This is a genomic window from Azospirillum halopraeferens DSM 3675 (genome assembly GCF_000429625.1).
GTDB lineage: Bacteria > Pseudomonadota > Alphaproteobacteria > Azospirillales > Azospirillaceae > Azospirillum > Azospirillum halopraeferens.
The window spans coordinates 281,041-336,165 of sequence record NZ_AUCF01000005.1; the positions used below are offsets into that span (position 1 = coordinate 281,041).

Annotated in this window: 58 protein-coding genes (2 of these 58 cut by a window edge); 29 read left to right on the top strand and 29 right to left on the bottom strand. The window is 71.0% G+C overall.

Annotation, left to right across the window (positions count from 1 at the left end; all coding sequences use genetic code 11):
* From G472_RS36865 to G472_RS0107560, 6 genes are all read right to left on the bottom strand, one after another.
* On the bottom strand, positions 1-431 hold the 5' portion of the coding sequence (locus tag G472_RS36865) for a fused response regulator/phosphatase (RefSeq protein ID WP_051340545.1). 880 nt of this gene lie to the left of the window's left edge; only the first 431 of its 1,311 coding nucleotides appear in the window; the start codon lies at positions 429-431; the stop codon falls past the left edge of the window.
* The gene (locus tag G472_RS31855) at positions 428-2,395 is read right to left on the bottom strand and encodes a response regulator (protein WP_051340546.1); all 1,968 of its coding nucleotides are present in this window, start codon (positions 2,393-2,395) and stop codon (positions 428-430) included. The genes G472_RS36865 and G472_RS31855 overlap by 4 nt, the downstream gene beginning before the upstream one ends.
* A 21-nt stretch (positions 2,396-2,416) precedes the next feature.
* The gene (locus G472_RS0107545) at positions 2,417-2,875 is read right to left on the bottom strand and encodes a response regulator (protein ID WP_029007890.1); all 459 of its coding nucleotides are present in this window, start codon (positions 2,873-2,875) and stop codon (positions 2,417-2,419) included.
* A gap of 97 nt (positions 2,876-2,972) precedes the next feature.
* Positions 2,973-3,410 carry a group III truncated hemoglobin gene (locus G472_RS31860; RefSeq protein ID WP_035691468.1) on the bottom strand — a complete coding sequence of 146 codons (438 nt, stop codon included), beginning with the start codon at positions 3,408-3,410 and terminating at the stop codon, positions 2,973-2,975.
* Between the two features lie 211 nt (positions 3,411-3,621).
* A complete protein-coding gene (locus G472_RS31865; RefSeq protein ID WP_051340547.1) occupies positions 3,622-3,975 on the bottom strand; it encodes a c-type cytochrome in 354 nt (117 codons plus the stop codon).
* An 80-nt stretch (positions 3,976-4,055) separates the two neighbouring features.
* Positions 4,056-4,979, bottom strand: coding sequence for a LysR family transcriptional regulator (locus G472_RS0107560; RefSeq protein ID WP_029007891.1), 924 nt, complete (start codon positions 4,977-4,979; stop codon positions 4,056-4,058).
* 121 nt (positions 4,980-5,100) lie between these two features.
* Between G472_RS0107560 and G472_RS0107565 the strand changes: the two genes are divergently transcribed.
* The 4 genes from G472_RS0107565 to G472_RS0107580 all read left to right on the top strand — a co-directional run bounded on the left by G472_RS0107565 (position 5,101) and on the right by G472_RS0107580 (position 10,168).
* A complete protein-coding gene (locus G472_RS0107565) occupies positions 5,101-6,519 on the top strand; it encodes a form I ribulose bisphosphate carboxylase large subunit (protein WP_029007892.1) in 1,419 nt (472 codons plus the stop codon).
* Between the two features lie 43 nt (positions 6,520-6,562).
* The gene (locus tag G472_RS0107570) at positions 6,563-6,919 is read left to right on the top strand and encodes a ribulose bisphosphate carboxylase small subunit (RefSeq protein ID WP_029007893.1); all 357 of its coding nucleotides are present in this window, start codon (positions 6,563-6,565) and stop codon (positions 6,917-6,919) included.
* 80 nt (positions 6,920-6,999) lie between these two features.
* A complete protein-coding gene (locus tag G472_RS0107575) occupies positions 7,000-7,821 on the top strand; it encodes a CbbQ/NirQ/NorQ/GpvN family protein (RefSeq protein ID WP_035691588.1) in 822 nt (273 codons plus the stop codon).
* 25 nt (positions 7,822-7,846) lie between these two features.
* Positions 7,847-10,168 carry a nitric oxide reductase activation protein NorD gene (locus G472_RS0107580; protein ID WP_029007895.1) on the top strand — a complete coding sequence of 774 codons (2,322 nt, stop codon included), beginning with the start codon at positions 7,847-7,849 and terminating at the stop codon, positions 10,166-10,168.
* A gap of 15 nt (positions 10,169-10,183) precedes the next feature.
* Here the strand turns inward: G472_RS0107580 and cobT (G472_RS31870) are convergent, their stop codons facing one another.
* The 5 genes from cobT (G472_RS31870) to G472_RS0107605 all read right to left on the bottom strand — a co-directional run bounded on the left by cobT (G472_RS31870) (position 10,184) and on the right by G472_RS0107605 (position 14,416).
* Positions 10,184-12,070, bottom strand: coding sequence for a cobaltochelatase subunit CobT (gene cobT, locus G472_RS31870; RefSeq protein ID WP_051340548.1), 1,887 nt, complete (start codon positions 12,068-12,070; stop codon positions 10,184-10,186).
* Between the two features lie 10 nt (positions 12,071-12,080).
* Positions 12,081-12,479 carry a type II toxin-antitoxin system VapC family toxin gene (locus G472_RS0107590; RefSeq protein WP_029007896.1) on the bottom strand — a complete coding sequence of 133 codons (399 nt, stop codon included), beginning with the start codon at positions 12,477-12,479 and terminating at the stop codon, positions 12,081-12,083.
* Positions 12,476-12,727 (bottom strand): AbrB/MazE/SpoVT family DNA-binding domain-containing protein, encoded by a 252-nt coding sequence (locus G472_RS0107595; protein ID WP_029007897.1) that lies wholly within the window; start codon positions 12,725-12,727, stop codon positions 12,476-12,478. Before G472_RS0107595 ends, G472_RS0107590 begins: the two co-directional genes overlap by 4 nt.
* Positions 12,728-12,749: 22 nt before the next feature.
* On the bottom strand, positions 12,750-13,754 hold the full coding sequence (gene cobS, locus G472_RS0107600) for a cobaltochelatase subunit CobS (RefSeq protein WP_029007898.1): 1,005 nt from the start codon (positions 13,752-13,754) through the stop codon (positions 12,750-12,752).
* A 74-nt stretch (positions 13,755-13,828) separates the two neighbouring features.
* The gene (locus tag G472_RS0107605) at positions 13,829-14,416 is read right to left on the bottom strand and encodes a J domain-containing protein (protein ID WP_029007899.1); all 588 of its coding nucleotides are present in this window, start codon (positions 14,414-14,416) and stop codon (positions 13,829-13,831) included.
* A gap of 155 nt (positions 14,417-14,571) precedes the next feature.
* Between G472_RS0107605 and G472_RS0107610 the strand changes: the two genes are divergently transcribed.
* The gene (locus G472_RS0107610) at positions 14,572-14,844 is read left to right on the top strand and encodes a BolA family protein (RefSeq protein WP_029007900.1); all 273 of its coding nucleotides are present in this window, start codon (positions 14,572-14,574) and stop codon (positions 14,842-14,844) included.
* Positions 14,845-15,091: 247 nt separating this feature from the next.
* Positions 15,092-15,556 (top strand): ribbon-helix-helix domain-containing protein, encoded by a 465-nt coding sequence (locus G472_RS36870; protein WP_245593416.1) that lies wholly within the window; start codon positions 15,092-15,094, stop codon positions 15,554-15,556.
* A 326-nt stretch (positions 15,557-15,882) separates the two neighbouring features.
* Here G472_RS36870 and G472_RS0107620 read toward each other — a convergent pair whose 3' ends face one another.
* Positions 15,883-16,620 (bottom strand): SDR family oxidoreductase, encoded by a 738-nt coding sequence (locus G472_RS0107620; protein WP_029007901.1) that lies wholly within the window; start codon positions 16,618-16,620, stop codon positions 15,883-15,885.
* Between the two features lie 99 nt (positions 16,621-16,719).
* Here G472_RS0107620 and G472_RS0107625 point away from each other — a divergent pair, with 99 nt between their 5' ends.
* Positions 16,720-17,625, top strand: a complete 906-nt coding sequence (locus G472_RS0107625; RefSeq protein WP_029007902.1) for an AraC family transcriptional regulator — start codon at positions 16,720-16,722, stop codon at positions 17,623-17,625.
* A gap of 184 nt (positions 17,626-17,809) precedes the next feature.
* Here the strand turns inward: G472_RS0107625 and G472_RS0107630 are convergent, their stop codons facing one another.
* The 4 genes from G472_RS0107630 to G472_RS31880 form a co-directional block, all read right to left on the bottom strand.
* On the bottom strand, positions 17,810-18,418 hold the full coding sequence (locus G472_RS0107630; RefSeq protein WP_029007903.1) for a DUF2889 domain-containing protein: 609 nt from the start codon (positions 18,416-18,418) through the stop codon (positions 17,810-17,812).
* Between the two features lie 135 nt (positions 18,419-18,553).
* The gene (locus G472_RS0107635; protein WP_029007904.1) at positions 18,554-19,930 is read right to left on the bottom strand and encodes an HlyC/CorC family transporter; all 1,377 of its coding nucleotides are present in this window, start codon (positions 19,928-19,930) and stop codon (positions 18,554-18,556) included.
* An 18-nt stretch (positions 19,931-19,948) separates the two neighbouring features.
* Positions 19,949-21,061 carry a 3-dehydroquinate synthase gene (aroB, locus tag G472_RS0107640; RefSeq protein ID WP_029007905.1) on the bottom strand — a complete coding sequence of 371 codons (1,113 nt, stop codon included), beginning with the start codon at positions 21,059-21,061 and terminating at the stop codon, positions 19,949-19,951.
* Complete coding sequence (locus G472_RS31880) at positions 21,058-21,684, bottom strand: shikimate kinase (protein WP_051340550.1); 627 nt, start codon at positions 21,682-21,684, stop codon at positions 21,058-21,060. The genes aroB and G472_RS31880 overlap by 4 nt, the downstream gene beginning before the upstream one ends.
* A gap of 169 nt (positions 21,685-21,853) precedes the next feature.
* Between G472_RS31880 and G472_RS37980 the strand changes: the two genes are divergently transcribed.
* From G472_RS37980 to G472_RS0107660, 3 genes are all read left to right on the top strand, one after another.
* The gene (locus G472_RS37980) at positions 21,854-22,042 is read left to right on the top strand and encodes a hypothetical protein (RefSeq protein WP_211100159.1); all 189 of its coding nucleotides are present in this window, start codon (positions 21,854-21,856) and stop codon (positions 22,040-22,042) included.
* Between the two features lie 46 nt (positions 22,043-22,088).
* The gene (locus G472_RS31885; protein ID WP_084536511.1) at positions 22,089-23,078 is read left to right on the top strand and encodes a site-specific tyrosine recombinase XerD; all 990 of its coding nucleotides are present in this window, start codon (positions 22,089-22,091) and stop codon (positions 23,076-23,078) included.
* 122 nt (positions 23,079-23,200) lie between these two features.
* Positions 23,201-24,616, top strand: a complete 1,416-nt coding sequence (locus tag G472_RS0107660; protein WP_029007906.1) for a malate synthase — start codon at positions 23,201-23,203, stop codon at positions 24,614-24,616.
* 185 nt (positions 24,617-24,801) lie between these two features.
* Here G472_RS0107660 and G472_RS0107665 read toward each other — a convergent pair whose 3' ends face one another.
* The 3 genes from G472_RS0107665 to G472_RS0107675 all read right to left on the bottom strand — a co-directional run bounded on the left by G472_RS0107665 (position 24,802) and on the right by G472_RS0107675 (position 28,276).
* A complete protein-coding gene (locus tag G472_RS0107665; protein ID WP_029007907.1) occupies positions 24,802-25,428 on the bottom strand; it encodes a ParA family protein in 627 nt (208 codons plus the stop codon).
* 13 nt (positions 25,429-25,441) lie between these two features.
* Positions 25,442-27,052 (bottom strand): CYTH and CHAD domain-containing protein, encoded by a 1,611-nt coding sequence (locus G472_RS31890; protein ID WP_035691473.1) that lies wholly within the window; start codon positions 27,050-27,052, stop codon positions 25,442-25,444.
* A 189-nt stretch (positions 27,053-27,241) separates the two neighbouring features.
* Positions 27,242-28,276 carry a class I SAM-dependent methyltransferase gene (locus G472_RS0107675; RefSeq protein WP_245593417.1) on the bottom strand — a complete coding sequence of 345 codons (1,035 nt, stop codon included), beginning with the start codon at positions 28,274-28,276 and terminating at the stop codon, positions 27,242-27,244.
* Between the two features lie 228 nt (positions 28,277-28,504).
* On the opposite strand from G472_RS0107675, the gene G472_RS0107680 reads away from it, so the two are divergent.
* The 10 genes from G472_RS0107680 (at position 28,505) to G472_RS0107725 (ending at position 38,190) form a co-directional block, all read left to right on the top strand.
* Positions 28,505-29,701, top strand: a complete 1,197-nt coding sequence (locus G472_RS0107680; protein ID WP_029007909.1) for a phosphoglycerate kinase — start codon at positions 28,505-28,507, stop codon at positions 29,699-29,701.
* Positions 29,702-29,848: 147 nt separating this feature from the next.
* Positions 29,849-30,091 (top strand): hypothetical protein, encoded by a 243-nt coding sequence (locus G472_RS38745; protein ID WP_156927034.1) that lies wholly within the window; start codon positions 29,849-29,851, stop codon positions 30,089-30,091.
* 82 nt (positions 30,092-30,173) lie between these two features.
* The gene (gene pyrF, locus G472_RS0107690) at positions 30,174-30,890 is read left to right on the top strand and encodes an orotidine-5'-phosphate decarboxylase (RefSeq protein WP_029007910.1); all 717 of its coding nucleotides are present in this window, start codon (positions 30,174-30,176) and stop codon (positions 30,888-30,890) included.
* Positions 30,887-31,531, top strand: coding sequence for a phosphoribosylanthranilate isomerase (locus tag G472_RS0107695; protein WP_029007911.1), 645 nt, complete (start codon positions 30,887-30,889; stop codon positions 31,529-31,531). Before pyrF ends, G472_RS0107695 begins: the two co-directional genes overlap by 4 nt.
* Complete coding sequence (locus G472_RS0107700; protein WP_029007912.1) at positions 31,528-32,022, top strand: DUF2165 family protein; 495 nt, start codon at positions 31,528-31,530, stop codon at positions 32,020-32,022. The genes G472_RS0107695 and G472_RS0107700 overlap by 4 nt, the downstream gene beginning before the upstream one ends.
* 96 nt (positions 32,023-32,118) lie before the next feature.
* A complete protein-coding gene (locus G472_RS0107705) occupies positions 32,119-32,997 on the top strand; it encodes a diguanylate cyclase (protein WP_029007913.1) in 879 nt (292 codons plus the stop codon).
* A gap of 76 nt (positions 32,998-33,073) precedes the next feature.
* Positions 33,074-33,724 carry a uracil phosphoribosyltransferase gene (upp, locus tag G472_RS0107710; protein ID WP_029007914.1) on the top strand — a complete coding sequence of 217 codons (651 nt, stop codon included), beginning with the start codon at positions 33,074-33,076 and terminating at the stop codon, positions 33,722-33,724.
* 253 nt (positions 33,725-33,977) lie between these two features.
* A complete protein-coding gene (gene phhA / locus G472_RS0107715) occupies positions 33,978-34,835 on the top strand; it encodes a phenylalanine 4-monooxygenase (protein ID WP_029007915.1) in 858 nt (285 codons plus the stop codon).
* A gap of 188 nt (positions 34,836-35,023) precedes the next feature.
* The gene (locus tag G472_RS0107720) at positions 35,024-36,517 is read left to right on the top strand and encodes an ATPase domain-containing protein (RefSeq protein WP_029007916.1); all 1,494 of its coding nucleotides are present in this window, start codon (positions 35,024-35,026) and stop codon (positions 36,515-36,517) included.
* An 11-nt stretch (positions 36,518-36,528) separates the two neighbouring features.
* Complete coding sequence (locus tag G472_RS0107725; RefSeq protein WP_029007917.1) at positions 36,529-38,190, top strand: response regulator; 1,662 nt, start codon at positions 36,529-36,531, stop codon at positions 38,188-38,190.
* Between the two features lie 21 nt (positions 38,191-38,211).
* Here G472_RS0107725 and G472_RS0107730 read toward each other — a convergent pair whose 3' ends face one another.
* The 4 genes from G472_RS0107730 to G472_RS31895 all read right to left on the bottom strand — a co-directional run bounded on the left by G472_RS0107730 (position 38,212) and on the right by G472_RS31895 (position 42,726).
* Complete coding sequence (locus G472_RS0107730) at positions 38,212-38,922, bottom strand: hypothetical protein (protein ID WP_029007918.1); 711 nt, start codon at positions 38,920-38,922, stop codon at positions 38,212-38,214.
* A gap of 129 nt (positions 38,923-39,051) precedes the next feature.
* Entirely contained in the window at positions 39,052-39,702 is a 651-nt protein-coding gene (locus G472_RS0107735; protein ID WP_084536513.1) for a hypothetical protein, read from the bottom strand.
* A 22-nt stretch (positions 39,703-39,724) separates the two neighbouring features.
* Positions 39,725-41,032, bottom strand: coding sequence for a DUF2336 domain-containing protein (locus G472_RS0107740; RefSeq protein ID WP_029007920.1), 1,308 nt, complete (start codon positions 41,030-41,032; stop codon positions 39,725-39,727).
* Positions 41,029-42,726, bottom strand: coding sequence for a sensor domain-containing diguanylate cyclase (locus G472_RS31895; RefSeq protein WP_245593418.1), 1,698 nt, complete (start codon positions 42,724-42,726; stop codon positions 41,029-41,031). Before G472_RS31895 ends, G472_RS0107740 begins: the two co-directional genes overlap by 4 nt.
* Before the next feature lie 133 nt (positions 42,727-42,859).
* Here G472_RS31895 and G472_RS0107750 point away from each other — a divergent pair, with 133 nt between their 5' ends.
* The 5 genes from G472_RS0107750 (at position 42,860) to G472_RS0107770 (ending at position 46,964) form a co-directional block, all read left to right on the top strand.
* Positions 42,860-43,549 (top strand): pyrimidine 5'-nucleotidase, encoded by a 690-nt coding sequence (locus G472_RS0107750; RefSeq protein WP_035691477.1) that lies wholly within the window; start codon positions 42,860-42,862, stop codon positions 43,547-43,549.
* Between the two features lie 480 nt (positions 43,550-44,029).
* Positions 44,030-44,872, top strand: coding sequence for a 2,3,4,5-tetrahydropyridine-2,6-dicarboxylate N-succinyltransferase (gene dapD / locus G472_RS0107755; RefSeq protein WP_029007922.1), 843 nt, complete (start codon positions 44,030-44,032; stop codon positions 44,870-44,872).
* The gene (gene dapE, locus G472_RS0107760) at positions 44,872-46,056 is read left to right on the top strand and encodes a succinyl-diaminopimelate desuccinylase (protein WP_029007923.1); all 1,185 of its coding nucleotides are present in this window, start codon (positions 44,872-44,874) and stop codon (positions 46,054-46,056) included. The genes dapD and dapE overlap by 1 nt, the downstream gene beginning before the upstream one ends.
* Positions 46,057-46,066: 10 nt before the next feature.
* Complete coding sequence (locus G472_RS0107765; protein WP_029007924.1) at positions 46,067-46,639, top strand: hypothetical protein; 573 nt, start codon at positions 46,067-46,069, stop codon at positions 46,637-46,639.
* Positions 46,640-46,733: 94 nt separating this feature from the next.
* Entirely contained in the window at positions 46,734-46,964 is a 231-nt protein-coding gene (locus G472_RS0107770; RefSeq protein WP_029007925.1) for a hypothetical protein, read from the top strand.
* A 31-nt stretch (positions 46,965-46,995) separates the two neighbouring features.
* On the opposite strand, the gene G472_RS0107775 is transcribed toward G472_RS0107770, so the two are convergent.
* Both G472_RS0107775 and cobT (G472_RS0107780) read right to left on the bottom strand, forming a co-directional pair.
* Positions 46,996-47,295: a hypothetical protein gene (locus tag G472_RS0107775; protein ID WP_029007926.1), complete on the bottom strand. Its 300-nt coding sequence runs from the start codon at positions 47,293-47,295 to the stop codon at positions 46,996-46,998.
* 65 nt (positions 47,296-47,360) lie between these two features.
* Positions 47,361-48,392 (bottom strand): nicotinate-nucleotide--dimethylbenzimidazole phosphoribosyltransferase, encoded by a 1,032-nt coding sequence (gene cobT / locus G472_RS0107780; protein ID WP_029007927.1) that lies wholly within the window; start codon positions 48,390-48,392, stop codon positions 47,361-47,363.
* A 150-nt stretch (positions 48,393-48,542) separates the two neighbouring features.
* Here cobT (G472_RS0107780) and G472_RS0107785 point away from each other — a divergent pair, with 150 nt between their 5' ends.
* On the top strand, positions 48,543-48,833 hold the full coding sequence (locus G472_RS0107785; RefSeq protein WP_029007928.1) for an acylphosphatase: 291 nt from the start codon (positions 48,543-48,545) through the stop codon (positions 48,831-48,833).
* A gap of 68 nt (positions 48,834-48,901) precedes the next feature.
* Positions 48,902-49,402 (top strand): hypothetical protein, encoded by a 501-nt coding sequence (locus G472_RS31900; protein ID WP_051340552.1) that lies wholly within the window; start codon positions 48,902-48,904, stop codon positions 49,400-49,402.
* Between the two features lie 13 nt (positions 49,403-49,415).
* Here the strand turns inward: G472_RS31900 and G472_RS0107795 are convergent, their stop codons facing one another.
* From G472_RS0107795 to G472_RS0107810, 4 genes are read right to left on the bottom strand one after another with little or no spacing between them, the layout of a single operon-like run.
* A complete protein-coding gene (locus G472_RS0107795) occupies positions 49,416-50,078 on the bottom strand; it encodes a histidine phosphatase family protein (protein WP_029007929.1) in 663 nt (220 codons plus the stop codon).
* A 16-nt stretch (positions 50,079-50,094) separates the two neighbouring features.
* Entirely contained in the window at positions 50,095-50,877 is a 783-nt protein-coding gene (gene cobS / locus G472_RS0107800) for an adenosylcobinamide-GDP ribazoletransferase (protein WP_029007930.1), read from the bottom strand.
* A 41-nt stretch (positions 50,878-50,918) separates the two neighbouring features.
* The gene (locus G472_RS31905; RefSeq protein ID WP_035691479.1) at positions 50,919-51,158 is read right to left on the bottom strand and encodes a 2TM domain-containing protein; all 240 of its coding nucleotides are present in this window, start codon (positions 51,156-51,158) and stop codon (positions 50,919-50,921) included.
* A complete protein-coding gene (locus G472_RS0107810) occupies positions 51,139-52,845 on the bottom strand; it encodes a long-chain-fatty-acid--CoA ligase (RefSeq protein ID WP_029007931.1) in 1,707 nt (568 codons plus the stop codon). The genes G472_RS31905 and G472_RS0107810 overlap by 20 nt, the downstream gene beginning before the upstream one ends.
* 277 nt (positions 52,846-53,122) lie before the next feature.
* On the opposite strand from G472_RS0107810, the gene G472_RS40520 reads away from it, so the two are divergent.
* Both G472_RS40520 and ppdK read left to right on the top strand, forming a co-directional pair.
* Positions 53,123-53,647, top strand: coding sequence for a cold-shock protein (locus tag G472_RS40520; RefSeq protein WP_281173325.1), 525 nt, complete (start codon positions 53,123-53,125; stop codon positions 53,645-53,647).
* 189 nt (positions 53,648-53,836) lie between these two features.
* Positions 53,837-55,125, top strand: partial view of a pyruvate, phosphate dikinase gene (ppdK, locus tag G472_RS0107820; protein ID WP_029007932.1) — the 5' portion only. It continues 1,405 nt past the right edge of the window; only the first 1,289 of its 2,694 coding nucleotides appear in the window; it begins with the start codon at positions 53,837-53,839; its stop codon lies off the right edge, out of view.

A 55,125-nucleotide genomic window follows, 5' to 3' on the forward strand; every position in this document is an offset into this window, starting at 1 on the left:
CGGCGGTCCTCCCGCCCGGCCATGGCGGTCTGGACGATGACGGGCACGCGCGCAAAGCGGGGGTCGGCGCGCAGGCGGCGGCACACCTCGATCCCGTCCAGCCCCGGCATCATGACGTCCAGCAGCACGCAGGCCGGCGGCCGCTCCTCGATGAAGGCCAGCGCCACCCGGCCGTCGCCGACCGCCGCGACGTTGGTGAAGCCGCTGCGGCGCAGCAGCGCTTCGATGATGGTGCGGTTCAGAGGCTCGTCGTCGACGACCAGGATGAGGGCGTCCGCCATCGCCGCGGACAGGTCGGTGGTGACCGCGCCCTGCATCCCGGACCCGGGTGCATGGGGCATGCGGGCTGCACCCGCGTCGTTGATCGTGCGGGCAACGCCCGCCTCGTTGATCGTGCGGGCAGCGCCCGCTTCGTCGAACACCGGGGTCATGTGGACCACTCCCGCAGTGCCGCCAGCGTGGCCTCCAGATGCCGCTCCACCGCGTCCGCCATGTCGGGCACGGCTGCGGCCGGTGCCCGTTCCATCACGCAGGCGGCGTCGCCCATACGCCCGGCTCCCATGTTCCGGCACACCCCCTTGAGGGTGTGGGCGGCGGCGGCATGCCCGCCGCCGCCGGCAGCGCCGGCGCGGATCAGACCGAGCTGCTCACGCGCCGCGCGTCCGAACGCGTCGACGGTGGCCGGCCAGTCCGGCCCGAACACCTCCGCCACCGCCGCGACCTGGTCGGCATCCAGCAGATCCCCCTCTGCCGGAGCAGGACCGCAAACGGGGGCCGGGGTCGGCGGTGGCGGATCGCCGCACGGGGCAAGCACCCGCGCCATCTCGGCCAGCAGCACGCCATGCCGCACCGGTTTGGTCACGAACCCGTCCAGCCCGGCCGCCCGGCAGTCGGGCCGGGCGTTGGGCGAGGCGTGGGCGGTCAGCGCGATCACCGGCACGCGACCCCGTCCGCCCGGCAGGGCGCGGATCAGCCGCGTGGCGGTCAGACCGTCCATTTCCGGCATCTGGAGGTCCATCAGCACCAGATCCACGTCCACCGCGCCGGCCATCCGGACCGCCTCGTCGCCGTCCGCCGCGGTGAGGACGGTGTGGCCGTCGCGCTCCAGCAGGCGGCGAATGATGTCGCGGTTGATCGCGTTGTCGTCGACCGCCAGAACGCACAGCGGCGGCAAATGCGGCGAGGCGCCGTCGGTGATGCCGTCCGCGGCGTCGGCGGCCGCCGCATCGGCCGGGGTGCAGACGATGTGAAAGCGGAACCGGCTGCCGCGGCCGGGCGTGCTGTCGACCGTTATGGCACCCCCCAGCATCTCGCAGAGCTGCTTGCAGATGGCCAACCCCAGGCCGGTCCCGCCGTAGCGGCGGGTGATGGACCCGTCCGCCTGGGTGAAGCGCTCGAACAGGGTGGGGAGCGCCGCGGCGGGAATGCCGATGCCGGTGTCCTCCACCTCGAACTCCAGCCGCATCCGGCCGTCCGGCAGCGGCGGACCGGAGCGTGCCCGCACCGTCACACCGCCGGCGGCGGTGAACTTGACGGCGTTCCCCACCAGGTTGAACAGGATCTGACGCAGCCGGGACGGGTCGGTGACGACCGCCCGCGGCACCGTCGGGTCGGTGTCGAGCGTGAGGGCCAGCCCCTTGTCGCCGGCGTGCGGGGCCAGCGCCCGGACCACCGAAGCGGCAATCGCGCAGGGGTCGCAGACGATCGCCTCCACGCTCAGCTTGCCCGCCTCCATGCGCGAGAAGTCCAGGATGTCGTCGAGCAGCCGCAGCAGCCCTTCCGCCGACTGACGGGCGATCCCGGCAAGCTCGCGCTGGCCGGGATCGAGCAGGCCGTCCGAAAGCAGTTCCAGCGTGCCCAGCACGCCATTCATGGGGGTGCGGATCTCGTGGCTGATGGTCGCCAGGAAGTCCGACTTGGCGCGGCTGGCCGCCTCGGCGGTGCTCTTGGCCGCGCGCAGGTCGTCCTCCAGCCGCTGGCGGGATATGGCGTAACGGATCGCCCGCTGCATCAGCGGGCCGTCCGCCTGGCCCTTGACCAGGAAATCCTGTGCCCCCGCCTCCACGGCGGCGACGGCGACATCGGTGTCGTCCAGCCCGGTCAGCACGATGACGGGCAGCGACGGGAAAGCCGCCTTCATCCGCTTGACGGTGGCCACGCCGTGGCTGTCGGGCAGCGACAGGTCCAGCAGCACCACGTCGGCACGCTCCATGGACAGGTGCGCGATCGCGGCGCCGAGGTGGTCGGTGTGCTCCACCAAGAAGGCGCCCGAACGCGCCTGGCGCAGCACGTACTCCACGAGCCGGGCGTCACCCGGTTCGTCCTCCACCAGCATCACCCGGATGGCGGCGGCACCCTCGCGCGCGGGCACGGTGCCCTTCCCTTCGTCCGCCATGGGCCATCTCCCCCGCACCGCTCACCCGGGCAGCCGGACGGTGCCGAACCAGTAGCGTTCGAGCGTGTGAAGCAGCGCCGCGTACGCCTCCGGGTCCGCCGGCTTGGTGACGAAGCTGTTGGCACCCTGCCGGTAGCAGCCCTCCACGTCCCGCGCCGCATCCGGGACGGTGAGGACGACCACCGGGATGCTCCGCAGGTCCGGATCCTCCTTCAGCGCGCCCAGCAGGGCGCTGCCGTCCATCCCCGGCGCGTCGAGGTCGAGCAGCACCAGGTCGGGCCGGGTGCCGTCGCCCACCCTCCGGCGCGTCGGCGCGTCCGGGCCGCGCAGGACGTCCAGCGCCGCGGCACCGTCGCGCACCGTGCGCACATCGCAGGGGACGGGTCCCCGCGCCAGCGCGCGCTCCGCCAGGACGGCGTCGGCCGGATCATCCTCCACCAGGAGGACGGAGAACCGCCGTTCGGTTCCGAATGACGTCATGCCCCGTTCGCTCCCGGCAGCCCGGCCCCCGGGCGATTGCACACTCAGCAAAAGGTATGGTGCGCAGGACGGTTCGTCTTCATCCCAAAATGTCGCATCATCGCGCCGGGCCGGCGCCGCCACCCTTCATGAACTCGACCCCCATCAGCAGGCTGCGGGCGATGGTGCGGGCCCGATCGTTGAAGAACGCGGCGGCGGCCGGGGGGCAGACCTCCGCCGTGGTCGCGGCGAACAGGGCCAGCCAGCGCTCGAAATGCTCCGGCCCGATGGGCAGGCGCACATGCGCGGGCATGGGACGGCCGTCGTAACGCTCGGTGTACAGGGCGACCGACGACCAGAAATCCATCATCTTGCGCAGATGCGGCTCCCAATCGGCGATGGCCGCGCCGAACACCGGCCCCAGGAGGGAATCGTCGCGGATGCGGCCATAGAAGGTGCGCACCAGCCGCTCGATCATCGCTTCGTCGATGCCGGTGGCGGCGACCCGTTCGGCGGCGGCGATGTCGCGCGGGGACAGGGGTGGCCGGGTGTCCATGGGGCGGGTCTCCGGTTGGTCGGGTACGGATGGGACCGGTAAACATGTATTCTTTATACCGGTTTTTGAATGGGCAAGATGCCGCACCTTGTCCGGTCGTGCAACCCAGGGCATCCCCCGGCCCCGGTTGAACGACCACCGGTCACGCAAGACCCGCCCCGGATGGCGTCTGCACCGCTTGTCCGTTGCCCGGCCGCATCACCGGGTGACGCTACCGGGACGGCTGCTTGAGGGTCAGCAGATAGGCGACGAGATCGTCGGTCTGTTCCCGGCTCAGGCGGATGTTGGGCATGACGGGATGGGAGGTCTGCAGATAGGTGCGCAGCGCCAGTTCCGTCATCGCCGGATCGCGCATGCGTTCCACCAGGTCGGGAGCCGGCCATTCCGCTTCCGGAAGGATATCCCGGGCCACGTTGTGGCATTCGCCGCACAGATCGATCGCAAGGCCGCGCCCGTACGCGGCGTCGCCCGGTCCGTCGGCCGCCCCCTGCGCCGCCCCCGCCGCCAGCAGCACCGCCAGTCCGACCCATACCGGAAGCCGTGTCCACACCGGAAGCCGTGCCATCGCCGCCTCCCTTCGCCGTGCCCGCTCCGGCCAGTCTACGCCGACCCGCGGGATGCACCTTGATCCGGATCAACGGCCGTTCAGGGCGCCAGGCGGCTGTTGCGCTGGCGCGCGCTTTCGCCCTCCTGCATCAGCAGCGCCAGGAACGCGTCGGCGGTCGGCCCCAGCCGCTTGCCACGGTGGTGCACGGCGAACCAGGTGCGCCGCAGCGGGAAGCCGGCGACGCGCAGCAGGGTCAGGCGCCCGGCCTCCAGGTCCGGTTCCAGGCTGGACAGCGACAGCACCGACACGCCCAGCCCGGCCATGACGGCGCGTTTGATCGCCTCGGTGGAGCCCAGTTCCATGGTCGTGCGCACGGACAGCCCCTGCTCGGCCATCAGGCGTTCCACCGCGTCGCGGGTGCCGGAGCCGGGCTCGCGCATCAGGAACCGCTCGCCGGCCAGGGTCTCCAGCGGCAGCGCCCGATGGGCGGCGAGCGGGTGGTCGGGGCCCGCCACCGGCACCAGCAGATTGTCCATAAAGGGGTGGGCCGCCAGGTCCATGCCCTCGGGCGTGCGGCCCATGACGACGAAATCGTCGCGCCGCTCCGCCAGCCGCTCGACGATGCGGGCGCGGTTGGTGACGATGAGCTGGGGCTGCACCTCCGGGTGACGGCGCAGGAACTCCCCCAGCACGGCGGGCAGGAAATACTCCCCGGAGTTGACCACCGCGACCCGGAGCGGTCCGCCGACCCGGCCCTTCAGATCGGCGATGGTGCCGCCCAGCGCCTTGAGGCGCCCCAGCACCTCCGCCGCCGCCTCCAGCGTCGCCTCGCCGGCGCGGGTCGGCACGATGCGCCGGCCCACCGTCTCGAACAGCGGCAGGCCCACCGTCTCCTCCAGCCGGCGAACCTGGATGTGCACCGCCGGCTGGGTGAGGTGCAGTTCCTCCGCCGCGCGCGTGTAGCTGCGGTGGCGGGCCACCGCCTCGAAGATGCGGAATTGTTGCAGGGTCCAGCGTTCCATAAACAGGAGTATATCAACGCCTTAAATACAATCAAGTTCTGTTTATTGATCGCCCCCCGTAAGGTTCCCGGAGAAACCCGTTGCGCGCCAACCGCACCGTCGAACCACCGGAGGAAACCACATGGGCAAGACCTACCAAGCGGGTGTGAAGGAATACCGGGAAACCTACTGGGAACCGGCCTATACGCCGAAGGAGTCGGATGTTCTGGCCGTGTTCAAGATCGTGCCCCAGCCCGGCGTCCCTCGCGAGGAGGCAGCGGCGGCGGTGGCGGCGGAATCCTCCACCGGCACCTGGACGACCGTGTGGACCGATCTGCTGACGGACCTCCACTACTACAAGGGCCGCGCCTACGCCATCGAGGACGTGCCCGGCGACGACGAGGCGTTCTACGCCTTCGTGGCCTACCCCATGGGCCTGTTCGAGGAAGGCTCGGTCGTCAACATGTTCACCTCGCTGGTCGGCAACGTGTTCGGCTTCAAGGCGGTGCGCTCGCTGCGCCTGGAGGACGTGCGCATGCCCCTGTGGTTCGTCACCACCTGCGACGGCCCGCCCCACGGCATCCAGGTGGAGCGCGATCTGCTGGACAAGTACGGGCGACCGCTGCTGGGCTGCACCATCAAGCCGAAGCTGGGCCTGTCGGCCAAGAATTACGGGCGCGCGGTCTACGAGTGCCTGCGCGGCGGCCTGGACTTCACCAAGGACGACGAGAACGTCAATTCCCAGCCCTTCATGCGCTGGCGCGACCGCTTCCTGTTCTGCCAGGAGGCCATCAAGAAGGCCGAGGCCGAGACCGGTGAGCGCAAGGGTCACTACCTGAACGTCACCGCACCGAACATCGAGGAGATGTACCGACGCGCCGAGTTCGCCAAGGAGATCGGCTCCCCCATCATCATGAGCGACTACCTGACGATGGGCTGGGCGGCGCAGGCGTCGCTGTCGCGCTGGTGCCGCAACAACGGCCTGCTGCTGCACGTCCACCGCGCCATGCACGCCGTCATCGACCGCAGCCCGCGGCACGGCATCAACTTCCGCGTGCTGGCCAAGATCCTGCGCCTGCTGGGCGGTGACCACCTGCACTCCGGCACCGTGGTCGGCAAGCTGGAGGGCGACCGCGCCGCCACGCTCGGCTGGATCGACCAGATGCGCGACCGCTACGTCAGGGCCGACCGCGACCGCGGCATCTTCTTCGACCAGGACTGGGGCCACATGCCGGGCGTCATGCCCGTGGCGTCGGGCGGCATCCACGTCTGGCACATGCCGGCCCTGGTGGCGATCTTCGGCGACGACGCGGTCCTGCAGTTCGGCGGCGGCACGTTGGGCCACCCCTGGGGCAACGCCGCCGGCGCCGCCGCCAACCGCGTGGCACTGGAAGCTTGTGTCCAGGCGCGCAACGAGGGCCGGCACCTGGAGCGCGAGGGCAAGGACATCCTGACCCGCGCCGCCGCGTCGAGCCCGGAACTGAAGATCGCCATGGAGACCTGGAAGGAGATCAAGTTCGAGTTCGAGACGGTCGACAAGCTCGACACCGTGCACCGCTGATCCGACTCCCCTCCATCGAACGCCCGATCACGAGGACGAAGCCATGAGCGAGATCCAGGACTATCCGTCGCGCCTGTCCGACCCGGCGAGCCGCAAGTTCGGCACCTTCTCCTACCTGCCGCCGATGACGCCGGAGGAGATCCGCGCCCAGGTCGCGTACATCGTCGCCAGGGGCTGGAACCCGGCCATCGAACACTCCGAGCCGGAGCATGCCACCGGGCATTACTGGTACATGTGGAAGCTGCCCATGTTCGGCGAAACCGACGTCGACGCCATTCTGGCGGAATGCGACACCTGCCGCCGCGCCAACCCCGGCCACCACGTGCGCCTGGTGGGCTACGACAACGTCAAGCAGTCCAAGGGAGCGGAGATGGTGGTCTTCCGCGCCGGCACCGAATAGAGGCGGCGCCGCGGACCGCCGGCTTCCCCTCCCGCCCGCGGAGGGGAAGTCCCGGCCGGGCGCCCCCGATGGAGGAAACGATGCTCGACACGACGATCGCCGGCGCCGCCGAACAGTATCGCATCAAGGCCGCGCCCTATTACCGCCCCACCGGCCGCGAGGTGGAGCAGTACCAGGCCGCCTACGACGCCCGCCTGCCCATGATGCTGAAGGGCCCCACCGGCTGCGGCAAGTCCCGCTTCGTCGAATACATGGCGTGGACCCTGGGCCGACCGCTGATCACCGTGGCCTGCAACGAGGACATGACGGCCGCCGATCTGGTCGGCCGCTTCCTGCTGGACAAGGACGGCACCCGCTGGCAGGACGGGCCGCTGACCCGGGCCGCCCGCATCGGCGCCATCTGCTACCTGGACGAGGTGGTGGAGGCGCGCCAGGACACCACCGTGGTCATCCACCCGCTGACCGACCACCGCCGCGTCCTGCCCCTGGACAAGACGGGGGAGCTGGTGGAGGCCCACCCGGACTTCCAGCTCGTCATCTCCTACAACCCCGGCTACCAGTCGCTGATGAAGGACCTGAAGCAGTCCACCAAGCAGCGCTTCGCCGCCATGGACTTCACCTACCCGGCACCGGAGGTGGAAGCCGAGATCGTCGCCCACGAGGCCGGCGTCGACCGCGGCCTGGCCGACAAGCTGACGCAGATCGCCGCGCGCTCGCGCAATCTCAAGGGCCACGGGCTGGACGAGGGTATCTCCACCCGCCTGCTGGTCTACGCCGGCACGCTGATCGCCCGCGGCATCCCGGCGCCCGACGCCTGCCGCCTGGCGCTGGTCCGCCCGCTGACCGACGATCCCGACATGCGCGACGCGCTGGACGCCGCCGTGTCCACCTTCTTCGCCTGACCGCCGCACCGTCCGGAGGGCCGTCATGAGCATCAGCCTGGACTCCTACCGCGAGCACCTCGGGCGGATCGCGCCGGAGGTCCACCCCGTCCTGGAAGCGGCCTTCCACGAGGCGGCCCGCACCATGACGCCCGCCGGGGTGCGGACGTGGCTGGAGGGGGCCCGCGCGCTGGGCGACCTCGGCCGCGGCCACGGCGTGGTCGCCTGCTACCTGGAGGCGATGCCGCCGGTGGCGCGCGAGGTGGGCGAGGAGGCGATCGGCGAATGCGTCGGCGCCGCCCTGAAGCTGGCGTCCATGACCTCGGGCGAGGTGATCGGCCTGTTCTTCGCCACGTTGCCGGCGGCGGCCCGGCGGCTGGGCGACATCGAACTGCTGCGGGGATACATCGCGTTCCTGCACCAGATGGCGGCACGGGCACCGCGCGGGCTGCGGCCGATGTTCGGACGACTGGACGAGCTGCTGTCCAAGCTGACGCTCGGCGGGCTGCGGCGCTGGGCCTTCTTCGGGGCCGACGCGCACCGCACCGACGTGAAGACGCAGCTCGCTTATTTCGCGCTGGAAACGCCCGACAGCCGCGCCGTGCTGCGCAAGGAGCGGCGGGGCATCCTGTTCATCGACCACCAGCGGCGGCTGTCGGCGACCCTGCGCGCCCTGTGGGGGCGCGACTTCCGGCTGCGCCCGGCGGCGGCCGACCGCAGCGAGTTCCGGCCCTATCTGGATGGCATCGTGCTGCACCTGCCCGACGCGGTGGACGACCGCGACGGCGTGCCGGGCTCTGACCTGTTCCGCGCCATCGCCGCCCACATGGCCGCCCACCTCGTCTACACGCCCGGCCCCCTCACGGCGCGCGACCTGAATCCGGCACAACGGACCCTGGTCGGCTTCATGGAGGATGCCCGCGTCGAACACTGCGCGGCGGGCGACCTGCCGGGGCTGCGCACGCTGTGGCGCCGGCTGATGACGCAGCCCGCCGACGGCGCGCCCGAGCACGAGGCGGTGGCGTGGCTGGAGGGGCTGGCGCTGCACCTGCTGGACGCTGACCGCCCCACCGGCGACGCCGACCTCGACGCCCTGGCCGCCCGCTTCCACGCCGGCGTCGGGGAGCGGCGGCTGGACACCGGGCTGTCCCTGGAGCTGGGGCTCGACCTCTACCGCTGCCTGTCGCGCCGCCGCGCGGTGCCGTCTCTGCGCGTGCTGGACTCCCTGCGCCTGCCCTACCGCGATGACAACCGCTTCGTCTGGAACGCCGAGGCATTCGCCTGGCGGCCGGGGATGGACCCGCTTCCAGAACAGCGCCAGGTCCGCAGGCGGGTGTCCCTGATGGAGATGATCAACGAGGTGGAGGTGGAAACCGCCGGCGACGACGCGCAGGAGATCTGGGTGCTGGACGGCGAGCTGTACGACGACGACGGTACCACGTTCAACGAGCGCGAAGGCAAGCCGCCGGTGTCCGATCCCTTCCCCTACCACGAGTGGGATTACCGGGTTCAGCTCTTCCGCCCCGACTGGGCCACGGTCTACGAACACCGGCCGGCCATCGGCGATCCCGCCGCCATCGACGCCATCCTCGCCGCCCACCGGCCGGTGACGCAGCGCCTGCGCCACATCGTCGACCGCCTGCGCCCGCAGGGTGTCCAGCGCCAGCGCAAGCTGGAGGACGGCGACGAGATCGACCTGAACGCCGCGGTCGACGCCCTGGTGAGCCTGCGCGCCGGCCTGGATCACGACCCGCGCATCACCATGCGCAACGTGCTGCGCCAGCGCGACCTGAGCGTGCTGGTGCTGCTCGACCTGTCGGAATCGACCAAGGACCCGGTGCGCGGGACGGACAGGACGATCATCGACCTGACGCGCGAGGCGGCGGCGCTGGTCGGTTCGGCGGTGGACACCATCGGCGACCCGTTCGCCATCCACGGCTTCCGCTCCCGCGGGCGGCATGACGTGGAATACCTGCGATTCAAGGACTTCGACGGCCGGCTCGACCGCCACGCCAAGGCGCGGCTGGCCGGCATGGGCGGCGGCTTCTCCACCCGCATGGGCACGGCCCTGCGCCACGCCGCCACCCACCTGCTGCGCCGGCCGCAGCGCCGGAAGCTGGTTCTGCTGGTCACCGACGGCGAGCCCGCCGACATCGACGAGCGCGATCCGCAGTACCTGCGGCTCGACGCCAAGAGGGCGGTGGAGGAGCTGCGCAGCCGCGGCGTCCACGCCTTCTGCCTGACGCTGGACCCCTATGCCGACCGCTATGTGGAGCGCATCTTCGGCCCGGCCGGCTACACCATCGTCGACCGGGTGGAGCGGCTGCCCGAGCGGCTGCCGACCCTGTTCGCCGAACTGACGGGATAACCGGCGGTGCCGGGCCTAGCGGCGCCGGCCGGGCCCGCCGCCCGGCCCCCGACCCGGTCCCCGCCCGTCCTCGTCGAACAGCTCCGCCAGCTTGTTCATCATGGTCCCGCCGAGCTGCTCGGCGTCGACGATGGTGACGGCGCGCCGATAATAGCGCGTCACGTCGTGGCCGATGCCGATGGCCACCAGTTCCACCGGGGAACGGGTCTCGATGTATTCGATGGCGTGGCGCAGGTGGCGTTCCAGGTAGTTGCCGGAATTGACCGACAGGGTGGAGTCGTCCACCGGCGCGCCGTCGGAGATGACCATCAGGATGCGCCGCTGCTCCGGCCGGGCGATCAGGCGGTCGTGCGCCCACAGGAGCGCCTCGCCGTCGATGTTCTCCTTCAGGATGCCCTCGCGCAGCATCAGGCCCAGGTTCTTGCGGGCCCGCCGCCAGGGCTGGTCGGCCGACTTGTAGATGATGTGGCGCAGGTCGTTGAGGCGGCCGGGGTTGACCGGCTTGCCCTGCTGCAGCCACAGCTCGCGCGCCTGCCCGCCCTTCCAGGCGCGGGTGGTGAAGCCCAGGATCTCCACCTTCACCGCGCAGCGCTCCAGGGTGCGGGCCAGGATGTCGGCGCTCATGGCGGCGATGGAGATGGGGCGGCCGCGCATGGAGCCGGAGTTGTCGATCAGCAGCGACACCACCGTGTCGCGGAAGTCCATCTCCTTCTCGCGCTTGTACGACAGGGGCAGGACCGGGTTGATGACGATGCGCGACAGACGGGCGGCGTCCAGCAGCCCCTCCTCCAGGTCGAACTCCCAGGCGCGCTGCTGCTTGGCCAGCAGGCGCCGCTGCAACCGGTTGGCCAGCTTTGAGATCACCCCCTGGAGGTGCTGGAGCTGCTGGTCGAGCATCAGGCGCAGGCGCGCCATCTCGTCGGGGTCGCACAGGTCGGCGGCGTCGACGGTTTCGTCGAACTGGGTGGTGAACGCCTTGTAGGCGTTGGGGTCGACATCGTTGCGCCGGGTGTGGTCGGGGCGCCAGGGGACGCCGGGGCCGGCGGGCTCCTCCGCCCCCTCGCCCTCGCCGAGTTCACCCTCGCCGTCCTCGCCGCCCTCCTCGGCCCCTTCGCCGCCGCCGCTGTCCTGCATCTCCGACGAGGACATCGATTCGCTCGGGTTCGACACCTCCTCCTCGCCACGGGTCTGGCCCTCGTTGGCGGGCTGCTCGTTGTCGTCCGACTCCCGGTCGTCCCGTTCCTCCGGCTCCTCCTCGGTTTCCGGTTCCTGGCCGACCTCCATGTCCAGTTCGGACAGCAGAGAGCGGACGGCGCGGGCGTAGGAGTCCTGGTCGGCCATGGTCTCGGCCAGCGCACTCAGGTCGTGCCCCAGCTTGCTGCGCAGCCACGGACGCCACAGGTCGACGGCCTGGCGGGCGGTGGGCGGCGGCTCGGCCCCGGTCATCGCCTCGCGGGCGACCAGGCGCAGCACCTCGGCCAGGGGCACCTGGTCGCGCTGGGTCATCCGATCGAAGCCCTGCTTGCGATAGCGCTCGTCCAGCGCCGCGGCCAGGTTGCCGGCCACCCCGGACATGGCGCGCGCGCCCAGCGCCTCGCAGCGCGCCTGCTCCATGGCGTCGAAGGCGGCGCGCGCGGTGTCGCTCAACGGCATCCGCCGCGCGTGCACCGTCGCGTCGTGCAGGCGCAGGCGCAATGCGACCGCGTCCGCCGCCCCGCGCACCGCCGCGACGTCGTGCGGGTTGAGATCGCGCGCCGGCACCGGCACGCGCACCCGCGCCCCGATCACCCCCGGCGGCTCGGCCGAAAAGGCCACCTGCACGTCATCCCGCCCGGCCAGCGCCCGGACGGTCGCGATGGTGGAGCGCTTGAACACTTCGGTCGGGGATTCGCGGTCGGACATCGGTATGGACTCAGGTCAGATGCTGGAAATCAGCCAGCCGGGCGGCTTGCCGGTCGAAGGTTACGGTCGTCGCGCAGCCATGACGGCGGTTGATGCAGCCGATCAGCGCATCGGCGAAGCCCGCTCCGCCGGACCGCCAGAGCGCCAGCGCTTCACCGACGGCGGCGTGATCCTCCACATCGAACCCTTCCGCGCTCAAAAGGGCTTCGATCATGCCGGCTACCAGGGTCCGGTCATAGCGGTAGGCCCGCAGAAGCACCCAGACGGCTTCGCACAGGACGACGCGGCCGATAAAGATCTCGTCGCCGGTGTCCGCGCACCGGTCGACGAAGGACTTCGCCGCCGCCGACTGGACCGGATCGTCGTTGACCAGAAAGCGCAGCAGCACGTTGGTGTCGATGCCGATCATGCACGCTTCGCCCGCTCGACCGCCGCCCCGGCGATGGCCTCGTCCATCTCCTGCACCGACAGGGGCCGGTCGGGCCGGGGAAGGCAGCCGAACAGGTCGGCAGCCCGCCGCCGCCGCGGCGCGACGATGGCGGTGCCGTCATCGGCCACGTCGATCCGGACCCGGTCGCCGGGCTTCAGGCCGAGCCTGTCGCGGACCTCCTTCGGCAACGCGATCTCGCCGTTCGGTCCCACCTCGATATAGCCCATGACGACCTCCCGCGGACCCGCCCTACACCAGGTTGACCGCCACCCCCGTCTCCGGCAGTTCGGTACCGAAGCAGCGCTGGTAGTACTCGGCAACCGTCGGGCGCTCCACCTCGTCGCACTTGTTCAGGAACGTGATGCGGAAGGCGAAGGCGACGTCACCGAAGATGGTGGCGTTCTCCGCCCAGGTGATGACCGTGCGCGGGCTCATCACGGTGGAGATGTCGCCGTTGACGAAGCCCTGGCGGGTCATGTCGGCCAGCCGCACCATGGCGCTGACCGTCTGGCGCTTGTCCGGCGTGTCGTAGGACGCCACCTTGGCGCGGATGATCTCCACCTCGGCGTCGTGCGGCAGGTAGTTCAGGGTCGCAACGATGTTCCAGCGGTCCATCTGGCCCTGGTTGATCTGCTGCGTGCCGTGGTAGAGGCCGGTGGTGTCGCCCAGGCCGACCGTGTTCGCCGTGGCGAACAGGCGGAAGGCCGGGTGCGGCCGGATGACCCGGTTCTGGTCGAGGAGGGTGAGCTTGCCCTCCACCTCCAGCACGCGCTGGATGACGAACATGACGTCGGGGCGGCCGGCGTCGTATTCGTCGAAGACCAGGGCACAGGCGTGCTGGAGCGCCCAGGGCAGGATACCCTCGCGGTACTCCGTCACCTGCAGGCCGTCGCGCAGCACGATGGCGTCCTTGCCCATCAGGTCGATGCGGCTGATGTGGCTGTCCAGGTTGACGCGGATGCACGGCCAGTTGAGGCGGGCGGCGACCTGCTCGATGTGCGTCGACTTGCCGGTGCCGTGATAGCCCTGGACCATGACGCGCCGGTTGAAGGCGAAGCCGGCCAGGATGGCCAGCGTGGTGTCGCGGTCGAACCGGTAGGCGTCGTCGACGTCGGGGACGTGGTCGGTGCGCTGGCTGAACGCCGGCACCTCCATGTCGGAATCGATGCCGAAGGTCTGGCGAACGGAAACCTTGATGTCCGGCACGTGGTCGAACAGGGCCGACGTGGCCTGGGAAGCTCCTTGAGATGGCATGAGGCGATCTTGTCGTTGCAGCGAGTGGTCCGATCCCGGCCGGCGGCGGCGCCGCGGCCCGCGTTCGTCAGGGTCTACACACCATAACAGGCTTTCAGCGTGTTGTAGGCCTGATTGATCTGTTTCAGCCGTTCTTCCGCATCGCGGTCGCCGCCGTTGGCGTCGGGGTGATGGATCTTCACCAGTTCGCGGTAACGCGCCTTGATCTGCGGGAAGTCGATGGGCGGCGCCAGGTCCAGCAGGGCCAGCGCTTCCTCCTCCGGCGTGCGGACCGCCCGGTGACGGTGGCCGTTCTCCTGCGACCCGGTGTTCCCGGCGTTCTGCGCGAACTCGAATCCGAACCCGTGGACCGCCCGATCGCGCAGGAACTTCTCCTGGGTCTGCCAGTAGCCGAGCGGCCAGCTCGGTCTCTGCCAGGTGGTGTCGCGCCGCAGCTCCGCCTCGATCTGGTCGGCGGTCATGCCGGCGTAATAGTCCCACGCCGCGTTGTAGGCGCGCACATGCTCCAGACAGAACCAATAGTATTCGTTGAGACGGTCGCGCCCCTTGGGTGCGCGGTGCTCGCCCGCGTGCGCGCAGCCGGGATGCTCGCACATCCGCAGGGCCGGACGGCGCGGTTCCTCATAGAGACGGCTGGTCGAACGGGCGCGGTTTCGTTGCATCGGCAAAGTATGGTGAGACGCGCTGCCGCTGGCAAGCACGGCCGACCGGCGATGCGCGGGCACAACGGTCTTGACAGGGGCCGGCCGGCGGGCCGACCACACCCCGTATCATCGCGGGCGGTCGCCGCCCGTAGCCACCGCACCGGAAACCAGCCATGACCTACGCCCAGCGCATGCACCGCAAGCTCACCGAAGGGCTCGCGCCGACCCGCCTGGAGATCATCGACGAGTCCGGCCGCCACGCCGGCCATGCCGGCGCCCGGCCGGAGGGTGAGACCCATTTCAATGTCACCGTCGTGTCCGCCGCCTTCGAGGGCAAGCCGCGGGTGGAACGGCAGCGGATGGTCTACGCCCTGCTGAACGAAGAACTGGCGGAGCGGGTGCACGCCCTGGCCCTGACCACCCGCACGCCGGGTGAGGACGCCTGAGGACGAGCCCGGACGACCGGCGGCAGCGGCTCAACTGTCCGTCGACATACAAATGCATGCAACTAGCGCGCGTTCATCGCGCAAACTTCAGCGCGTCTTTATGCAGCATGGGTTGCATTTCCCGGACTATTGGGTACATTGCGGATTATTCATCCAATGTCGTGCTCGGCGTGACGACCGTCGCCGGCCGGTCTGTGCGGAGAAGGGGCCGCCCATGGCGAAGCGAGGACCAAAACGGAAAACTCCGTTGCCGCTGGGGGTCGAACCCCTGCGCAGTCAGAACGTCATGATCCGCGGCCACCGCACCAGCATGCGGCTGGAGCCGTCCATGTGGGACGCGCTGGAGGAGATCGCCCAACGGGAAGCCATCCCCATCAACGAGCTGTGCACCCGCATCAAGGATCGGATCGACGAGCAGGCCCGCCAGCGCGGGCTGGCCCCTGACGAGAACGACGTGACGCTCACCTCGGCGGTGCGGGTCTTCATCGCCGCCTATTTCCGCCGGGCCTCGACCGAGGACGGCCATGTCAGCGCGCGCCACGGCGAGGGCGACCCCTTCACCGGCACGCCGTTCGACCTGAAGAAGCCCGACGACGACGACGCGCCGCCGTCCGCCGACAGCGGCCAGCAGTCGCGGGGCGGCGGTGGCCTGCATCCGCCCCGCAAGGGCGGTCCCGGCAGCTCCGCGCGCGAGTCGGCAGCGGACATCTGAACGGGGCCGCGCGCTCACGGCGTCGGTGGTGAGGGGCGGCAAGCCGGCGAGGCCGGCAAAACGTGGCGGATGTCCGGTTCGCTCAGCGGCAGGAGGTCGGCCTTCAGGTCGGGCTTGCCCCATGATGGCCTTTGCGGCCGATGGTGAGAAAAGCCCGGCCAGCATTGTGGCAGCGCCATGCCACCCGCACCAAGGTCGGCTGCGGCGCGTCTTCCGGGGCGACGGTCAATTGACAGGACAATTCAGGCTGCCGTTGCGCAATTGAACGAGTTTGGTTCTTTCTCACCGCCAAGCGGGGAACGCACAATTCCTCGCCTTTGGTTCAATCATGCAGGCGAAGCGAGCGCCACGGCGTCTGCGCCGGCTGCAAGGCGCATCGGACAGGATGGATCGTTTGCCGCGCGCCACACCGCCTCCGCGACGTCGAGTGCCCGAGTGACCGTGGTGGACTGTTGCCATGCCGCGAAGACGCTCTGCGCCAAAGGCGCATACGGCTCGGGGATGTGGATGCGGGAACGGGCGCTTTCGCCGAACGACGTCTCCGGCGCCCGCCCCGGAAGCACCAGGTGCGCACGCACGCCGAAAGGCTCCAACTCCAGCGTCAGGGATTCGGTGAAAGCGTTCACCGCCGCCTTGCTGGCCGTGTAGACCGACAGCAGGTGCAGTGGCTTGAGGGTGACGCTGGACGTGACGTTGATGATCACGCCGGACCTCCGCTCGCGGAACCGCGGCAGCACCGCCTGCGTCATCGCCATCGTGCCGAAGGTGTTCGTCTCGAAGACCTTGCGTGCCGCCTCCATCGGGACGCCCTCCAGGGCGCCCAGCAGGCCAATCCCCGCATTGTTGACCAGGACGTCGATCGGCCCGGCCTCGTCCACGGCCCGGCGGATGCTGCCGGGATCCGCGACATCCAGGGAGACGATGCGCAGGCGCCCGGAGCGGGGCAGAAGGTCCTCGCGCGGTGTGCGCATGGTGGCGATGACCGTCCAGTCGCGATCAAGGAAGTAACGTGCCGTTTCCAGGCCGAACCCGGACGAGCATCCGGTGATGAGAATGGTCTTCATGAGCATGTTCCGGTCGATGAACTGATCAACGAACCATAGACGGTCACGCCCGGACCCCCTACCATCGTAGGTCCATGATTCGTTTTCAGGAGTCCGGAATTGAGCGATCCCCTGGCACAGGTGGTCGGCCTGCTGCAGCCACGGGCCTCCTTCTCGAAGATCGTTCAGGCGGCGGGTCCGTGGCGGGTCAGCCGCTCGGAAGCCGGGCGTCCCTTCTATTGCGTGGTCCTGGACGGCTCATGCCGCCTGACGGTCCGCGGAAGCGACCCCATCACCCTGGAGAAGGATGACTTCGTCCTGATCCCCGCTGCGTACGAGTTCTCTATGTCGAGCCTGGAGCCGATGGCCCCGGACGCCGACGACACCGTGCCGGTCGAATTGGCCCCGGGCGCGTTCCTGCTCGGTCATGGAGACCGCCGGCCGGAGGTCCGCAACCTCGTCGGATACTGCGCATTCGGTTCGACCGACGCCGCCCTTCTGGTCTCGCTTCTTCCGCAACTCATCCACATCCGCGGGGAAAGAAGGCTGACCACCCTGGTGCAACTGGTGAATGAGGAATCGCGGACGCACCGGCCCGCTCGGGACGTCGTTCTGGCCCGGCTGCTCGAGGTTTTGCTCATCGAGGCACTCCGCTCCACGACGGGGACGGGAGGGTCGCCGGGCCTGCTGCGAGGACTTGGCGACGAACGTGTCGCCGTTGCCCTGAGGCGGATCCACGAGCGTCCCACCTGGCCCTGGACGGTCGCGCAACTGGCGAAGGAAGCGGCGCTCTCCCGGTCGGCATTCTTCGACAGGTTCAAACGGACCGTGGGCACGACGCCGATGGACTATGTGCTCGACTGGCGCATGGCCCTGGCAAAGGACCTGCTGCGGCGACGGGAAGGGGGCATCGTGGACATCGCCGAGCGCGTGGGGTATGGCTCGGCGAGCGCCTTCAGCGTGGCCTTCGCCCGCCATGTCGGCGTGACGCCCACGGCGTATGCGCGCAGAGTGAGCTCAGCATGAAAACCCGGTCGCCGCGCGATGACGCCGTGATGACCCGTTCCTTCGGCGCCTCCGTCATGCAGGCCGCGCGCCGACGCGGGTGACGCCCGGCGCCATCCGCACGGACCTCGGCGGCGGCATCGGGCCGGAGTTCGAGGCGCTGCTGGCCGAAACACAGACCCCTACCGGGAACCGGCGTTCGTCTTCAGTCCGCCGCCCCGGCTTCGGCATCGACGGTGCGGTCGCCCGTGTAGTGGTCGGGCCAATGGCGGCGCACCACGTCGCCGTCGCTGGCGAAGATGTGGCAGGTGTTGAGCAGCACCGGACGCTGCCGCGCCGTGTCCTGACCTCCCTGCCCCTCCCGCGCCTTGCGCGCCCGCTCGCGCGCCAGGATCGGATAGATGGTCTGGAAGGCGGTGGTGCCGATCGGCCCGAGCAGTTCGACCAGGTGCGTGCAGCCATGGACGCCACCCAGCCGTTCCCGCACCGCGCGCGTCCAGCCCTTGGCGACGCTGAGCCCGACCAGGCACTGAAAGGCGTCGGTGATGGCTCCGCACGCACCGTAGGGACTCTTGTCGGTGACCGCCTCGATGGCCTGCACCGTCAGATTGTCGTCGACCGTCAGGCGCAGCCACATGTCGTGCACGGGATCGCCCGGTTCCAGTTGTCCCCGCTCCTCCGTGCGGAACGTGTAGGCCTTCACGTCGGTCAGGTGGCCCTCGATGTCCCACAGCCCGTCGGCCCGCCGGAAGCCGTTCAGCACGATGGTGCGGGTGTGGATGGGCTCACGCGGGGACGATTCGGTCAACGGCATGTCGGTGCTTTCGTTTGCTGCGGCGCACAGCGAATATCGGTTCAGCCCTCCCACCGGTCAACCCGACGGCGGCGCAATCCACCCCACTAAGTGACGCAAACGTCAATTAATGGGGTGGATGATAATGGTCAATGACTATGATGCCGAAGACGGAGCGGCCGGCGGCACCGGCGCGGGCGGTGCGGCGCCGGGCGGCTGCGGGGCCGGGGGCTTGGGGAACGGCCGCCGCAGCTCCGGCGGCGGCGTCACCCGCAGAACGGTGATCTGGTTGCGCTGGCGGCGCAGGATCTCGAACCGGAAGCCGTAGAAGGTGAAGACCTGCCCGACCTGCGGGATGCGCCGGGCTTCGTAGAGCACCAGCCCGGCGATGGTGGACGCCTTGTCGTCGGGCAGGCGCCATTCGAACTGGCGGTTGAGGTCGCGCAGAGTGACCCAACCGTCGATAATGTAGGCGCCGTTGGGCTGCGGCCGCACGCCCGCGACCCGGGCGTCCAGTTCGTCGGAGATGTCGCCGACGATCTCCTCCAGGATGTCTTCCAGCGTCACCACGCCCATCAGGCTGCCGTACTCGTCGACCACCAGGGCGAAGTGCTCGCGCCGCTGGCGGAACGCCTGGAGCTGATCGAACAGCGTGGTGGTGTCGGGGATGAACCAGGGCCGGGCGGCGATCTGGGTGACGTCCAGTTCGTCCAGGTTGCCGCCGCGCGCCCGCACCTCGCGCAGCAGCGCCTTGGCGTGCAGGACGCCGATGACGTTGTCGGTCTCGTCCTTCCACAGGGGCAGGCGGGTGAACGGACTGGCCAGCACCTCGTCGGCGATGCGCGCCGGCGGCAGCGTGGCGTCGATCATCACCACGTTGCGCCGGTGGGTCATGATCTCGCTCACCTCCACCTCGGCCAGGTCGAGGATCGAGCGGAGCATGGCCCGCTCGTGGCGGACCTCCTCGTCCTCCTGCTCGGCCGAATCCTCGCCGCGGTGCAGTTCGATGGCACCGCGCAGCTCCTCGGCTGAGCTGCCCACCGCGACCTGGCGGATGTCGGCTCCGAACAGGCGGAACATGGCGGCGACGATCCAGCCCACCGCGGCGGTCACCGGGCCGAACAGCCAGACCAGCGCCGCGATCGGCCGTGCCACCGCCAGCGCCGACCGGTCGGCGTGGTTGAGCGTGTAGGTCTTGGGCATCACCTCGGAGAACACGACCACCAGCACCGTCATGCCCAGCGTGGCGTAGGCCACCCCGCTGTCGCCGAACAGGTTGATCAGCACGCTGGTGGCCAGCGCCGAGGCGAGGATGTTGACCAGGTTGTTGCCCAGCAGGATGGCACCGATCACCCGCTCCTTGCGCTCGCGCAGGCGGTTGACCAGGCCGGCGCGGGCGTTGCCCTCCTGTTCGAGCTGGTGCATGCGCGGCCGCGACGCGGCGGTCAGCGCCGTCTCGGAACCGGAGAAGAAGCCCGACAGGGCCAGCAGCACGACGATGGCGCCGACCGACAGCCACAAGGTTGGATCCATGGTGGGTCCGGTCCCCGCTCAGCGGCGGACCGCCTCCTCCAGCAACGCCCGCACCGCATCGGCGGGCACGTCGCGCCGGGTGAACGCCTGACCGATGCCGCGGGCGAGGATGAAGGTGATCCGGCCGTCCTTCACCTTCTTGTCCTTGGCCATGTGGCCGATCAGTTCGTCCACGTCCCAGTCCACGCCGGGGACCTGCGCCGGGGTGACCGGCAGGCCGACCGACGCGAGATGGCGCCGCGCCCGCGCCGCGTCCTCCGGCGGGCACAGGCCCAGGCGCACCGACAGGTCGAAGGCCAGCACCATGCCGATGGCCACCCCCTCGCCGTGCAGCAGGCGGGCACCGAAGCCGGTGGCCGCCTCCAGCGCGTGACCGAAGGTGTGGCCGAGGTTGAGCAGCGCGCGCTCGCCGCTTTCCCGCTCGTCCGCGCCGACGATGTCGGCCTTGGCGCGGCAGCTCACGGTGACGGCGTGACGGCGCGCCGCGGAGTCGCCGGCCACCACCCGGTCGCCGTTCTCCTCCAGCCACGCGAAGAACTCGGGCAGGCGGATCAGCCCGTACTTCACCACCTCGGCGTAGCCGGCCAGCACCTCGCGCCGCGGCAGCGTGTCGAGGGTGGCGGTATCGGCGATGACCAGGCGCGGCTGGTGGAAGGCGCCCACCAGGTTCTTGCCGTGGCCGGTGTTGATGCCGGTCTTGCCTCCCACCGAACTGTCGACCTGCGACAGCAGGGTGGTCGGCACCTGGATGAAGTCGATGCCGCGCAGGGCGATGGCGGCGGCAAAGCCGGTGATGTCGCCGATCACCCCGCCGCCCAGCGCCACCAGCACGGCCGACCGCTCGATCCGGCGGGCGAGGATGGCGTCCATCAGGCGTTCCAGGTGGGCGAAGTCCTTGGTCTTCTCGCCGGCCGGCAGGATGATGGGCTCCCCGGCATCCGAACCGGCCCCGGCCAGCGCCTGCCGCAGCGTCTCCAGGTGCAGGCCGGCCACCGTATCGTCGGTGACGATGACGGGGGCACGGTCACCGGTGATGGCGGCGATGCGCGGGCCGCACGCGCCGAGAATACCGTCACCCACCAGAATGTCGTAACTGCGGGCGCCGAGCGCGACCCGCACGGTGTCGATCATGGATTCTTCTCCTCCGGGAGGGGGCCGGTTGCGCGCAGCGGGTGGCCGAAATGCCCTTCCAGCGCCTCCAGGACCCGCTCGACCGTGTATTCGGGTGGATTCTCGTCACTCTGCACCGTCAGATCCGCCTCGGCATAGACGGGATAGCGCAGGGTCATCAGCCGTTCCAGGATCTCGCGCGGGTTGCCCTGCTTGAGCAGCGGCCGGTTGCCGCGGCGCCCCGTGCGGGCCAGCAGCACCTCCAGCTCGGCCCGCAGCCACACGGAGACGCCGCGCTCGCGCACCAGTGCCCGCGTCCCCGGGTCCATGAAGGCGCCGCCGCCGGTGGCCAGCACGTGCACCGGCGTCTCGGTCAGCAGGCGGGCGATGACCTTGCGCTCCCCGGCCCGGAAGGCCGCCTCGCCGTCGCGGGCGAAGATCTCCTCGATGGTGCAGCCCGCGGCCTTCTCGATCTCGGTGTCGGCGTCGCGGAACGGCAGGCCCAGCCGGGCCGCCAGACGCCGGCCGATGGCGCTTTTGCCGGCCCCCATCAGTCCCACCAGAACCACGGTCTTCGGCAGAAGGATCGGCGGCACCCGGGGTGCCCGGGCGGTGAGGGTTGCGGAACGGTCGGACTTGGGCACACAATTCTCCTGTACACGAACGACCTTCCCGCGACCGCTGTTGCGTTGCGGGAACCGCTCGGGCTAAAGTGGTAGCCCCATACGGGCGTCGGCTGGCGGCCGAAGTCGCGGTCGTGAGTGCGTCTTAGCACGAAGCGCGTCCTTGTCCCAACCCGTACGGATACACGCCGTGGCACGTTCCCGATACCGTTCCCCATCCTCCAACTCACCGGGTTTCATGAGCCGGATCGTCTCGGTCTTCTTCATCCTGCTGCTCCTCGTCGTCGGCGGGGGCATGGCGGCGCTCGCCACCTGGGACATGCCGGCCCCCTCGCGGACGGTCGAAAAGGTCATACCGGATGACCGCTTCCCGCGCTGACGCCGGGCTGACCCCGCCGGCGCGCTGAGCCCCGGGGAGCCGCGCCATGGCCCGTCGGGGCAGACCCCGCAAACCCAGCCCGCTGCCCCTGTCACCGCACGTCGACGCCTTCCTCGACATGCTGATGGCCGAGCGGGGGGCCGCGGCGAACACGCGCGAGGCCTACGGGCGCGACCTGGCCGACGTCTCCCTGTGGCTGGCCCGGCGCGGCGCCGCGCTGGAGGCGGCGGGAACGGAGGATCTGCGCGCCTATCTCGACCATCTCGTGCGCTCGGGGACGGCGCCGGCGCCGCGCACCGTGGCCCGCCGGCTGTCGGCGCTGCGCCAGTTCTTCCGGTTCCTGGTGTCGGAGGGGCGGCGGGGCGACGATCCCTCCTCCGCCCTCGACAGCCCGCGCCAGGGCCGGCCGCTGCCCCGCATCCTCAGCGAGGCGGAGGTGGAGGCGTTGATCGACACGGCCCACCGCCGCGGCGGGCCGGAGGGGATGCGGCTGGTCGCCCTGCTGGAGATCCTCTACGCCACCGGCCTGCGCGTGTCGGAGCTGGTGGGGCTGCCCCTGACGGCCATCCTGCGCGACGGCCGCGGCCTGATCGTGCGCGGCAAGGGCGGCCGGGAGCGGCTGGTGCCCCTGTCGGAACCGGCGCAGCGCGCCATCGCCGCCTATCTGCCCCTGCGCGCCGCCTTCCTGGTCCCGGGGCGGGAGGGCAAGCAGGCCGGTTTCCTCTTCCCGTCGCGCAGTTCCGCCGGCGGCCACCTGACGCGCCAGCGCTTCGCCCAGATCCTCAAGGACCTGACGGTGGAGGCCGGCATCGACCCCGACCGGGTCAGCCCCCACGTCCTGCGCCACGCCTTCGCCACCCACCTGCTGGACCACGGCGCCGACCTGCGCTCGGTGCAGAAGATGCTGGGCCACGCGGACATCGCCACCACGCAGATCTACACCCACGTGGTGTCCGACCGCCTGCGCCGCGTGGTGGTGGAGAACCACCCCCTCGCCCGCCCGCCCGCCGCGCGGCGCAAGGTCCGGGCGGAGTAGCGCCACCCCTGCGACCCTCCCAGCGTCAAGGCGCGCCTTTGGCCGGTGCGGGCTGTCGTGCTATACGCGGCCCAAAGGGGACGCGCGGTTTGCGACGTTCCGGCAAGAATGGGGGACACGGAATGGCGACCATCATCTCCGGGCTTGAGGTCCAGGGACCCGTGGAGCCGGGCTGGGAGCAGATCCTGACGCCGGAGGCCATGGCTTTCCTGGCGGAACTGGAGGGGCGCTTCGGACCCGAGCGGCTGCGCCTGCTGGATGTGCGGCACAAGCGCCGGGCGCTGATCGAGGCGGGCGAGCGGCCGGACGTCCTGCCCGAGACGCGCGCGGTGCGCGAGGCGGACTGGACCGTGACGCCGCCGCCCCATGGGCTGCCGGGCCGCCGGGTGGAGGTCACCGGCCCCACCGACCGCGCCGCGGTGATCGGCGCGCTGAACTCCGACGCCGCCGTCTTCGTCGCCGATTTCGACGACGCCACCGTGCCGGTGTGGGCCAACCTGCTGAACGGCCAGATCAATCTGCGCGACGCGGTGCGCCGCACCATCGGCCGCACCGATCCGGCGACCGGCACGGTGCATGCCCTCGACGCGACGACGGCGGTGCTTGCGGTGCAGCCGCGCGGCTGGCACCGGGACGAACGGCACGTGCGCATGGAGGGCGAGCCCGTGTCGGGCGCGCTGTTCGACGCCGGACTGTTCCTGTTCCACAACGCGCGGGAGCTGGTGGCCCACGGCAATGTCCCCTATCTCCGCCTGCCCGGGCTGGAAGGCCATTTCGAGGCCCGGCTGTGGAACGAGGTGCTCACCGTCGCCGAGGAGTATCTCCACCTGCCCCACGGCGTCATCCGCGCCACCGTGGTGATCGAGACGCTGCCGGCCGCCCTGGAGATGGACGAGATCCTCTACGAGCTGCGCGAACGCGCCGCCGGTCTGGCCTGCGAGCCGCGCAACCACCTCTTCAGCCTGATCAGGATGTTCCGCAACGATCCGGCGTTCGTCCTGCCCGACGGCGACGCCGGCACCGCGGCCACGCCGGTCGCGGCCGCCGGCTGCCGGCTGGCGGCGCGCACCGCCCGCCGCCGCAACATCCCCGTCATCGGAACCCCGGGCGGCGATACGACCCCCGCCGCGCCGGTCACCGCCGCCGACCTGCTGGCGGTCCCCGCCGGCCCGAAGACCGAGGCCGGCCTGCGCCGGGACGTCGCCCTGGCCATCGGCAGCATCGAGGCGTGGCTGCGCGGCACCGCCCGCGTGTCCCTGTTCGGCCGGATCGAAGACACGACCGCCGCCGAGATCAGCCGCACCCGGGTCTGGCAGTGGCTGCGCCACGGCGCGGTCCTGGACGACGGCCGTCCGGTGACCATGGATCTGGTCGACGGCATCATCGCCGACGCGCTGGCAGCCGGGAAAGCCGGCGCCGGCGACGCCGGCCGCTGGGACGCGGCGGCGTCCCTGTTCCGCACCGTGGCCACCGGCGACACGCTGGCGGAGTTCCTCACGTTGCCGGCCTACGACCGGCTGGTCGACGAGGGGCAGTGAGGATTCCCGTCCGGTCCTCTCCCCGTCGGTCGCGGGGGGAGGCGGGGAGGGAAGGCCGTATCATACGCGGTCAGGACAATCCTGACCGCTGCGTTCAGACGCCACGCAGGCTTCGGCCCTACCGGGCTGCGGCCGCCGTCGCGGCCGTTACCGGGTTCGGACGTCAGGACGTTCCGAACCCGGCATCACACGTTCTCGTCGATGTAGGTCAGCAGGGCGTCCCAGTCGCCGCGGTGCTCGGCGGCGCGCTTGCCGGTCAGGTCGAAGAGGCTGAGGCCGGCGGCGGCCGTGTCGGCGTAGATCTGGCTGTCGCGCAGGCGCGCCACCACCGCATGGCCCAGCCCGCCGAGGAAGGCGTCCAGGCGTTCCGACGCTTTGGTGCGCGCCTTCATGCGGTTGCCGACCACCGCCACCGCCTTCTTGTTGCGGGCGATGGGCTTCAGTTCCTCCAGCTTCTTCAGGAAGCGCTGGGTCGCCTGCTCGTCGAAGGCGCCGGGCAGCACGGGCAGGACGACGATGTCGGCCATGCGCACCAGCTCCTCGATCTGCTTGGCCTTGAGCGCCGCCGGGGCGTCGATGACCAGGCGGCGGGTGCCGCGCGGGGGTTCGTCGAATTCCCGTGACCAGTCGATGCCGGCCAGCGGCGCCGCCGAGGCCGGCCGGCGTTCCAGCCAGCCGAGCGACGAGCGCTGACGGTCGACGTCGGCGAGCACGGTGGGGTGACCCGACCGCGCGTAGGCAGCGGCCAGGTGCGTGGCGATGGTGGTCTTGCCACACCCGCCCTTGATGTTGGCGACGAGGACTGCGCGCATGATGCCGTTCAGGCTACTCCGCCGGGGTGGGTCTTGACCAGAAGGGTTTGGCCGCGGCGAAACCGTCCCACGCCTCCAGAAGGTGCGGCTCCAGTTCGGCGATGCCGCGGGCGTGCCAGCCGATGACGATGCCGGCGGCGCGCGCCTCCTCCGGCGGCGTCGGGCTGCCGTCCTCGTGCAGGCCGTGCATCAGCCGGGTGGCCGTCGCCACGTCGTTCAGGTGGCCGAGCTGGTCCTGGAACGCCGCGAGCTGCTGGGTGTAGCGCCGCGCCGCCTTGTCGTCGTAAAGGGTGCGGAAGAACTCCGCCGCGTAGCGCAGCTTCTTCAGCGCGATGCGGAGCTGATGGCGGTCGTCCACCGACAGGTGGGCGAAGCCCCGGCCGGCCTTGCGGGCCTTGCGGTGCCGGCGGTCCAGCAGTTCGTCCGCCAGTTCGGTGACCGGGCGGAACAGGCGTGCCGAGCGTTCGCTGACCGGCTGGGCCCGCCAGCCCCGCCCCTCCAGCCAGCCGCCGAGGCGGAGCTGGAAGGCGGAGTAGCGGGGCGACAGGATGGCCTCGCGCACCGCCGTGTACGCCTGCTCCCGCCGGGCGTTCACCATGCTCTCCAGCCCGTCCAGGTCGCGCACCAGCGGCCGGCCGTGGCCATTGGAATCGGCGATGCCGGCCCGCACCGGCGCCAGCAGTTCGGTCAGGAAGACGTCCCAGTCCCGCGCCTCCCCCAGCACGCCACCGATCCACTTCACCTCCCCCACCGTCCAGGCGAGGTCTTCGGCCGGCAGGAACGGGCGGAACAGGGCCAGTGCCGAGCGCAGGCGGCGGAGCGCGACGCGCATCTGGTGCACGCCCTCGGGATCGCGGCCGATCAGCGTGCACGCCTCGTTGGCGGCGGCGTGGAACAGGCAGGACCGCAGGATGCGGCCCAGCGCCACCTCCACCGTGGCGTCCGCCTCCAGCTCCACCTTGTCGGCCTTCACCGGGCCGTCGGCGGTGCCTTCGGCCAGCGCGAACCCCCGCGCCGCCTTGGTGCGCGTCTCCAGGCGCAGCGGCGCCGCCCTGGCCAGTTCGCCGGCCAGGCGGAACAGGGCGGCGCCGTCGCCCTCCTTCAGCTCCAGCTCCACCTCCGCGACCGCCAGCGTCGTGCCGTCGGGAAGCCGGATCTCGCCCTCATCGAAAGCCACTTCGACCGTCGACGCCGTCGCGCCGTCGCCCCCCCGGACGGTGCGGGTGGTGCGGTGGATGGTGGCGTGGAAGACCGGCCGCAGGTCCGCGTCGCCGACCATGCCGAGCTGAGCCAGCGCCTCGGGATCGGTCAGGGCCGACAGGTCGGGAACGCCGCCGGCCACCGGCACCTCCCATTCCCCGCGCGTCAGCCCCGAATCGGGCGAGGGCGCGGACTTCACCGTCTGCACGTAACGGTCGTCCTGCTTGCGCACGCGCAGGGTCACCCGGCGCTTCGACAGCCGGCGGTCCGCCGTATCGAAATAGACGCTCTCCAGGGTGCGCGTCACCGCCCGCCCGCGCCCGCCGGGCACCGGGGCGGCGCGCAACACCGCCAGGTCCTCGGGCCGGACGCTCAGCTTCAGCTCGGTTTCGCGGTTGGAGTCGGTATCGGTGTCAGCGGTCATCAAAGATCCCGGTCGAAGCCCAGACGTCGTGTGTCGCACACAGGCAATGCGCTTTCCGGTCCTGCGGTTCCGCCGGCCAACGGCGGAAACCGCCGTGAACGGGCCGCGGCGCGCAAGGATTGTTTCAGTATTATGACAGTCACGTGACAGCCCATGCCGCAGCGAGCATTTCGCCTGCGCAAAATTCCATCACGGCAGGCGATTTTTGGCAAGGACCATCACTTTCGACAGGAACGCCAGCTCGGTACCGCACACGCGAAGGCCGGCGCCGGCGAACAGGGCGGGCAGGTCCGCCGTGGTGTATTCGGCGTAGTAGGGCTCGTGGAAGGCAACCGGAAACAGCCGCAGCAGGCCGTCCATGGCCGGGTCGTCGCCGTGTTGCAGGCTGTCGACGAAGACCGCGATGCCGTCGGGCTTGAGCACGCGGGCGATTTCAGCAGCCACCAGGGGGCGCACGCGGCGGGGCAGTTCGTGGAACAGGTAGATGCAGGTCACCACGTCCTGGCTGACGTCGGGCAGAGGCATCGCCTCGGCGGCGGCCACGACCGTGCGGCTGCTGCGCGCCCAGGGGGCAAGCCGGCGCCGCGCCTCCGCCAGATAGGCGTGGGACAGGTCGAGCGCGGTGGTCTCCAGCCGCGGGTGGTTGTCCTTGACGAAGGTGAGGAACCGTCCCGTTCCCGCCGCCACGTCGAGCAGCCGGCACGCCGCCCGGTGCCGCCCGGCGAGGTGGCGATGGATGGGCACCAGCGCCTGCCGGCGCATGGCGTCGGCGCCGCCGCCGAACAGCACCTCCACCTGGTGGTCGTAGAGGCGGGCACTGCGGGTCGAGAGATAGCCGTCGGTCTGGAAATGAAAGTTGCGGCGGTAGTAGGCGGGCAGCCGCTCCGACCCCGGCGGCGGTGCCCGGCGCACCTCCGTCCCCGACCGCTCGCGCCGGCGCCGCGCCACCGCCGGCAGATCGGCGAAGAATGCGGCGGCGTCGGCCAGCACCCGGCCGGGGGCCGGCACCAGGTCGTGCGGCATGCGGTAATACCCCGCCTCGATGTTGGCGAGGTCGCGCTCCATCAGCGCCCGCAGCGCCGCCAGGACGGCGCGCGTGTCGGGCGTCGCGGCCCCCGCCGGCCGCCGTTGCGCCGGCACCGCCGGCCCGCTCAGCCGCGCCGCCAGCGCGTACTGTCCGAAGTACCACGCCACCCGCGCCGCCTGCCCGGCGGCGTACGCCACGCGCCCGGCGGGTCCCAGCCGATTCGTCTGTGTCATGGCAAGAAAGATGGTCGCGCGGAGGCCACGGGCAACGGCGCGGGGCCGGGGCGGTCCTTCCCCTCCGGCCGTCCTACCCCATGGGGTGAGCGCCGCCCCACCCCGAAGACCTGCGACCCCGGCCGCCGTTGCAAAGGGGCGGCGGCTGTGCTTCGTTTGCCCGAAATCCGGAATACAGGGGAACACGCGGCCATGCCCGATTTCAACACCATCGACGACCTCGACGTGAACGGCAAGACGGTGCTGGTGCGCGCCGATCTCAACGTTCCGGTGAAGGATGGCCAGGTCACCGACACCACCCGCATCGACCGCCTGGCGCCGACGCTGACCGAACTGGCGTCGAAGGGCGCCAGGGTCGCGATCCTCTCCCACTTCGGCCGGCCCAAGGGCGGACCGGACACCAAGAACTCGCTGCGCCAGGTCCTGCCCGCGCTCTCGAAGGCGGTCGGCATGGAGGTCGCCTTCGCCGAGGACTGCGTCGGCCCGGCGGCGAAGGCCGCCGTCGACGCGCTGGCGCCGGGCGGCATGGTGCTGCTGGAGAACACCCGCTTCCACGCGGAGGAGGAGAAGAACGATCCCGCCTTCGCCCGGGCCATGGCGGAGCTGGGGGATCTTTACGTCAACGACGCCTTTTCCGCCGCCCACCGGGCCCACGCCTCAACCGAGGGCGTCGCCCACCACCTGCCCGCCGCCGCCGGCCGCCTGATGCAGGCGGAGCTGGAGGCGCTGGGCAAGGCGCTGGAGAAGCCGGAGCGGCCGGTGTGCGCCGTGGTCGGCGGCGCCAAGATCTCCACCAAGCTCGATCTGCTGGGCAACCTGGTGAAGAAGGTGGACATGCTGGTGCTGGGCGGCGGCATGGCCAACACCTTCCTCTACGCGAAGGGCACCGACGTCGGCGCCTCCCTGTGCGAGAAGGACATGGCCGACCAGGCCCGCGCCATCATGGAGACCGCCGCGGCCGCCAACTGCGAGGTGCTGCTGCCCCTCGACTTCATGGTCGCCAGGGAGTTCAAGGCGGGCGCCGCCTGCCGTGACGTCGCCGCCGACGCCATCGGCGCCGACGAGATGGCCCTGGACGTCGGGCCGAAGACGGTGGAGTTCCTGACCCTGAAGATCCAGGGCGCAAAGACGGTGGTGTGGAACGGCCCCCTCGGCGCCTTCGAGATCGCGCCCTTCGACGCCGGCACCAACGCGGTGGCGGGCGTGGTGGCCAGGCGCACGAAGGACGGCGGGCTGCTGTCGGTGGCCGGCGGCGGCGACACGGTGGCGGCCCTGGGCCAGGCCGGGGTGGAGGACGCCTTCACCTACGTCTCGGCCGCCGGCGGCGCCTTCCTGGAGTGGCTGGAAGGCAAGACCCTGCCGGGCGTCGCCGCGCTCGCAAAGAAGTAGTCCGGCGCAAGACCGCTGACGGGGCGGCGTACCCCGTCCGCGGTTCGGCCTCCCCCACCCGGCGGGGCGGCGTACCGCCATTGCCTGCGCGCCATCCCTTCGATCGGGACGTAGAGTGGTGATCGCCCCCACCGAAGGCGCAGCCCCATGCCCCAGCTCGCCCCGACCGCGTTAGCCCCCCTGCCCGCCCCGCCCGGACGGCGCGACGCCGCCCGCAGGACACCCCCCGCCGGCCGGAGCGCCCCGCCCGCCGCGGTCGAGCCCCATGTGGACCGCCTGCGCGGCCCCTGCCTGGTGCTGCTGTGGCTGGGCATGCTGGCCGCCTCGTGGCTGGCTGCGACCGCGCTCGGCTACGGACTCTACGCCCTGCTGCGCACGCTGATCGCCTGACCGCCGCCCCTGGAGACGGAGGCGGAATGCTGTTAGGGTCCGCCTGATTTCGCGACTCCGTCGCGCCTTCAGGGGAACGAGCATGACCGCAGCGGCCTCCCGCATCTTCTGCGCCGTCGACACCACCGATCTTGCCGCCGCCCGCGGCCTCGCCGGCCGGCTGGCCGGGCTGGTCGGCGGGCTGAAGCTGGGGCTGGAGTTCTTCGTGGCGCACGGCCCCGACGGCGTGCGCGCGGTCATGGGCAGCGACGGGCCGCCCCTGTTCCTCGACCTGAAGCTGCACGACATCCCCAATACCGTGGCCGGCGCGGTGCGCGCGGTGCTGCCGCTGGCACCGGCCTTCCTGACCATCCACGCCTCGGGCGGGCCGGCGATGATGCGGGCCGCCGTCGAGGCCGCCGCGGCGGCCGGGCCGGGCCGTCCGCGCATCCTCGGCGTGACGGTGCTGACCAGTCTGGACGACGGCGACCTCGAAGCGGTGGGCCAGGCGGCGCCCGCGGCGGCGCAGGTGGAGCGGCTGGCCCGGCTGGCACGGGAATGCGGCCTGGACGGCGTCATCTGCTCTCCCAACGAGGTGGCGGCGCTGCGCCGGGCCTGCGGGCCGGATTTCGTGCTGATGGTTCCCGGCATCCGGCCGGCCGGGGCGGCGGCGGGCGACCAGAAGCGGGTGATGACCCCGGCCGAGGCGCTGGCCGCCGGCGCCGACCACCTGGTGATCGGCCGCCCCATCACCGGCGACCCCGACCCCGCCGCGGCGGCCCGGCGCATCGCCGCCGAGATCGCGGGAGACGCGCCGTGACGGTGCAGGCCAAGATCTGCGGCATCACCGGGCCCGACGCCCTGCGTGCCGCCGTCGAGGGCGGGGCGCGCTGGATCGGCTTCGTCTTCTACGCCCCGTCGCCGCGCTCCCTCGCACCGGCCATGGCGGCAGAGCTGGCGCGGCTGGTGCCGACCGGCGTGCGCACCGTCGGCCTGTTCGTCGACCCCGACGACGCCTTCCTGGAGCATGTGGCGGGACAGGTGCCTTTCGACCTGCTGCAGCTCCACGGCAGCGAATCGCCGCAGCGGGTGGCGGCGGTGCGGGCCGCCTACGGCATCCCGGTGATGAAGGCGATCAAGGTCGGCGCGCCGGAGGATCTGGAGCGCGCCGCCGCCTACGCCGGCGCCGCCGACCGGCTGCTGTTCGACTCCCGGCCGCCCGCCGGGGTGGCGACGCTGCCGGGCGGCACCGGCATCGCCTTCGACTGGACGCTGCTGGCCGGTCGGTCGTGGCCACTGCCGTGGATGCTGTCGGGCGGGCTGGACGCCGACAACGTGGCGGAGGCGGTGCGGGTCACCGGCGCCGACGCCGTCGACGTCTCCTCCGGCGTCGAGGACCGCCCCGGCCACAAGAACCCGGCGCTGGTGCGCGCCTTCCTGGACGCGGTGAGGGCGCTGTGAGCGCCCGGCTGTCGCGCATCGCCGTGCTGGCGGGCGTGGCGCTGTTCTTCACCCTGGTGGCGCTGGGCAACATCACCGATTACGGCAGCAACTTCGCCTTCGTGCAGCACGTGCTGACCATGGACACCACGTTCCGCAGCCCCGCCCTGATGTGGCGGGCCATCGGGTCGCCGGCCCTGCACCACGCCGCCTACCTCGCGATCATCGCCTGGCAGGTGCTGACGGCGGTCCTGTGCTGGTGGGGTGCTCTGCGGCTGTGGCGGGTGCGCCGGCTGGAGGCGTCGATCGTGGAGCACGCCAAGCGCACCGGCATCGCCGGCCTGACCGCCGGCTTCCTGCTGTACGCCGTCGGCTTCATCGCCATCGGCGGCGAGTGGTTCGCCATGTGGCAGTCGGACACCTGGAACGGCCAGGACACGGCGGCGATCTTCCTGACCATGGTGGGGATCGCCCTGCTCCACCTCTGCGGGGCGGAGCGGGACGATCCCTGACGGTCCGTGCGGCGGCACCTCTCTTGGCCGCATGGCGGTGACGGGCGCGCCGGTATAGGATGGTGTCCCCGTGTGCCGTGCGCCTGAAGGACGCCCATGACCGATCCGGACATCCCGCTGTCGCCCGCCGAGGGTCTCGGCGTCGTCCTGGACGAGCATCTGCGCTGGGTCGGGCAATGGCACCGCGCCGCCTTCTACCGCCACGGCCGCGGCGGCGAGAGCGGGTCGGCGCCGGTCGCCTTCGCGCGCTGGTGCGCCGCCGCCCACAAGGAGGACCTGACCCACCAGCCCGCCATCGCGAAGCTGGTCACCACCCACGAACAGATGCACCGCCAGGCCCGGCTGGTGCTGCTGAAGGCCGCCGCCGGCGATCAGCCCAGCGAGGCGGAATATGAATCGGTGATCGGCCGCTTCGAGGAGTTCGTGACCCTGCTGCGCCGCATGGAGCGCGCCTTCGGCGCCGCCGCCTCGGGGCTGGACCCGCTGACCGGCCTGCGCTCGCGCCGCGGCATGCTGGAGGCGCTGGAGCGCGAGATGAACCGGTACCGCCGCGCCGGCCAGCCCTTCTGCCTGGCCCTGTGCGACATCGACCGCTTCAAGTCCATCAACGACACCTATGGCCACGACATCGGCGACCGCGTGCTGGCCGCCATGGCGGCCGTCGTCAGCCGCGGCATCCGCAGCTTCGACGAGGCGTTCCGCATGGGCGGGGAGGAATTCCTGGTCTGCCTGAAGGAAACCGAGCTGGCGGACGGCTACCAGGTGATCGAGCGGCTGCGCGCCGACCTGATGGACACCCCCATCGTCCTGCCCGACGGCCGCACCATCCGCATCACCGCCTCCTTCGGCCTGGTGGAGGCCAGCGCCGACGCCGGCGTGGACGAGCTGGTGGTGCGCGCCGACCGCGCCCTCTACCATGCCAAGAACGCCGGGCGGAACCGGGTGGTGCGCTACGGCCTGGATATGGCGGCCTGAAGGGACGGGCCGGGGACTACCGCCGGCCCGCCCGCCGCGTTAGGATCACGGAGTACCGGACGCACCAGGGGACCCGATGCGCACCCATCCCGAATTTCCCAACCTCTTCATCCTCGATCACCCGCTGATCCAGCACAAGCTGACGCTGATGCGGGACAAGCAGCGGTCCACCAGCGGTTTCCGCAACCTGCTGCGGGAGATCTCGCTGCTGATGGGGTATGAGATCACCCGCGACCTGCCCCTGACGACCGAGCGCATCGAGACCCCGCTGGAGCCCATGGACGCGCCCATGCTGATGGGCAAGAAGCTGGCCATCGTGCCGGTGCTGCGCGCCGGCCTGGGCATGGCGCAGGGCCTGCACGAACTGGTGCCCTCGGCGCGCGAGGGGCACATCGGCCTCTACCGCGATCCCGAGACGCACAGGCCGGTGGAGTACCTGGTCAAGCTGCCGGAGCCGGAGGGGCGTCTGTTCATTGTGGTCGATCCCATGCTGGCCACCGGCAACTCGGCGGTGCACGCCTGCGACGTGCTGAACCGGCACGGCGTCGACGATGACAACATCCGCTTCCTGGCCCTCGTCGCGGTGCCCGAGGGGATGCGCGTCTTCACCGCCGCCCACCCCCGCATCAAGGTGTTCACCGCGTCGCTGGACAGCCACCTCGACGACCACGACTACATCGTCCCCGGCCTGGGCGACGCCGGCGACCGCATGTTCGGCACGAAGTGATACGGCTTCCGGCAGATCCGTAGGAACTGCCGGAAGCCGTCGAACCCGACAGTTGAAGGCCGCAGGCCTTCATTGAAAGGGGCATACGGTTGAAGCCTCAGGCGGAAACCGTATGACACCCCGACATTGCCTTCCCCCGCCTCCGGCGGGGGAAGAAGACCGTCGATAGAGCCCTCCCCCTCCTCCTTAACCCCGCTGCCCCGTTGCCGCGGTCGTCTCCCACACCATTGTTATGGAAAAGGAGGAGACGACCATGGTTGCCGAGGCACCGCCGGGAACCCGTCCCGACTACACCATCGACCAGAACTGGGATGCCTACACGGCGGCGGACCACGCAACCTGGCACACCCTGTTCCGCCGCCAGGAGGAGATCCTCAAGGGGCGCGCCGCGCCGGAGTTCCTGGAGGCGCTGGCCGACCTGCCCATGGCGGCCGACCGCATCCCCGACTTCCGCCGCCTCACCGACATGCTGCATCCGGCGACCGGCTGGTCGATCGTCGCGGTGCCGGGCCTGGTGCCGGGCGACATCTTCTTCGAGCACCTGGCCAACCGCCGCTTCCCCGTCACCGTGTGGATCCGCACGCCGGAGCAGATGGATTACCTGGAGGAGCCGGACCTCTTCCACGACACCTTCGGGCACGTGCCGCTGCTGATGAACCCGGTGTTCGCGGACTTCATCCAGGCGTACGGCCGCGCCGGGCAGGAGGCGACGCGGCTGGGCTGCCTGGACTATCTCGGCCGTCTCTACTGGTACACGGTCGAGTTCGGCCTGATCCGCCGGCCCGAGGGGATGCGCATCTACGGCGCCGGCATCGTCTCGTCCAGGGGCGAGTCCGTCTGGTGCCTGGAGGACCCCTCGCCCAACCACATCGGCTTCGACCTGCGCCGGGTGATGCGCACCCACTACCGCATCGACGACTATCAGGAGACCTATTTCGTCATCGACGAATACGACCAGCTCTTCGCCGCGCTGGAGCGGGACCTGCAACCGGTCTACGAAGAGCTGAAGCGCACGACGGTGCTGGAACCCGGCGGTGTGCAGCCCGGCGACACCGTGTACCGGCGCGGCACCGGGGTCTACCACCGGGCCCGGCGCCGGGCCGCCGAATGATGCGGCTTCCGGCAGATCCGCAGGATCTGTTGGAAGCCGTCAAACCCGAAAGGCCTTCATTGAAAGGGGCATACGGTTGAAGCCTTCAGGCGGAAACCGTATGACGCCCGCCGCCGCCTGATGGTTTCGGCTCGGGACCTTCTGCCCGCCGTGTCCGTTCCGACACATCATGGCGGAAGGAGACGCGCATGCCCGAACCGAAACCGATGGACCGCATCCTCACCGGCATCCCCGAATTCGACCTCGTGCTGCGGGGCGGATTGCCGAAGGAGCGGCTCCATCTGCTGGAAGGGGCGCCGGGAACCGGCAAGACGACGATCGCCCTGCAGTTCCTGCTGCAGGGGCAGCGTGACGGCCGCCGCTGTCTCTACGTTACCCTCTCGGAATCGCGGGCCGAGCTGTGCGCCTCCGCCGCCAGCCACGGCTGGTCGCTCGACGGGATCGGCATCTTCGACCTGATCCCCCTGGAAGCCCAGCTCGAGCGCCAGCAGAGCGTCCTCTACCCCGCCGAGGTGGACCTCGGCGAGACCATGCGCCTGATCACCGACCGCATCGAACAGGACGCGCCGGATCTGGTGGTGATCGACTCCCTGTCCGAGCTGCGCCTGCTCGCCCGCGACCATCTCCGGTACCGGCGCCAGATCCTGGCGTTGAAGCAGTTTCTGCAGGGCCGCCGCTGCACGACGCTGGTCCTCGACGATCTGACCGGCCCGCAGGGTGGCGGGGAACTGCACAGCCTGATGCACTCCGTGATGTCGCTGGAGCAGATCGAGCGCACCTACGGCGCGGCGCGGCGGCGCCTGCGGATCGCCAAGATGCGGGGAGCCGAATACCAGAGCGGCTGGCACGACTTCGCGATCACGCCGGGCAATGTGCTGGTCTTCCCCGGCCTGATCGCCGACGAGCACCGTGCAGCGTTCGCACCCGAGCCGGTGTCGAGCGGCCTCGACGCGATCGACGAATTGATGGGCGGCGGCATCACCCGCGGGACCACCACCATGCTGGTCGGCCCCTCGGGTGCCGGGAAATCGTCCATCGCCCTGCAATACGTGATGGCGGCGGTGCAGCGGGGCGAACACTCCGCCTATTTTTCCTTCGATGAGACCTTCGCCACCCTGTCCATGCGCAGCATCGCGCTGGGCCTGGACGTTGCGGAATCGGTTCGCCGGGGGGACCTGAGCTGGACCCGCGCCAACCCGTCCCGCCTTTCGCCCGGCGAATTCGTCTGGCAGGTCCGGCGGCAGGTGGAGGACCACGGCGCCCGCCTGGTGGTCATCGACAGCCTCAATTCCTATCTCGCCACCATGCCGGAAGAGACGGCGTTGACGCTTCAGATGCACGAGTTGCTGACCTACCTGAACAACCAGGGTGTGGTGACCATCCTCGTCCTCGCCCAGCAGGGCGTCATCGGCGATGTGGAGAACCCGGTCGACCTGTCGTTCATGAGCGACACCGTTGTGCTGCTGCGCTTCTTCGAGGTCGGTGGCGAGGTCCGCAAGGCGATCTCGGTCGTCAAGAAGCGTGCCGGCGTCCATGAGCTGTCGATCCGGGAATTCAGGCTGTTCCCCGACGGCATGCAGGTGGGTCCGCGCCTGATGGACTTCCACGGCATCCTCACGGGCGTTCCTGCTTACGACGGATCGCGGGACCCGTTGCTGACCCCCCGGCCCCAATCCGGCTGATCAGACCCGCCATGACCGGATACCCTGCACCGGCGCCCTTTCTCCTGCTCGCTCCCGAAGGACGGGATGCCGAGGTCATCGGGTTCGTGCTGGGCGAGATCGGCATCGTCACGCGCGTCTGCGCCGACCTGCCCGCCGTCTGTGACGCGCTGGATGCCGACGCCAGCGGGCTCATCGTATCCGAGATCGCCCTGTCGGCCGATGTGGCGCCCCTCCTCGCCTGCCTCGACGCGCAGCCGCCGTGGTCGGACCTGCCGGTCCTGGTGCTGACCTCGCGGGGCGATCAGCCGGGAGGCCGCGACCGCCGCGCCCTGTTCGGACGGCTGGGAAACGTCACGCTGCTGGAGCGGCCGATGCACGCGGAAGCCCTGCAGAGCGCCGCCCGGGCGGCATTGCGGGCGCGGGAACGGCAGTACCGCACGCGCTCCCACCTGCGGGAGATCGAGTTGTCGGCGGAGCGTCTGGAACGCCGGGTGGAGGAGCGGACGCGGGAACTGAGCGCCGAGATCGCCGAGCGGCGCCGCGCCGAGGAGGCGCTGCTGCACGCCCGCAAGCTGGAGATCATGGGCCGGCTCACCGGCGGCGTCGCCCATGATGTCAACAACGTGCTCCAGGCCATCGGCAGCGGCCTGTTCATGCTGGACCGCCATGTCCCCGACGGCCGGGCGCGCACCCTGTTCGACGCCGCCCGCCAGTCCGTCGATCGCGGCGCCGCCCTGACCCAGTCCCTGCTGGCCTTCGCACGGCGCCAGGCGCTCATGCCCCGTCCGACCGGTCTGCGTGAGCTTCTGAAAGGCATGGAGCCGCTGCTGGAACGCTCGCTCGGCGGCATGATCCGCATCACGGTGGAGGTGGCGCCGGACACCGCCGACGCCATGGTCGACCGGGGCCAGCTCGAATCGGCGATCCTCAACCTGGCGATCAACGCCCGCGACGCCATGCCGTCGGGCGGCCACCTGCGGCTCTGCGCCGGCAACACCGTCGTCGACCATCGCGGCGAGCCCGGACGGCCGCCGGACATCGCCCCCGGCCACTATGTGGTCCTGAGCGTCGCCGATGACGGCGCGGGCATGGACGGGGCCACGCTGGAGCGCGCCTTCGAACCGTTCTTCACGACCAAGGCGATCGGCAAGGGATCGGGCCTGGGGCTGTCGATGGTGCACGGCATGGCGGCCCAGTCCGGCGGTGGCGTGTGGATCGCCAGCACCCCCGGCCGCGGCACCACCGTCACCCTCTACCTGCCGGGGGTGCCGCGGGAAGAGCGGGACGCCGGGGAGGAGGAAAACCCCGCACCGCCGGAGCCGGCACGGCGCGCCGGCGGTGAGACGATCCTGCTGGTCGATGACGACGCGGTGGTGCGCATGGGAACGGCGGCCCTGCTGGAAAGCCTCGGCTATCGGGTGGTGGAGGCGGACGGCGGCGACACCGCTTTGGCCATTCTGCGCGACGGCACCGCCGTCGACGCCCTGGTGACCGACTTCGCCATGCCCGGCATGAACGGCGCCACGCTGGTCCGCGAAGCCCGCCGCGTCGCGCCGCACGTTCCCGTGCTGCTGGTCACCGGCTACGCCGACGCGCCGGACTTCGACGCCCCGGTGACGATCCTGCACAAGCCGTTCTCCGCCGGGGCGCTGGAGCGCAGCATGGCGACCATCCTGGACCCCGGGCGCTGATCACAGACCCGTCATCCCGGGTCAGGCATTTGAACCGCTCCGGCGCGCCCATGCGCCCGAGGTGTAGGCGGTGCGGACATGGCGGATGAGCAGGTTGCGCGCCTCGATGAGCTGGACCATGCGGTCGCGGCAGCCGACGACGCCGGTGTCGGGGTGATAGACCGGCGCCAGTTCGCGGAAGCGGCGGACCACCCGATCCTCGTCGAAGCACCATTCGTTGACGAAGCCGAACAGCCGGGCCGCGTCGCGCACCTGCGTGAGGCCGCCGTCGAGGGGCTGAAAGGAGACCCGCTCCAGGGCGTTGACCAGGGCCTTGTTGCGGTAGTCCAGCACCTGCACCTGCGCTTCCAGCCGGGACAGGTCGGCGCCGCGGACCAGACGCCACGCCTGCGGGTCGGCCAGCGCCAGCGCCGCCGCCAGCGCCCGGCGGATCACCGCCGGCTCGGCCGGGTGCTCCGCCAGCACCGCCAGCACCGCCGTCGCCTCGCCGTCGGCCGGCGCGCCGGGGTCGTCGATCCCGGCGATGTCGGGGGTGACCAGCAGCGCCGCCGCCGCCAGCGCCCCGGCGTCGCAGCCGCGCCGCGCCGCCAGGCGCAGCACCGCGTCATGGAAATCGGGGAAGCAGGGAACCGCGCAGGACGGTGCCGCCGCGCCGCCGGCCCGCGCCGACAGACCTCCCGGTCCGAACGGGCCGTCCGGCGGATCAAAGGGGAAACCATCGGGAGCGACCATCGGCGGCACCAAAATTTAGTGCGTGCGCGCCGCATGCTACGCAAAACCTTGGGGATACGCAACCGACCGCAAGGGACGCACCGCGGTCGCAGGGGGCTTACCCCGGGGAGCCGCGGTGTGCCGCGCCGATCAGCGCAGGGCCGCCGGCGTCCGCCGCGCCGCCAGTTGGTCCAGCAGGTCGGCGATGAACGCCTCCTCCGACTTCCCGGCCATGGCCGCCATGCCCTGGAGCATGGCGCCGCCGAACTTCAGCACGCCGGTGACGTCGATCCGCCACGCCCCGTTCTCCCGCACGAAGTCGGCGGGCACGGGCGACGGCTTGTTGCGGACCAGCAGCAGGGCGGAGGCACGGTCGCCGGCCACCCGCACGGGGCCGAGCGCGCTGTCGGCAATGGCGTCGGGGCCGAGCCAGCGCTTGGCCAGCGCGTGGTCGGCGATGTCCGCGACCTTCATGCGCCGCAATTCCGCAGCGCTGAGGTGGCGGCGCAGACCCAGCGCGGCGAACTTCTCCGCCGGACCCAGCGCCACCAGGCTGGCGCGGTCGCCGGCGCGGGCGGCGGTGCGCACACGCTCCAGCGCGTCCTGCGAGGCCCGCGACAGCAGCGGCACCACCGCCGCCCCGCGTCCGGCCGCCAGCGCCGCGCGCGCCTCGTCGAACACCGCGGCGACCGCCCGCTCCTCCCCGGTGCGGGGTGCGGGAGCCGCGACCGCGGCAGGCGGTGCCGCGACGGCCACGGGAACGGCCAGGGCAAGGGACAGGGCGAGAATCAGCCTGCGCATGGGTTGGGCTCCGCCGGACGGCTCAGGAGGTCGTGGTATCGACGCCGAAGAACTCGAGCTGCCAGCGCATCTCGTCGTCCGGCATCGGGTAGTGAACGCCGTCACGCGCATTAAGGGCCGATTTCGGCGGAATCTGGGCAAGGCGCAACTGCACCTGGCGGGCGAAGCGCATGGACAGGCCGGCCCGCCACACCAGCGCGGTGACCGCCCGCGGCGCGTGGGTGGCGATGATGCGGTCGACGGTGGCCAGCGGGATGCCCGACAGCTCCGCCAGGCCGGCCATCACCAGGCCCCGGTCGCCGTCCGCGAGCGCCCCATCCAGCAGGGATTCCGTCAGCTTGCCCTCCTTGAACAGCCGGGCGGCGCGGTCGGCCGGCCGCTCCTCCGGGGTCTCCGCACGGGCCTCGCCGTCGGCCCACAGATCCACCGGGCCACCCGCCCGGCCGTTGCCGACGCCCCCCCGGCCGACCCGCTCGCGCACCACCTCCGCCAGGTGGCGGGCCGCCGCGGGATCCAGGTCGGAGCGCTCCTGGAGCACCTTCAGCAGGTTGTCGGCGACGAAGCTGGCCAGCCGGGCCACCGCGCCGGCCGGCAGCCGGGGCCGCCGGACCAGCGGGCTGTGCCAGGGCTCGTGGCGCGGCGCATCGTCGATGATGCGGTCCAGGGTCTCCTCGCGGATCTGCGCCGAGGGGTTGGCCAGCAGTTCCGCCACCGCCGCCTCGTCGTCGGAGCGCGCGATGGCGTCGGCCACCGACGCCGACACGTCGCGGCGGTTGGCGATGGCCGACAGCGCGCCCGCCACCGGCCCGGTGAGGATGATGTCGAGCAGATCCTCTTCGGTCAGGATGGGCGAGTGCCGCAGAACGGGACCGCACACCTGCAACTCGACGTCGCGGGCCAGGGCGTTGATCACCGCGTGAGGTGCGTTGGGCAGGTCCTTCAGCGCCTCGGCCAGGATGCAGCGGACCTCGCCGGCCTGGTCGCGGGCCAGCGTCTCCAGGCATTCCACCGTCATCCGCTCGATCTGCGAAAGCTGGTCGGCCGGCAGGTCCGGCGCCAGGCGGGTGATCTTGCGGGCGAGCGCGCCGCGCACCGCCTCCTCGGCGTCCCTGGCCAGGATCAGGTCGGCCTGGCGCGGGGTGCGGTCGTTGGTGGCCAGCGCCCGGCGCACCTCGGCGGCCGCGTCGGCGGCCAGGAAGTACAGCAGCTCCGGCCGGACTTCGGGATGCTCGGCGACGCGGCGGCGCACCTCCGGGTCGGTGCTGCGCACCATCGCCTTGGCGGCTTCGTAGTCGCCGGGGTCGAGGGACGTCGGCGAGCGGACGGTCACGGGGCGGTCTCCGGCGCGGGGACGGGGTCGGGGGCGATGGTGTAGCTGCCCTTGCCGCGGGCCTTGGCCGCGTACATGGCGGCATCGGCACGGTCGGTCAGTTCCTGCACCGATTCGCCGGCGCCGGGCCGGTGCACGGCGATGCCGATCGACAGCCCCAGCGGCTTGTCCGGCGCCGCCGACAGGTGGACCAGGCCGGCGAAACCGGCCAGCAGGCGATCGGCCACGACGCGGGCGCGCTCGGCGTCGGTGCGGCCCAGCCACAGCACGAATTCGTCGCCGCCCAGGCGCCCCGGCAGATCGCCGGGGCGCACCCCGTTGGACAGCAGGGCGCCGACGGCCTTCAGCACCGCGTCTCCGTGCTGGTGCCCGCGCAGGTCGTTGACGGCCTTGAAATTGTCCAGGTCGACGTAGAGCAGGGCCGAGGGCCCCGTCTCGGTCCGGTTGAGCTGCTCCGCCAGCCGTTCGAAGAAGGTGCGGCGGTTGAACAGACCGGTCAGCCCGTCCCGCTCCGACAGGCGGCGCAGCCGCTCCTGGTAGGCGAAATGGGCGTGCACGATGCCGATGTGGTCCGCCACCCCGGCGATGAGCTGCCGGTCCTCCTCGTCCCAGGGATCGCCGTCATCGCCGCGCCACACCGCCACCGCCCCGTTGACGGAGCGCTGGTGCTCGGTCCGGCAGACCATCAGGCGCTCGTTCTCCACCGCGCCCGGCACCGGCGCCTCCGACGCGGCGGCCCGCGTCAGAAACGGCCGCAGGACCTCGGGCTCCGGCGCCGGGCCGCCGCCGAAATCGGCGACGGGCACCAATTCGCCGCCCTCGCCGGCGCGGTAGATCCGGCAACCGTCGGCGCCCAGCGCCCGCACCGTTTCCGCCGCCGCCAGGTCCAGCGCCTCGCCGGCGTCGAGCCGGTTGCGCAGGGTGTGGACGATGTGGGCCAGCAGCTTTTCCCGGTTGCGCACCCGCGCCAGCTCCGCCGACCGGATCACCGACTCGGTGATGTCGCGGCACACGCCCCGGGCACCGACCCAGCGGCCGCCCGCCGCGAACAGCGGCAGGGCCGAAGCGACCACGCAGGCCGGCGAGCCGTCGGCGCATTTCAGCCACAACTCGGTCTGGTCGACCGGCCGCCGGCTGTCGAAGGGAAGCGGCAGGTCGCCCCACTCCTCCACCACCAGGTCGCGGGGATCGCGACCGATCAGCGATTCCGCCCCGTAGCCCAGCGCGCCCTTCGGGGTGACGAAGACGAAACGGCCGTCCGGTCCGGTTTCCCAGGCGAAGTCGCTGGAGATCTCCACCAGGTCCTTGTAGCGCCGCCGCGACTCGGTCAGCGTCTGGCGAAGCTGGCGTTCCAGGGTGGCGTCCCGGCCGAACAGCAGAATGGAGCCGTCGGATTGAGGCGTCGCCGCCCATTCCACGATGAGCGTGCCGCGCGCCGCGTTCACGGGGAAAGAGCGCAGGCCGGGGGCCACGCTCGCCCCCTCCAGCCACAGGCGGACCTCGCCGATCCACGACGGGTCCTGTTCCAGCAGCAGGGCCGCCGCGGCGTTGGCGGCGGTCACCGTGCCCTCGCCGGCCATCCGCATCGCCGGACCGGGGAAGCCGGCCAGCACCATGGACACCGCCGCGTCGGTCGCCGACGCGGCGGTGGAACCGGATGCGGAATCGCTTGCGGGGAGCGGTACGGTATCCACGAACAGGTCCGGCGGTTGCATAATGCGGCGGCTCACCCGTGCAGGCTAACGATGTCCATGCTGCTGCGCAACCGACCCCGGCCTGCGGCGAAACAGCCTTGCCCGAACGGACCGGCGGCCCCATTGTCGCGGCATGAGCACCGCCCTGACCGACATCGAGGTCTGGATCTTCGACCTCGACAATACCCTCTACCCGGCGTCCTGTAACCTGTTCGCTCAGGTCGACCGCCGCATAGGGGAGTTCATCGCCATGCATTTCGGCATACCCCGCGATGAGGCGCGGGCCCTGCAGAAACGGTATTTCCGCGACCACGGCACGACGTTGCGCGGGCTGATGGTCGAACACGACATCGACCCCGTGCCGTTCCTCGACCACGTGCACGCCATCGACGTGACCCCGGTGCCGCCCAGCCCCCGGCTGGACCGCGCGCTGGACCGTCTGCCGGGGCGCAAGGTCATCTACACCAACGGCTCCACCCGCCACGCCGCCAACATCACGGACCGGCTGGGGATCAGCCGCCACTTCGACACCGTCTACGACATCGTCGAGGCCGGCTATGTGCCCAAGCCCGACCCGCGGCCGTACCGCACCCTGGTGGAGCGTCACGGCATCGCCCCCACCCGCGCCTGCATGGTGGAGGACATCGCCCGCAACCTGGTGCCGGCCCACGCCATGGGGATGACCACCGTGTGGGTGCGCACCGACGCCGACTGGGCCCGGCCCGACCGGGGCGGGGTGGGCAGCGGCAGCCACATCGACCACGCGGTCGATGATCTGGTGGCCTGGCTGGAAGGCATCGGGACCGCCCCCGAACCGTCATAAGAATGCGATGCCGACGTGAAAATGGCGAGGAAGCGCCGGCTTCCCCGCCATCTTTCGCGGGCGTTACCGGGGGAAGACCCACACCGATCGCCCTATGTCGGCGCCTTTGAAGGCGCTCGGTTTGGTGACGTTCCTCCCCAACTCGGGCCTCGACGGCGCAAGCGGCACTGTCGGCGACTATAGTCCAGTATCATGGCCTGTTTGGCAAGGGCAAAGACGCCGGTTCCATCCGATTTTCAGAAGAATCGGGCGAAGCGCGTGAGGAATTACGCCGGACGGACCCGCCAAGCTCTTGGGTGGGGCATCCCCGAAAGAATTTGTGCACCGCAATATAAGGTTTTTGGTCGCTTTCACTGTGGCTGCTCCGTTCGACAGCGTGCGTCTCGTATGGTAGTCCGCGCCGGGCTGCGCGGTTGACAAGCCGCCGGTCGCCGGCCCATGTTTCGCCGCTTTTCCGCCTTCGGACGCCAGGGGATCCCCATGACCGACGCCACGCTCCAATCCGCCATCGACGCCGCGTGGGAGACGCGCGACACGCTCAACCCGTCGACCACCGGCGCCGTGCGCGAGGCGGTGGACGAGGCGCTGGCCGGCCTGGACGCCGGCACCCTGCGGGTGGCGCACAAGACGGACGAGGGCTGGCAGGTCAACCAGTGGCTGAAGAAGGCGGTGCTGCTGTCCTTCCGCCTCAACGACATGGGGATCATCGAAGGCGGCCCCGGCGGTGCGGTGTGGTTCGACAAGGTGCCGTCGAAGTTCGCCGGCTGGGACGACGCCCGCTTCCGGGCCGCGGGCTTCCGCGCCGTTCCCGGCTGCGTGGTGCGGCGCTCCGCCTACATCGCCCCCGGCGTCGTGCTGATGCCGAGCTTCGTGAACCTCGGCGCGCGCGTTGATTCCGGCACCATGGTGGACACCTGGGCGACGGTGGGAAGCTGCGCCCAGATCGGCCGCAACGTCCACCTGTCGGGCGGCGTCGGCATCGGCGGCGTGCTGGAGCCTCTGCAGGCCAACCCTGTGATCATCGAGGACGACTGCTTCATCGGTGCCCGGTCCGAGGTGGTGGAGGGCGTGATCGTCGAGCAGGGCTCGGTCCTCTCCATGGGCGTCTTCATCAGCGCCACCACCCGGATCATCGACCGCGCCACCGGCGAGGTGTTCGTGGGCCGGGTGCCGGCCTATTCGGTGGTGGTCCCCGGCACCATGCCCGGCAAGCCGTTGCCCGACGGGTCGCCCGGTCCCAACCTGGCCTGCGGCGTCATCGTCAAGCGGGTGGATGCGCAGACGCGCGCCAAGACCTCCATCAACGAACTGCTGCGCGACTGATGATCGCCCTTGCGTCCCCCGACGATCCCGTCGCGCTGGCCCGCGCCCTCATCCGCTGCCCCAGCGTGACGCCGGCCGACGCCGGCGCGCTGGACGTGCTGGGGACGGCGCTGGAGCGGCTGGGCTTCGCCTGCCACCGCCTGCGCTTCGAGGAGCCGGGGACGGAGCCGGTGGACAACCTCTACGCCCGGCTGGGGACGCAGGGCCCCAACCTCTGCTTCGCCGGGCACACCGACGTGGTGCCGCCCGGCGATCCCGCGGGCTGGTCGGTGGACCCGTTCGCCGCGGAGATCCATGCCGGCAACCTCTACGGCCGCGGCGCCGTCGACATGAAAAGCGCCATCGCCGCCTTCGTCGCGGCGGTGGCGCGGGCGCTGACGGCCGGCGGCCCGCCCGCCGGCTCCATCAGCCTGCTGATCACCGGCGACGAGGAGGGCATGGCCATCAACGGCACCCGCAAGGTGCTGTCCTGGCTGCGCGAACGGGGCGAGCGCATCGACGCCTGCCTGGTGGGGGAGCCCACCAACCCCCGCCGCCTCGGTGACATGATGAAGATCGGCCGGCGCGGCAGCTTCACCGGACGGTTGAGCGTGCAGGGCATCCAGGGCCACGTCGCCTACCCGCACCTGGCGGACAATCCGCTGCCGCGGCTGGTGCGCATGCTCGACGCCATCACCCGCGACCCGCTGGACGCGGGCAATGCCCATTTCCAGCCCTCGACCCTGGCGCTCACCACCATCGACGTGGGCAACCCGTCCAACAACGTGATCCCCGCCCTGGGCAAGGCCACCTTCAACATCCGCTTCAACGACCTGCACACCCCCGCGGCGCTGGAGGCGTGGCTGCGCCGCACGTTCGACGCCGTGGGCGGGGCGTACGATCTGGACTGCTATTGCAGCGGCGAGTCCTTCCTGACGCCGCCGGGCCCCCTGACCGAACTGGTGGCCGATGCGGTGGCGGAGGTGACCGGCCACCGCCCGGAGTATTCGACCACCGGCGGCACCTCGGACGCGCGTTTCATCAAGGATCATTGCCCGGTGGTGGAGTTCGGCCTGGTCGGGCAGACCATGCACAAGGTGGACGAACACGTCGCCCTGGACGACCTGGCGGCGCTGACCGACATCTATGGCGCCATCATCCGCGACGCCTTCGTCCGGCTGGCACCGACGCAACCGTCCGCGTGACACCCCCGACATGATCACCCTGACCGCCCGGGACTTCGCCTATTCGGTGTTCGGCGCCTTCCGACTGGCGCGGTTCGACGCGGCCGGGCTCGACTACTTCGACCGCACGCCGGAAGGGGCGGCGAAGTCCTTCTACGCCGCCCTGGTGGTGCTGCCGGCCTACGCCGTGCTGCTGAGCCTGCGCCTGTGGGAAGAGATGCAGACCGTGCCGGTCATGCATTTCCTGGTGGTGGAGTCCATCGCCTACGTGGTGAGCTGGACCGCCTTTCCGGTGGCGATGATCACCATCGCCGCCATGCTCGACCGCGCCGACCGCTACACCGGCTTCCTGTGCGCCTACAATTGGTCGTCGGTCGTGCAGATGAGCGTCTATCTCCCGGCCGTCCTGCTGGCCGAAAGCGCCCTGCTGCCCTCCGGCATCGCCGAAGGGGTGGTGTTCGGCGCGATGATGGCGATGCTGACCTACCAGTGGTTCGTGATGCGCACGTCCCTGGACATCGCCGGCCCGACCGCGGCGGCGCTGCTGCTGCTGGACCTCTTCCTCTCGGCCCTCATCACCGACTATGCCGACGGGTTGCTCTGAACCTTGCGGGGCTGCCCGTCCGACTCCCTTGCACGGTGCGTGACAACACCGTTACGCTTCGGTGACGGATTCGTTGCCGAGGGGGACCCGGAGCATGTTCCAGTTGTTCGTGGTGGCCTGCGTCGCCCTGCGGGCGTGCGAGTACATGACGGTGCCCCTCCCCTACCCCACGGAAGCGCGCTGCGCCCAGCAAGCCGCCATCCTGGCGGGCATGGTCCGCGCCCGGCACCAATACCGCGAGCTGTCCTACGAGTACCGGTGCACCGCCACCGATCGCCGGCAGGTCGCCGGCACCGCCCCGCCATCCCCCGGCCCCCGGGAGTGAGGCGGCCGGCTCTCACGGGAGGGGAAGCGGTTCAGCCGGCCGCCGCCTTGCGGCCGAGCGGGACGTCCAGAGCAAGCTGATCGCTCCGGCCGTCAAGGCGGGCGATCTCCGATATCCACGCGACGCCGGTCATCTCCTCAATCGGCTGCTGCTCGGCCTCGATCCGCTTCAGCGTGCCGTGTTCAGGGCCGTTGATGCGCCCTTCGAGACGGGCGATGTCCTCCTTGGTCGCAAAGCGCTCCAGGTCCTTTTTCGTGGCAAGCGTCGGCAACACCTCGTCGAAGCGTTGGATCAGCCCGCCGAGCAGGCGCTTGAGGTCCTCGTCGGCCAAGAGCCCCCCGCGAATACAAACGCGTGCAAAATAGCACGGTCACTCGCGCCGATGGAAGGGCCGGCCTAGCCGCCGACGCGCCCGCTCACGCCGGCGTCGGCGAAGGTCGCCATGCCCGCGTGGCAGGCCGCCGCCGCCCGCAGGACGGGGATGGCGAGCGCCGCCCCCGACCCCTCGCCCAGGCGCATGCCGAGGTCAAGCAGCGGCTGCTTGCCGATGGCCTCCAACAAGCGGGCGTGGCCGGGCTCGACCGAGCGGTGGGCGACGACGCAATGGTCCAGGGCCCGGCGGTCGGCCTTGTGCAGGACCGCCGCCGCCGCGGTGCAGGCATAGCCGTCCAGCACCACCGGCACACGCGCCATGCGCGCCGCCAGGATCGCCCCGGCGATGGCCGCCAGCTCATAGCCGCCCAGGCGCCGCAGCGCCTCGAACGGATCGTCCCGGGCCTCGGGGTTGGCCGCGAGGCCCGCCTCCACCGCGGCCACCTTGCGCTCCAGCCCGGCGTCGTCGACACCGGTGCCGCGGCCCACCCAGTCGCGCGCGGCCCCGCCGAACAGGGCGTGCGACAGGGCGGCGGCCGACGTGGAGTTGCCGATGCCCATCTCGCCCAGCGCCAGCAGGTGGATGCCCATCTCCGCCGCCATCATGCCGTAGGCCATGGCGCGGCAGCATTCCTCCTCGTCCATGGCGGGGGCGGTGGTGAAGTCGCGGGTCGGGTGCTCCAGGTCCAGCTCGTAGACGCGCAGGTCGGCATCCGCCACCTCGCACAGCCGATTCACCGCAGCCCCGCCGTTCTGGAAATTGGCGACCATCTGCGCCGTCACATCCGCCGGGAAGGCGGAAACGCCGCGGGCCGCCACACCGTGATTGCCGGCGAACACCGCGACGCGCGGGCGCTGGATGACGGGCGGGTGCTGGCCCTGCCAGGTCGCCAGCCACTCCGCCAGGCCCTCCAGGCGGCCGAGCGCGCCGGCCGGCTTGGTGAGCTGGCGCTCGCGCTGCACGGCGGCGGTACCCGCATCCAGGTCGGGGCCCGGCAGGTTGCGGACGAGCGCGCGGATCTCCTCGAACGACAGGGCGGGCTGCGGTTGGCTCATGGCGGTGCACCGGACGGAGGACGGGAGGAAAGGCCGGGACATTGGCAGGAAACCGCCGGCCCGTCAAAGGCTGCGGGGCACGCCATCTCCTGGCGCATCGCGCCCGCCGTGCCCACAATAGCTGCCGGTGCGAAGCGAGGAACGAACGGCATGGAACAGGACGAACCCCGGGCGGTGCGGGTCCGTATCCACGGGCGGGTGCAGGGGGTGTGGTACCGCGGCTGGACGGTGGAGCGGGCGACCGGGCTGGGCCTGCGCGGCTGGGTGCGCAACCGCGCCGACGGAACGGTGGAGGCGGTGTTCGCCGGCTCCGGCGACGCGGTGGAACGGATGCTCGTGGACTGCCGCGCCGGCCCGCCGGCCGCCCGTGTCGTCCACATCGCGGTGGAACCGGCCGAGGACCCCGGCCCCGGCGGCTTCGCGCAACGGCCCACCGCATGAGGAGCGATTAGGGATTCGTTAGCCACGATTCCCTACCCTGCCGGAACAGGGCCGGCGGAAGGATGAGCATGGGCACGATGAACGCGGCACGGGCGGCGCTGGCCGGGCTGCTTCTCCTGGCCGCACCCGCGGCGCGCTCCGGCCCGCTGGAGCGCACCGATCCCGGACACATGGCGCCGCTGCCGCCGGGCGGATACGACCTGCCGCTCAGCCCGCCGGTCATGCGCTTCCCGCTGCCGCCGCAGTGGGTGACCATCCGGGTGAACCAGGACTGGCGCACCGCCGGGCGCATCGACAAGGAGCTGTCCAAGGCCTGCGCCGAACGCCGCTTCCGCGAGCTGCTGCCGATGCGCTTCCGCGCCATCTTCAAGCGCGACGTGCTGGGGGTGGCGTTCGGCCACGGCCTGAACCTGCGCGACGAGGGGAAGCTGGCCGATCCGCGGATGATCTACCTGTTCCGCAACGGCGACAGCACCGGCTGCATCGTCGTCGCCATGACCAACGAGGACGCCCGGCTGCTCCAGCGCATCGCCGACGAGGAGCAAAGGGTCGGCGCGCCGGGGCGATAGGGCCGGCGGCACCTCACCCTTCCGGCAACACCGCCCCCGGCGGCAGGTTGACACCGGACACGCGCCAGGCCGGGGGATGGCCGTCCACCGCGATGTGGTCGATCCGGGTCAGCGACAGGGTGTCGATGCGCAGGCGCAGCGCCGCCTCGGGGTCCAGGGACAGGGCGTGGGCCAGGGCGGCGCGGATCGACCCGCCATGGGCCACCGCCACCACGTCGTCCCCGGCGTGGGCGGCGGTCCGGCGCTCCAGCGCAGCACCGACGCGGGCGACCACGTCGGCGAAGCTCTCGCCCCCCGGCGGCCGCTCGCTGGCCGGGGCGATCCAGAAGCGGTGGACGGTGGCGTCGCCGCGGGCGTGCAACTCGTCATGGGTCAGGCCGGTCCAGGCGCCGAAATGCTGCTCGGCCAGGTCGGGCTCCACCGCCGGCTCGGACAGCGGGTCCGGGAGTCCGGCGGCGCGGATGGCGGCGGCCCGGATGGCCGCGGCGGTCAGCCCGGTGCGCAGCAGTTGGGTCACCAGCCACACCGCGCCGCGCGGCAGCCCGCCGGCCAGGGCCGCGAAGGCGTCGGCGTTGCCGGTGTCGCAGTCGATGTCCGACTGCCCGTAGATCAGCCGGCGGGGGTTCACCACCGGAGCGTGGCGGATCAGCCACCAGCGCGTCGTCACCACCGTCATCGGGTCCTCGTCATCCTCACCGCAGCGCCACCAGCACCAGCAGCACGGCGATCTCCGCCGCCTGCTGCACCGCCCCCAGCACATCCCCGGTGTAGCCGCCGATCTGGCGCAGCGCCAGCCCGGCAACCGCGGCGGCGGCCAGCGCCGCCCCCGCCCAGGCCGCCGGGGCCGCCGCTCCCGCCGTCGCCAGCGTCACTCCGGCCGCCAGAGCGAGGGCCAGCACCACCCGGCCGGCCGTCGGGTTGGCCTGCGTGGCCGCCAGCCCGTCGCGCCGGGCCGGAGCCAGGGTGCGGGCCACCACGGGGACCGCGGCGCGCGAGCACGCCCCCGCCGCCGCCAGGGCCGCCGTCACCGCCCCCGGTCCGGCGAGGGCCGCCAGTGCCGCCACCCGCAGACCCAGCGTCAGCACCAGCGCCGCGGCGCCGTAGGTGCCGACGCGGCTGTCGCGCATGATCTCCAGCTTGCGCTCCCGGTCGCGGCCGCCGCCGAATCCGTCGGCCACGTCGGCCAGCCCGTCCTCATGCAGCGCCCCCGTCAGCCACACCATGGCCGCCACCGCCAGCAGGGCGGCGACCGGCGGCGGCAGGTTGGCAAGGGCTGCGAGCGCGTAGACGCCGCCCCCGGCGGCCCCCGCCGCGGCCCCCACCAGCGGGAACCAGCCCATGGCGCGGGCCAGCCCGTCCGGCGCCGGCGGGTGGCGCAGGCGCAGGGGCACGCGCGTCAGGAAGATGACGGCGAGGGTCAGGTCGTCGAGCCAGGCGAGCGGGCGGGCGGGTTCGGCAGGCGGGGCGGCGGGCATGCCCTCTTCCTAGCCCAAAGCGCCGGCGGCGGCGAGCGCCGTCAGCCGGAGCGTCGTCTGAGCAGCCCCATGGCGTAGGCGGCGTGGATCGCCAGCGGCGCCCCCCAGCCGACCAGCAGGAAGAGGAACCACGGCGTTTGCGGCGTGGTGGCGGCGTTGATCGGCACCACCACCACCATCACCGCGAAATAGGCGATGAGGTGGTTGAGGAACCCGCGCAGGCGCTGCCGTGCCGCCGGATCGCGGGCGGGGGGCGGGCCGTCAGCCACCGGCGGTGCCACGGCGGGCCTCCTCTTCCTCCAGCAGGGCCTTGCGCGACAGCTTGCCGATCATGGTCTTGGGCAGCGATTCGCGGAATTCGACGAACTTGGGCATCTCGATGGGCGACAGCTTGTCCTTCAGGAAGGCGGTCAGCTCCCCCTGCGTCAGCGACGCCCCGTCGGCGACGCGGATGTAGGCTTTGACCGTCTGGCCACGGTACGCGTCCGGCAGGCCGGCGACAACGCATTCGGCGACCGCGGGGTGCAGGTAGATCGCCTCCTCCACGTTGCGGGGATAGACGTTGAAGCCGCTGCACAGGATCATGTCCTTGATGCGGTCGACGATGAAGACGTAGCCGTCCTCGTCCATGATCCCGACGTCGCCCGTGTGCAGCCGCCCGTCGACCAGCGTCATCTCGGTTTCCGACGGCTTGTTCCAATAGCCTTTCATGACCTGGGGGCCGCGGATGCACACCTCCCCCCGCTCGCCCGCCGGCAGCACCCGGCGCGGCTCGTCCAGGCTGACGATCTCGATGGTGGTTCCCGGCAGGGGCAGACCGATGGAGCCCGCCTTGTTCACCCCGTTCATGGGGTTGCATGTGGCGACGGGGGACGATTCCGTCAGGCCGTAGCCCTCCACCAGGGTGCAGCCGGTGTTGCGCTCGAACGCCTCCTTGACCTCCATGGGCAGCGGCGCGCCACCCGACAGGCACAGGCGGATCGACGACAGGTCGAAATCCTTCAGGCGCTTGTGGTGGTTGATGGCGGTGTAGATGGTGGGCACCGCCGGGAACAGGGTCGGCTTGCGCCTGTGGATCGTCTCCATCACCTGGTCCAGGTCGAAGCGCGGCAGCAGCACGATCTCCGCACCCAGGCGGATCGACAGGTTCATCGCCACGGTCATGGCGAAGACGTGGAAGAAGGGCAGGACGCCCAGCATGCGCTCCTCGCCCGGCCGGGCGGTGGAGAACCACAGGGTGCTCTGCACCGCGTTGGCGTAGAGGTTGGCGTGGGTCAGCATCGCCCCCTTGGGGATGCCGGTGGTGCCTCCGGTGTACTGGAGCACCGCCACGTCGGCCGCCGGGTCGATGGCCGGCCGCTCGTACCGGCCGTCGTTGGCGACCAGGCGGCGGAAGGAGACGTGCCGGTCGTCGGCCGGGACGCGCGCCCGCTCCTTGCGCCGGACGATGGGAAACAGCCAGTTCTTCGGCCAGGGCAGGACGTCGGCCATGGGGCAGACGATGACCCGTTTCAGCCCCGTCCCCTCCATCACCCGCGCCAGCTTGTCGTAGAGCACGGCGAGATCGAGGGTCACCATGGCGTCGACGCCGGCGTCGGTGATCTGCTGGGCGATCTCCCGCTCGGCGTAGAGGGGATTGAAATTCACCACCGTGCCGCCGGCCTTCAGCACGGCGTAGAAGCAGACAACGTAATAGGGCGTGTTGGGCAGGAACAGCCCGACGCGGCTGCCGCGCCCGATCCCCATCGCCTGCAGCCCGGCGGCAGCCCGGTCGACCAGCGCCCCGACCGCGGCGTAGGTGGAACGGCGGCCGAGAAAATCCAGGAAGGGGCGGTCGCCGTACCGCTCCACCGCCTCGTCCAGCAGCCGGTCGAGGGGAGCCACGGGAATCGCCGCGTTCCAGTCCACGTCCGGCGGATAGCGCCGCTCCCACGGAAGGGACGGCACGGTCGCTGCGGCCTCGGCCATGATTCGATCCCCCACCTGTTGGCTTTTCCCCGCAAATGGGCAGCGATCCCCGATCCGGCAAGCTCTGCGGCCGGACGTCGCGGCCCCCCGCACCCGCGCGAACCGCGGCATCGGCAGGGAAGAATGGGCTGGAGACTCCCCTTGCCGTGTGGCTAATATTCCCGCCGGGGCGGCGCCGGGCGCGCCCGGTGCCGCGTCCGCGGTGCAATCGCGCCCGCGCGGTCCGATCCGGTCCTGCGGCCCGGTCGCGCGGCGCGCCGGGTCGGGGGTAGGGCACGTGTCTCGCGTCGATCAGACCAACGCCGAACCGGATGCGGTGGACGGCGAAGCCCGGGTTCGGGCTCTGGTGAAATGGTTCAACGTGTCGAAAGGTTTCGGTTTCGTGGCGCCGGCTGACGGATCGCCGGACGCCTTCCTGCACATCTCCGTGCTCAACCGCGCCGGCCTGCACGACCTGAACGAGGGTGCGGAAGTGGTGTGCACCGTGGGCCCCGGCGTCAAGGGGCCGCAGGTGTTGCGCATCGTCGACGTGCGGCCGTCCGAAGCCCCGCCCCGTCCCGCTCGGCATCGGCCCGCCGCACCGGCCGGCCCGCAGGAGGAGGTGTCGGGGACGGTGAAATGGTTCAAGCCGGACAAGGGGTTCGGCTTCGTCACCGCCGACGACGGCGCCAAGGACGTGTTCGTGCACAAGAGCGTGCTGCGCCGCTGCCACCTGAACGATCTGGCGGCGGGCCAGCGGGTCCTTATGCAGGTGCAGGAAGCGGCGAAGGGGCGTGAAGCCACCCGGGTCACGCTGCTTTAGGACCGGTCGGCGACGGACCCATGCGCAAAGGTGGCATAGGTTTGCCTCGACTTCCGCTCACTTGAGCGATTAGAACCGACTCCACCATAGTTGGCCCGCCCTGCCTTTCCCGCGGCGTCGCCCGGAGAGGCTGCGGGAACCGACCCGGGACAGGCGAGCGAGCGACAGAAGCGAACAAAGGAATCCACGATGGCGAGCCAGGGCGACAACAAGTGGGTCTACAGCTTCGGCGGCGGAAAGACCGAAGGCCGCGCCGACATGAAGAACCTTCTGGGCGGCAAGGGCGCCAACCTGGCCGAGATGGCCAATCTGGGGCTGCCCGTGCCGCCGGGGTTCACCATCACCACCGGCGTCTGCACCTATTTCTATGCCAACGGCCGGAAGTATCCGGACGACCTGCGCGGCCAGATCGACCAGGCCCTGGCCGGCCTGGAGCAGGCGATGGGCGCCAAGTTCGGCGACCCGGTGAACCCGCTGCTGGTGTCCGTGCGTTCCGGCGCCCGGGCGTCCATGCCGGGCATGATGGACACGGTGCTGAACCTCGGCCTCAACGACACCACGGTGCAGGGGCTGGTGACGCGCTCCGGCGACCCGCGCTTCGCCTATGACAGCTATCGCCGTTTCATCCAGATGTACGGCAACGTCGTGCTGGACGTCGACCATCACCACTTCGAGGAGATTCTCGAGTCGCACAAGCGCGACAAGAACAAGCACTTCGACACCGACCTGACCGCCGAGGACTGGCAGGCCGTCGTCGCCGACTACAAGGCGATGGTGGAGCGCGAGCTGGGGCATCCCTTCCCGCAGGACGTCCAGGAACAGCTCTGGGGCGCCATCGGCGCCGTCTTCGGGTCGTGGATGAACGCCCGCGCCATCACCTACCGCAAGCTGCACGACATCCCGGCCGACTGGGGCACGGCGGTCAACGTGCAGTGCATGGTGTTCGGCAACATGGGCAACGACTGCGCCACCGGCGTGGCCTTCACCCGCAACCCGTCCACCGGCGAGAACCTGTTCTACGGCGAGTACCTGGTGAACGCCCAGGGCGAGGACGTGGTGGCCGGCATCCGCACGCCGCAGCACCTCACCATCGCCGGCAAGGAGTCCAACAAGTCCGACCTGCCGGCCATGGAAGAGGTCATGCCGGAGGTGTTCAGGCAGCTCGACGGCGTCCGGCTGACGCTGGAGAAGCACTACCGCGACATGCAGGACATCGAGTTCACGGTCCAGCAGGGCACGCTGTACATGCTGCAGACGCGCACCGGCAAGCGCACCGCGGCGGCCGCCCTGAAGATCGCCGTGGACCTGTGCACCGAGGGTGTCATCGACAAGGCCGAGGCGGTGAAGCGCATCGACCCCGCCTCCCTCGACCAGCTCCTCCACCCCACGCTGGACCCGAAAGCCGATCGCACGGTCATCGCCAAGGGCCTGCCGGCGTCGCCGGGGGCCGCGTCGGGCAAGGTGGTCTTCACCGCCGA

What these genes read in the sequence shown, in the direction of transcription:
- G472_RS31855 (WP_051340546.1), bottom strand. Translation starts at nt 2,395, where the DNA reads ATGGCGGACGAAGGGAAGGGCACCGTGCCCGCGCGCGAGGGTGCCGCC.
- G472_RS0107545 (WP_029007890.1), bottom strand. Translation starts at nt 2,875, where the DNA reads ATGACGTCATTCGGAACCGAACGGCGGTTCTCCGTCCTCCTGGTGGAG.
- G472_RS31860 (WP_035691468.1), bottom strand. Translation starts at nt 3,410, where the DNA reads ATGGACACCCGGCCACCCCTGTCCCCGCGCGACATCGCCGCCGCCGAA.
- G472_RS31865 (WP_051340547.1), bottom strand. Translation starts at nt 3,975, where the DNA reads ATGGCACGGCTTCCGGTGTGGACACGGCTTCCGGTATGGGTCGGACTG.
- G472_RS0107560 (WP_029007891.1), bottom strand. Translation starts at nt 4,979, where the DNA reads ATGGAACGCTGGACCCTGCAACAATTCCGCATCTTCGAGGCGGTGGCC.
- G472_RS0107565 (WP_029007892.1), top strand. Translation starts at nt 5,101, where the DNA reads ATGGGCAAGACCTACCAAGCGGGTGTGAAGGAATACCGGGAAACCTAC.
- G472_RS0107570 (WP_029007893.1), top strand. Translation starts at nt 6,563, where the DNA reads ATGAGCGAGATCCAGGACTATCCGTCGCGCCTGTCCGACCCGGCGAGC.
- G472_RS0107575 (WP_035691588.1), top strand. Translation starts at nt 7,000, where the DNA reads ATGCTCGACACGACGATCGCCGGCGCCGCCGAACAGTATCGCATCAAG.
- G472_RS0107580 (WP_029007895.1), top strand. Translation starts at nt 7,847, where the DNA reads ATGAGCATCAGCCTGGACTCCTACCGCGAGCACCTCGGGCGGATCGCG.
- cobT (WP_051340548.1), bottom strand. Translation starts at nt 12,070, where the DNA reads ATGTCCGACCGCGAATCCCCGACCGAAGTGTTCAAGCGCTCCACCATC.
- G472_RS0107590 (WP_029007896.1), bottom strand. Translation starts at nt 12,479, where the DNA reads ATGATCGGCATCGACACCAACGTGCTGCTGCGCTTTCTGGTCAACGAC.
- G472_RS0107595 (WP_029007897.1), bottom strand. Translation starts at nt 12,727, where the DNA reads ATGGGCTATATCGAGGTGGGACCGAACGGCGAGATCGCGTTGCCGAAG.
- cobS (WP_029007898.1), bottom strand. Translation starts at nt 13,754, where the DNA reads ATGCCATCTCAAGGAGCTTCCCAGGCCACGTCGGCCCTGTTCGACCAC.
- G472_RS0107605 (WP_029007899.1), bottom strand. Translation starts at nt 14,416, where the DNA reads ATGCAACGAAACCGCGCCCGTTCGACCAGCCGTCTCTATGAGGAACCG.
- G472_RS0107610 (WP_029007900.1), top strand. Translation starts at nt 14,572, where the DNA reads ATGACCTACGCCCAGCGCATGCACCGCAAGCTCACCGAAGGGCTCGCG.
- G472_RS0107620 (WP_029007901.1), bottom strand. Translation starts at nt 16,620, where the DNA reads ATGAAGACCATTCTCATCACCGGATGCTCGTCCGGGTTCGGCCTGGAA.
- G472_RS0107630 (WP_029007903.1), bottom strand. Translation starts at nt 18,418, where the DNA reads ATGCCGTTGACCGAATCGTCCCCGCGTGAGCCCATCCACACCCGCACC.
- G472_RS0107635 (WP_029007904.1), bottom strand. Translation starts at nt 19,930, where the DNA reads ATGGATCCAACCTTGTGGCTGTCGGTCGGCGCCATCGTCGTGCTGCTG.
- aroB (WP_029007905.1), bottom strand. Translation starts at nt 21,061, where the DNA reads ATGATCGACACCGTGCGGGTCGCGCTCGGCGCCCGCAGTTACGACATT.
- G472_RS31885 (WP_084536511.1), top strand. Translation starts at nt 22,089, where the DNA reads ATGGCCCGTCGGGGCAGACCCCGCAAACCCAGCCCGCTGCCCCTGTCA.
- G472_RS0107660 (WP_029007906.1), top strand. Translation starts at nt 23,201, where the DNA reads ATGGCGACCATCATCTCCGGGCTTGAGGTCCAGGGACCCGTGGAGCCG.
- G472_RS0107665 (WP_029007907.1), bottom strand. Translation starts at nt 25,428, where the DNA reads ATGCGCGCAGTCCTCGTCGCCAACATCAAGGGCGGGTGTGGCAAGACC.
- G472_RS31890 (WP_035691473.1), bottom strand. Translation starts at nt 27,052, where the DNA reads ATGACCGCTGACACCGATACCGACTCCAACCGCGAAACCGAGCTGAAG.
- G472_RS0107680 (WP_029007909.1), top strand. Translation starts at nt 28,505, where the DNA reads ATGCCCGATTTCAACACCATCGACGACCTCGACGTGAACGGCAAGACG.
- G472_RS38745 (WP_156927034.1), top strand. Translation starts at nt 29,849, where the DNA reads ATGCCCCAGCTCGCCCCGACCGCGTTAGCCCCCCTGCCCGCCCCGCCC.
- pyrF (WP_029007910.1), top strand. Translation starts at nt 30,174, where the DNA reads ATGACCGCAGCGGCCTCCCGCATCTTCTGCGCCGTCGACACCACCGAT.
- G472_RS0107705 (WP_029007913.1), top strand. Translation starts at nt 32,119, where the DNA reads ATGACCGATCCGGACATCCCGCTGTCGCCCGCCGAGGGTCTCGGCGTC.
- upp (WP_029007914.1), top strand. Translation starts at nt 33,074, where the DNA reads ATGCGCACCCATCCCGAATTTCCCAACCTCTTCATCCTCGATCACCCG.
- phhA (WP_029007915.1), top strand. Translation starts at nt 33,978, where the DNA reads ATGGTTGCCGAGGCACCGCCGGGAACCCGTCCCGACTACACCATCGAC.
- G472_RS0107720 (WP_029007916.1), top strand. Translation starts at nt 35,024, where the DNA reads ATGCCCGAACCGAAACCGATGGACCGCATCCTCACCGGCATCCCCGAA.
- G472_RS0107725 (WP_029007917.1), top strand. Translation starts at nt 36,529, where the DNA reads ATGACCGGATACCCTGCACCGGCGCCCTTTCTCCTGCTCGCTCCCGAA.
- G472_RS0107730 (WP_029007918.1), bottom strand. Translation starts at nt 38,922, where the DNA reads ATGGTCGCTCCCGATGGTTTCCCCTTTGATCCGCCGGACGGCCCGTTC.
- G472_RS0107735 (WP_084536513.1), bottom strand. Translation starts at nt 39,702, where the DNA reads ATGCGCAGGCTGATTCTCGCCCTGTCCCTTGCCCTGGCCGTTCCCGTG.
- G472_RS0107750 (WP_035691477.1), top strand. Translation starts at nt 42,860, where the DNA reads ATGAGCACCGCCCTGACCGACATCGAGGTCTGGATCTTCGACCTCGAC.
- dapD (WP_029007922.1), top strand. Translation starts at nt 44,030, where the DNA reads ATGACCGACGCCACGCTCCAATCCGCCATCGACGCCGCGTGGGAGACG.
- dapE (WP_029007923.1), top strand. Translation starts at nt 44,872, where the DNA reads ATGATCGCCCTTGCGTCCCCCGACGATCCCGTCGCGCTGGCCCGCGCC.
- G472_RS0107765 (WP_029007924.1), top strand. Translation starts at nt 46,067, where the DNA reads ATGATCACCCTGACCGCCCGGGACTTCGCCTATTCGGTGTTCGGCGCC.
- G472_RS0107770 (WP_029007925.1), top strand. Translation starts at nt 46,734, where the DNA reads ATGTTCCAGTTGTTCGTGGTGGCCTGCGTCGCCCTGCGGGCGTGCGAG.
- cobT (WP_029007927.1), bottom strand. Translation starts at nt 48,392, where the DNA reads ATGAGCCAACCGCAGCCCGCCCTGTCGTTCGAGGAGATCCGCGCGCTC.
- G472_RS0107785 (WP_029007928.1), top strand. Translation starts at nt 48,543, where the DNA reads ATGGAACAGGACGAACCCCGGGCGGTGCGGGTCCGTATCCACGGGCGG.
- G472_RS31900 (WP_051340552.1), top strand. Translation starts at nt 48,902, where the DNA reads ATGGGCACGATGAACGCGGCACGGGCGGCGCTGGCCGGGCTGCTTCTC.
- G472_RS0107795 (WP_029007929.1), bottom strand. Translation starts at nt 50,078, where the DNA reads ATGACGGTGGTGACGACGCGCTGGTGGCTGATCCGCCACGCTCCGGTG.
- cobS (WP_029007930.1), bottom strand. Translation starts at nt 50,877, where the DNA reads ATGCCCGCCGCCCCGCCTGCCGAACCCGCCCGCCCGCTCGCCTGGCTC.
- G472_RS0107810 (WP_029007931.1), bottom strand. Translation starts at nt 52,845, where the DNA reads ATGGCCGAGGCCGCAGCGACCGTGCCGTCCCTTCCGTGGGAGCGGCGC.